This window comes from Arthrobacter pascens (genome assembly GCF_030816475.1).
Classification (GTDB): domain Bacteria; phylum Actinomycetota; class Actinomycetes; order Actinomycetales; family Micrococcaceae; genus Arthrobacter; species Arthrobacter pascens_B.
The window spans coordinates 968,314-1,024,842 of sequence record NZ_JAUSXF010000001.1; the positions used below are offsets into that span (position 1 = coordinate 968,314).

Annotated in this window: 59 protein-coding genes (2 of these 59 cut by a window edge); 46 read left to right on the forward strand and 13 right to left on the reverse strand. The window is 62.2% G+C overall.

Going from position 1 to position 56,529, the window contains the following annotated elements; translation table 11 throughout:
- The 6 genes from rplK to rplL form a co-directional block, all read left to right on the forward strand.
- Positions 1–315 carry the 3' portion of a 50S ribosomal protein L11 gene (gene rplK, locus QFZ40_RS04520; RefSeq protein ID WP_190987336.1) on the forward strand. It extends 117 nt beyond the left edge of the window, so 315 of the gene's 432 nt are visible here — the last part of the coding sequence; its start codon lies off the left edge, out of view; the stop codon is at positions 313–315.
- 199 nt (positions 316–514) lie between these two features.
- Positions 515–1,222, forward strand: a complete 708-nt coding sequence (rplA, locus tag QFZ40_RS04525) for a 50S ribosomal protein L1 (protein WP_306903109.1) — start codon at positions 515–517, stop codon at positions 1,220–1,222.
- Between the two features lie 135 nt (positions 1,223–1,357).
- Positions 1,358–2,515 (forward strand): GNAT family N-acetyltransferase, encoded by a 1,158-nt coding sequence (locus tag QFZ40_RS04530; RefSeq protein ID WP_306903110.1) that lies wholly within the window; start codon positions 1,358–1,360, stop codon positions 2,513–2,515.
- 8 nt (positions 2,516–2,523) lie between these two features.
- Complete coding sequence (locus QFZ40_RS04535) at positions 2,524–3,642, forward strand: GNAT family N-acetyltransferase (RefSeq protein WP_306903111.1); 1,119 nt, start codon at positions 2,524–2,526, stop codon at positions 3,640–3,642.
- A 304-nt stretch (positions 3,643–3,946) separates the two neighbouring features.
- On the forward strand, positions 3,947–4,567 hold the full coding sequence (rplJ, locus tag QFZ40_RS04540; RefSeq protein ID WP_306903113.1) for a 50S ribosomal protein L10: 621 nt from the start codon (positions 3,947–3,949) through the stop codon (positions 4,565–4,567).
- 77 nt (positions 4,568–4,644) lie between these two features.
- Positions 4,645–5,022: a 50S ribosomal protein L7/L12 gene (rplL, locus tag QFZ40_RS04545; protein WP_306903115.1), complete on the forward strand. Its 378-nt coding sequence runs from the start codon at positions 4,645–4,647 to the stop codon at positions 5,020–5,022.
- Positions 5,023–5,077: 55 nt separating this feature from the next.
- Here the strand turns inward: rplL and QFZ40_RS04550 are convergent, their stop codons facing one another.
- Complete coding sequence (locus tag QFZ40_RS04550; protein ID WP_306903117.1) at positions 5,078–5,575, reverse strand: aminoacyl-tRNA deacylase; 498 nt, start codon at positions 5,573–5,575, stop codon at positions 5,078–5,080.
- Entirely contained in the window at positions 5,575–6,774 is a 1,200-nt protein-coding gene (locus QFZ40_RS04555) for an acetyl-CoA C-acetyltransferase (RefSeq protein ID WP_306903118.1), read from the reverse strand. Before QFZ40_RS04555 ends, QFZ40_RS04550 begins: the two co-directional genes overlap by 1 nt.
- 436 nt (positions 6,775–7,210) lie before the next feature.
- On the opposite strand from QFZ40_RS04555, the gene rpoB reads away from it, so the two are divergent.
- The 8 genes from rpoB to QFZ40_RS04595 all read left to right on the forward strand — a co-directional run bounded on the left by rpoB (position 7,211) and on the right by QFZ40_RS04595 (position 24,199).
- Complete coding sequence (gene rpoB, locus QFZ40_RS04560) at positions 7,211–10,720, forward strand: DNA-directed RNA polymerase subunit beta (RefSeq protein ID WP_306903119.1); 3,510 nt, start codon at positions 7,211–7,213, stop codon at positions 10,718–10,720.
- Positions 10,721–10,832: 112 nt separating this feature from the next.
- Positions 10,833–14,732 (forward strand): DNA-directed RNA polymerase subunit beta', encoded by a 3,900-nt coding sequence (locus tag QFZ40_RS04565; protein WP_306903120.1) that lies wholly within the window; start codon positions 10,833–10,835, stop codon positions 14,730–14,732.
- 489 nt (positions 14,733–15,221) lie between these two features.
- Complete coding sequence (rpsL, locus tag QFZ40_RS04570) at positions 15,222–15,596, forward strand: 30S ribosomal protein S12 (protein WP_011692814.1); 375 nt, start codon at positions 15,222–15,224, stop codon at positions 15,594–15,596.
- Position 15,597: 1 nt separating this feature from the next.
- A complete protein-coding gene (gene rpsG / locus QFZ40_RS04575; protein ID WP_011692813.1) occupies positions 15,598–16,068 on the forward strand; it encodes a 30S ribosomal protein S7 in 471 nt (156 codons plus the stop codon).
- Positions 16,069–16,137: 69 nt separating this feature from the next.
- Positions 16,138–18,252: an elongation factor G gene (gene fusA / locus QFZ40_RS04580; RefSeq protein WP_306903121.1), complete on the forward strand. Its 2,115-nt coding sequence runs from the start codon at positions 16,138–16,140 to the stop codon at positions 18,250–18,252.
- A 265-nt stretch (positions 18,253–18,517) separates the two neighbouring features.
- A complete protein-coding gene (gene tuf / locus QFZ40_RS04585) occupies positions 18,518–19,708 on the forward strand; it encodes an elongation factor Tu (RefSeq protein WP_267275877.1) in 1,191 nt (396 codons plus the stop codon).
- 166 nt (positions 19,709–19,874) lie between these two features.
- Positions 19,875–24,044, forward strand: a complete 4,170-nt coding sequence (locus QFZ40_RS04590; RefSeq protein WP_306903122.1) for a hypothetical protein — start codon at positions 19,875–19,877, stop codon at positions 24,042–24,044.
- 29 nt (positions 24,045–24,073) lie between these two features.
- Positions 24,074–24,199: a hypothetical protein gene (locus tag QFZ40_RS04595; RefSeq protein WP_306903123.1), complete on the forward strand. Its 126-nt coding sequence runs from the start codon at positions 24,074–24,076 to the stop codon at positions 24,197–24,199.
- A 21-nt stretch (positions 24,200–24,220) separates the two neighbouring features.
- Here QFZ40_RS04595 and QFZ40_RS04600 read toward each other — a convergent pair whose 3' ends face one another.
- Entirely contained in the window at positions 24,221–25,666 is a 1,446-nt protein-coding gene (locus QFZ40_RS04600; protein ID WP_306903124.1) for a GH1 family beta-glucosidase, read from the reverse strand.
- Positions 25,667–26,085: 419 nt separating this feature from the next.
- Between QFZ40_RS04600 and rpsJ the strand changes: the two genes are divergently transcribed.
- The 23 genes from rpsJ (at position 26,086) to map (ending at position 39,096) form a co-directional block, all read left to right on the forward strand.
- On the forward strand, positions 26,086–26,394 hold the full coding sequence (rpsJ, locus tag QFZ40_RS04605; RefSeq protein ID WP_003803825.1) for a 30S ribosomal protein S10: 309 nt from the start codon (positions 26,086–26,088) through the stop codon (positions 26,392–26,394).
- Between the two features lie 17 nt (positions 26,395–26,411).
- Entirely contained in the window at positions 26,412–27,062 is a 651-nt protein-coding gene (gene rplC, locus QFZ40_RS04610) for a 50S ribosomal protein L3 (protein WP_258802904.1), read from the forward strand.
- Between the two features lie 4 nt (positions 27,063–27,066).
- Positions 27,067–27,690: a 50S ribosomal protein L4 gene (gene rplD / locus QFZ40_RS04615; RefSeq protein ID WP_190987323.1), complete on the forward strand. Its 624-nt coding sequence runs from the start codon at positions 27,067–27,069 to the stop codon at positions 27,688–27,690.
- Complete coding sequence (gene rplW, locus QFZ40_RS04620) at positions 27,687–27,992, forward strand: 50S ribosomal protein L23 (RefSeq protein ID WP_066293292.1); 306 nt, start codon at positions 27,687–27,689, stop codon at positions 27,990–27,992. The genes rplD and rplW overlap by 4 nt, the downstream gene beginning before the upstream one ends.
- A 29-nt stretch (positions 27,993–28,021) precedes the next feature.
- Positions 28,022–28,861, forward strand: a complete 840-nt coding sequence (gene rplB / locus QFZ40_RS04625; protein WP_306903125.1) for a 50S ribosomal protein L2 — start codon at positions 28,022–28,024, stop codon at positions 28,859–28,861.
- Between the two features lie 12 nt (positions 28,862–28,873).
- Positions 28,874–29,155, forward strand: a complete 282-nt coding sequence (gene rpsS / locus QFZ40_RS04630; protein WP_003803803.1) for a 30S ribosomal protein S19 — start codon at positions 28,874–28,876, stop codon at positions 29,153–29,155.
- Positions 29,156–29,193: 38 nt separating this feature from the next.
- Positions 29,194–29,559, forward strand: a complete 366-nt coding sequence (rplV, locus tag QFZ40_RS04635) for a 50S ribosomal protein L22 (RefSeq protein ID WP_003803798.1) — start codon at positions 29,194–29,196, stop codon at positions 29,557–29,559.
- Positions 29,560–30,390, forward strand: a complete 831-nt coding sequence (gene rpsC, locus QFZ40_RS04640; protein WP_214960723.1) for a 30S ribosomal protein S3 — start codon at positions 29,560–29,562, stop codon at positions 30,388–30,390.
- Complete coding sequence (gene rplP, locus QFZ40_RS04645) at positions 30,391–30,807, forward strand: 50S ribosomal protein L16 (RefSeq protein ID WP_013601829.1); 417 nt, start codon at positions 30,391–30,393, stop codon at positions 30,805–30,807.
- 2 nt (positions 30,808–30,809) lie between these two features.
- The gene (gene rpmC / locus QFZ40_RS04650; protein ID WP_306903126.1) at positions 30,810–31,139 is read left to right on the forward strand and encodes a 50S ribosomal protein L29; all 330 of its coding nucleotides are present in this window, start codon (positions 30,810–30,812) and stop codon (positions 31,137–31,139) included.
- Complete coding sequence (gene rpsQ, locus QFZ40_RS04655; RefSeq protein ID WP_306903127.1) at positions 31,136–31,447, forward strand: 30S ribosomal protein S17; 312 nt, start codon at positions 31,136–31,138, stop codon at positions 31,445–31,447. Before rpmC ends, rpsQ begins: the two co-directional genes overlap by 4 nt.
- 516 nt (positions 31,448–31,963) lie before the next feature.
- Entirely contained in the window at positions 31,964–32,332 is a 369-nt protein-coding gene (gene rplN / locus QFZ40_RS04660; RefSeq protein WP_024366126.1) for a 50S ribosomal protein L14, read from the forward strand.
- A 3-nt stretch (positions 32,333–32,335) separates the two neighbouring features.
- On the forward strand, positions 32,336–32,695 hold the full coding sequence (rplX, locus tag QFZ40_RS04665) for a 50S ribosomal protein L24 (protein ID WP_066436866.1): 360 nt from the start codon (positions 32,336–32,338) through the stop codon (positions 32,693–32,695).
- On the forward strand, positions 32,695–33,276 hold the full coding sequence (gene rplE / locus QFZ40_RS04670; RefSeq protein ID WP_306903128.1) for a 50S ribosomal protein L5: 582 nt from the start codon (positions 32,695–32,697) through the stop codon (positions 33,274–33,276). Before rplX ends, rplE begins: the two co-directional genes overlap by 1 nt.
- A gap of 79 nt (positions 33,277–33,355) precedes the next feature.
- Positions 33,356–33,754, forward strand: a complete 399-nt coding sequence (rpsH, locus tag QFZ40_RS04675; RefSeq protein ID WP_018773673.1) for a 30S ribosomal protein S8 — start codon at positions 33,356–33,358, stop codon at positions 33,752–33,754.
- Between the two features lie 18 nt (positions 33,755–33,772).
- Positions 33,773–34,309 carry a 50S ribosomal protein L6 gene (gene rplF / locus QFZ40_RS04680; RefSeq protein WP_306903129.1) on the forward strand — a complete coding sequence of 179 codons (537 nt, stop codon included), beginning with the start codon at positions 33,773–33,775 and terminating at the stop codon, positions 34,307–34,309.
- Between the two features lie 2 nt (positions 34,310–34,311).
- On the forward strand, positions 34,312–34,695 hold the full coding sequence (rplR, locus tag QFZ40_RS04685; protein WP_066293270.1) for a 50S ribosomal protein L18: 384 nt from the start codon (positions 34,312–34,314) through the stop codon (positions 34,693–34,695).
- Positions 34,692–35,420, forward strand: coding sequence for a 30S ribosomal protein S5 (gene rpsE / locus QFZ40_RS04690; RefSeq protein ID WP_306903130.1), 729 nt, complete (start codon positions 34,692–34,694; stop codon positions 35,418–35,420). Before rplR ends, rpsE begins: the two co-directional genes overlap by 4 nt.
- 2 nt (positions 35,421–35,422) lie before the next feature.
- Positions 35,423–35,629, forward strand: a complete 207-nt coding sequence (rpmD, locus tag QFZ40_RS04695; protein WP_267275868.1) for a 50S ribosomal protein L30 — start codon at positions 35,423–35,425, stop codon at positions 35,627–35,629.
- Positions 35,630–36,124, forward strand: coding sequence for a 50S ribosomal protein L15 (gene rplO / locus QFZ40_RS04700; RefSeq protein ID WP_051628706.1), 495 nt, complete (start codon positions 35,630–35,632; stop codon positions 36,122–36,124).
- 185 nt (positions 36,125–36,309) lie between these two features.
- On the forward strand, positions 36,310–37,620 hold the full coding sequence (gene secY / locus QFZ40_RS04705) for a preprotein translocase subunit SecY (protein WP_306903131.1): 1,311 nt from the start codon (positions 36,310–36,312) through the stop codon (positions 37,618–37,620).
- A 5-nt stretch (positions 37,621–37,625) separates the two neighbouring features.
- Positions 37,626–38,195 carry an adenylate kinase gene (locus QFZ40_RS04710; protein ID WP_306906817.1) on the forward strand — a complete coding sequence of 190 codons (570 nt, stop codon included), beginning with the start codon at positions 37,626–37,628 and terminating at the stop codon, positions 38,193–38,195.
- Positions 38,196–38,268: 73 nt separating this feature from the next.
- Positions 38,269–39,096, forward strand: coding sequence for a type I methionyl aminopeptidase (map, locus tag QFZ40_RS04715; RefSeq protein WP_306906818.1), 828 nt, complete (start codon positions 38,269–38,271; stop codon positions 39,094–39,096).
- A gap of 72 nt (positions 39,097–39,168) precedes the next feature.
- Here the strand turns inward: map and QFZ40_RS04720 are convergent, their stop codons facing one another.
- The 3 genes from QFZ40_RS04720 to QFZ40_RS04730 form a co-directional block, all read right to left on the reverse strand.
- Positions 39,169–40,509: an ABC transporter substrate-binding protein gene (locus QFZ40_RS04720; protein ID WP_306903132.1), complete on the reverse strand. Its 1,341-nt coding sequence runs from the start codon at positions 40,507–40,509 to the stop codon at positions 39,169–39,171.
- Between the two features lie 83 nt (positions 40,510–40,592).
- Positions 40,593–41,504, reverse strand: coding sequence for a carbohydrate ABC transporter permease (locus tag QFZ40_RS04725; protein WP_373427390.1), 912 nt, complete (start codon positions 41,502–41,504; stop codon positions 40,593–40,595).
- Positions 41,501–42,463, reverse strand: coding sequence for a carbohydrate ABC transporter permease (locus QFZ40_RS04730; protein WP_306903133.1), 963 nt, complete (start codon positions 42,461–42,463; stop codon positions 41,501–41,503). The genes QFZ40_RS04725 and QFZ40_RS04730 overlap by 4 nt, the downstream gene beginning before the upstream one ends.
- Positions 42,464–42,683: 220 nt before the next feature.
- Between QFZ40_RS04730 and QFZ40_RS04735 the strand changes: the two genes are divergently transcribed.
- The 8 genes from QFZ40_RS04735 (at position 42,684) to QFZ40_RS04770 (ending at position 47,964) form a co-directional block, all read left to right on the forward strand.
- A complete protein-coding gene (locus QFZ40_RS04735) occupies positions 42,684–43,640 on the forward strand; it encodes a P1 family peptidase (protein ID WP_306903134.1) in 957 nt (318 codons plus the stop codon).
- Between the two features lie 169 nt (positions 43,641–43,809).
- Positions 43,810–44,031 (forward strand): translation initiation factor IF-1, encoded by a 222-nt coding sequence (gene infA, locus QFZ40_RS04740; RefSeq protein ID WP_009358723.1) that lies wholly within the window; start codon positions 43,810–43,812, stop codon positions 44,029–44,031.
- A 68-nt stretch (positions 44,032–44,099) separates the two neighbouring features.
- Positions 44,100–44,213, forward strand: a complete 114-nt coding sequence (rpmJ, locus tag QFZ40_RS04745) for a 50S ribosomal protein L36 (RefSeq protein ID WP_009358722.1) — start codon at positions 44,100–44,102, stop codon at positions 44,211–44,213.
- A 184-nt stretch (positions 44,214–44,397) separates the two neighbouring features.
- Positions 44,398–44,772 (forward strand): 30S ribosomal protein S13, encoded by a 375-nt coding sequence (rpsM, locus tag QFZ40_RS04750; RefSeq protein WP_267275859.1) that lies wholly within the window; start codon positions 44,398–44,400, stop codon positions 44,770–44,772.
- 52 nt (positions 44,773–44,824) lie between these two features.
- Complete coding sequence (rpsK, locus tag QFZ40_RS04755; RefSeq protein ID WP_018769149.1) at positions 44,825–45,226, forward strand: 30S ribosomal protein S11; 402 nt, start codon at positions 44,825–44,827, stop codon at positions 45,224–45,226.
- A 130-nt stretch (positions 45,227–45,356) separates the two neighbouring features.
- On the forward strand, positions 45,357–46,367 hold the full coding sequence (locus QFZ40_RS04760) for a DNA-directed RNA polymerase subunit alpha (RefSeq protein ID WP_131131310.1): 1,011 nt from the start codon (positions 45,357–45,359) through the stop codon (positions 46,365–46,367).
- Between the two features lie 72 nt (positions 46,368–46,439).
- Positions 46,440–47,042: a 50S ribosomal protein L17 gene (gene rplQ / locus QFZ40_RS04765; RefSeq protein ID WP_306903135.1), complete on the forward strand. Its 603-nt coding sequence runs from the start codon at positions 46,440–46,442 to the stop codon at positions 47,040–47,042.
- A gap of 31 nt (positions 47,043–47,073) precedes the next feature.
- Entirely contained in the window at positions 47,074–47,964 is an 891-nt protein-coding gene (locus QFZ40_RS04770; RefSeq protein ID WP_306903136.1) for a tRNA pseudouridine synthase A, read from the forward strand.
- A 39-nt stretch (positions 47,965–48,003) separates the two neighbouring features.
- Here the strand turns inward: QFZ40_RS04770 and QFZ40_RS04775 are convergent, their stop codons facing one another.
- Complete coding sequence (locus QFZ40_RS04775) at positions 48,004–49,671, reverse strand: sensor histidine kinase (RefSeq protein ID WP_306903137.1); 1,668 nt, start codon at positions 49,669–49,671, stop codon at positions 48,004–48,006.
- Between the two features lie 254 nt (positions 49,672–49,925).
- On the opposite strand from QFZ40_RS04775, the gene QFZ40_RS04780 reads away from it, so the two are divergent.
- The gene (locus tag QFZ40_RS04780) at positions 49,926–50,714 is read left to right on the forward strand and encodes a response regulator transcription factor (RefSeq protein WP_306903138.1); all 789 of its coding nucleotides are present in this window, start codon (positions 49,926–49,928) and stop codon (positions 50,712–50,714) included.
- 24 nt (positions 50,715–50,738) lie between these two features.
- Here the strand turns inward: QFZ40_RS04780 and QFZ40_RS04785 are convergent, their stop codons facing one another.
- The 6 genes from QFZ40_RS04785 to cpaB all read right to left on the reverse strand — a co-directional run.
- Positions 50,739–51,197: an Hpt domain-containing protein gene (locus QFZ40_RS04785; protein WP_306903139.1), complete on the reverse strand. Its 459-nt coding sequence runs from the start codon at positions 51,195–51,197 to the stop codon at positions 50,739–50,741.
- A 91-nt stretch (positions 51,198–51,288) separates the two neighbouring features.
- Entirely contained in the window at positions 51,289–52,173 is an 885-nt protein-coding gene (locus tag QFZ40_RS04790) for a type II secretion system F family protein (protein WP_306903140.1), read from the reverse strand.
- Between the two features lie 8 nt (positions 52,174–52,181).
- Entirely contained in the window at positions 52,182–53,114 is a 933-nt protein-coding gene (locus tag QFZ40_RS04795) for a type II secretion system F family protein (protein ID WP_306903142.1), read from the reverse strand.
- Complete coding sequence (locus QFZ40_RS04800; protein WP_306903143.1) at positions 53,111–54,652, reverse strand: CpaF family protein; 1,542 nt, start codon at positions 54,650–54,652, stop codon at positions 53,111–53,113. Before QFZ40_RS04800 ends, QFZ40_RS04795 begins: the two co-directional genes overlap by 4 nt.
- The gene (locus QFZ40_RS04805) at positions 54,653–55,846 is read right to left on the reverse strand and encodes an AAA family ATPase (RefSeq protein ID WP_306903144.1); all 1,194 of its coding nucleotides are present in this window, start codon (positions 55,844–55,846) and stop codon (positions 54,653–54,655) included.
- On the reverse strand, positions 55,843–56,529 hold the 3' portion of the coding sequence (cpaB, locus tag QFZ40_RS04810; RefSeq protein ID WP_306903145.1) for a Flp pilus assembly protein CpaB. It continues 81 nt past the right edge of the window; only the last 687 of its 768 coding nucleotides appear in the window; the start codon falls outside the window, past its right edge; its stop codon occupies positions 55,843–55,845. The genes QFZ40_RS04805 and cpaB overlap by 4 nt, the downstream gene beginning before the upstream one ends.

Genomic DNA, 56,529 nt, shown 5'->3' on the forward strand with positions numbered 1-56,529 from the left:
TTCTGCAAGGCGTACAACGCTGCCACAGAAGCCCAGCGCGGAAACGTCATCCCCGTGGAAATCACGGTTTACGAGGACCGTTCATTCACGTTCATCACCAAGACCCCGCCGGCTGCAGAGCTCATCAAGAAGGCTGCAGGCGTTGCCAAGGGTTCACCCACGCCGCACACCGTCAAGGTTGCCAAGCTGACCCAGGCACAGGTCAACGAGATTGCTTCCACCAAGATGGAAGACCTCAACGCCACCAGCCTCGAAGGCGCAGCGAAGATCATCGCCGGCACCGCCCGCTCCATGGGTATCACCGTCGAGGGTTAATCCCTTCCGCTGCCAGACGTCGGATTCTGAAAATGGATAACGACGGCGGGCGGCAACGCCGGGCAACCGGCACCATTGCCGGACAAACGGCACAAACCGAAATGTTGGGAACCGGGCACGGATAACGAGCCCGCTCACCGACTGTGGCAGGGCCCAGCGCGGTCCGCAGACCACAACTGCACAAGGAGAAATAAGCAGCATGGCAAAGCGCAGCAAAGCATATGAGGCAGCAGCCGCCAAGATCGACGCGGAGAAGTTCTACGCACCGTTCGAGGCAGTAACGCTCGCCAAGGACACCAACCCGTCCAAGTTCGACGCCACCGTTGAGGTCGCATTCCGTCTGGGCGTCGACCCCCGCAAGGCCGACCAGATGGTCCGTGGCACCGTCAACCTGCCGCACGGCACCGGTAAAGTTTCCCGCGTGCTGGTTTTCGCAACGGGCGACAAGGCTGAGGCAGCAATCGCTGCCGGCGCCGACTTCGTTGGTTCCGATGACCTGATTGAAAAGATCCAGGGCGGCTGGACCGACTTTGACGCAGCCGTTGCGACCCCTGACCTCATGGGCAAGGTTGGCCGCCTCGGTAAAGTCCTGGGTCCGCGTAACCTGATGCCGAACCCGAAGACCGGCACCGTCACGGCAGACGTCGCCAAGGCTGTCAACGACATCAAGGGCGGCAAGATCGACTTCCGCGTCGACAAGCACTCGAACCTGCACTTCATCATCGGCAAGGTCTCGTTCGACGCCATCAAGCTGGCTGAGAACTATGCAGCAGCACTGGAAGAGGTGCTTCGCCTGAAGCCGTCCGCTTCCAAGGGCCGCTACATCCAGAAGGCCACCGTGGCTACCACGTTTGGTCCTGGCATCTCGGTTGACCCCAACGTCACCAAGGTTCTGACCGAGGTCTAATCCTTTCAGTTCCAGCTGCCGGATCCTTCCGGCTCACAAGGACCGTCCGGCATTCCGCCGGGCGGTCCTTTGCCGTTCCACACGATCGACGAAGTCCTCAGCATCGCTAGGCCGGGAAGGAATTAGGCTGGGGGAATGGAGACGGGGGACTTGAGCGAACTGGTGATTACCGCCGTCGCCGTCCCCCCGCTACCCCACGATGGAAGATCCCACGACGGAACGTCCGACGGCGGGTGGGGAGCCAATGCCGCGGGCACAGGGAGTTTCAGCGACTTCCGTCAAAGCCACGCCTTGCGCGAGGCGCATGAGCTGGAGAAATGGGGCAACCTGGACCGCTGCACGACAGAGCCGGAGAGCGTCGAATATTGGCGGGGCAGCGAGTACGAGGAGCGCGCGCTCTTCCTGGCACGGCTGGGCCAGGAAACGGTGGGCACGTGCTCCGTGACCCTGCCGCTGCGGGAGAACACTGGCACGGCAGGCATCGATGTCCTGGTAGCGCCCGGGTACCGCAGGCGGGGCTGGGGGCGCCGCTTGCTTGAGCATGCTGAGGCGGTTGCGCGCGACCGAGGCCGGACCTCCCTCGATGCCTACTTCGAGCTCCCGGCTGAGCTTGTGGAGCGCGCCGGGCCCCTGCTGCCGGCGAAATCCGGGGCAGGCGGACTTCCCGAAGAGGATCCGTCCGTTGCCTTTGCCGCCGGAGCAGGTTATGAACTCGAGCAGGTCGAGAGATCAAGCCGGCTGGCCCTGCCCGTACCCTCCGGGCACCTGTCCGCTTTGGAGGCCGAGGCCGCGCCGCAGGCGAGAGACTACCTTCCCGTTGGCTGGGCCGACAGCTGCCCCGCGGAGTTCGTGGACGGGTACGCCGTGTTGAAGCGCCGGATGAGCACCGACGTTCCGGTGGCCGGGATGGACTGGGAAGCCGAGGACTGGGACGTAGGCAGGGTCCGCCACGAGGAGGAGACGCTGATGCGCAGCGGCGTACAGACTGTCGTGGCTGCGGCGATGCAGCGGAGCACCGGGGAGCTCGTGGCCTACACGGTCCTGAACTGGCGCCCGGGTGTGCCGGAAGCCATCATCCAGCAGGACACCCTGGTATCGGCGCAGCACCGGGGACGCCGTCTGGGGACCCTGGTCAAGGTGGCGAATCTCCGTGCAGCACAGCGGCGCTGGCCCGGCGCGCGGTCGGTGCTTACATGGAACGCGAGTGAAAACCAGCATATGCTGGCGATAAATATTTCGCTTGGATTCAGGCCTGATGGCTATGAAGGTGAGTGGCAGAAACGGCTGGGATGATGCCCCTTATGGCAAGAAACGTACAGATCGAGCAGCTTTGGATCCCGGACTCCCTTGAGGCGCCGGACGCCAAAGACTTCCTCGCCGCCGTCGAAGTGGGACGCAAGGTCCGGATGCAGACCTGGGGTAGCGATGACCTGGCCTACGCGCCGCTGGAGAAACTCCTCGAGCTGGCGGACCCGTATGAACGCCAGATCATCCTCGTGGCCAAAGTTGACGGTGAGATCGTGGGAACCGTTGACATCGCCCTTCCGCTCACGGACAACCTGGACCTCGCGGAATTCACCCTGGACATCCTGCCCGAGTTCCAGCGGCAGGGTGTGGGCCGGAAGTTGCTCATTGCCGCCGAACACATGGCCCGCGGCGAGGGCCGCACCATGATCCTGGTGGACACCAACCATCCGGGGGCTTCACTGCATGAGTTCGAGAAGGCCCAGCTGGTGCCCGGCTCGGGCCAGGGATTTGTGCCGCTCGCCAGCCGGGAAGTGGAATTTGCCCGTAAGACCGGGTATACCTTGCAGCACATTGAACAGTTCAGCTCGTGCGTCCTGCCGCTGGATTCCAAACTTGTGGCCGATCTCCAGGCCGAGGCAGATGAAGCCAACAACGGCCGTTACCGCCTGCACCATTGGACGGACCGCTGCCCGGACCTGTGGCTGGAAGCGGTGGCGACGCTGGAGAACCAGGCGGGCGCCGACGTCGACCCCTCTCTTGAAACTCCCGTCGAGCAGGACATGGTGTTCGACGGCGGCATCCTCCGGGAAGCGGAAGAGGTCACCATTGCGCAGGGCCGGCGGACGGTGGTTACGGCGGTTGAGCACCTGGCCAGCGGCGCGCTGGTGGGCCTGACCACGATCAGTGTCCTGGCGCACCGCGCCGATGTTGTCTTCCAGGATGACACGCTGGTGCTGCAGGAGCACCGCGGAAACAAGCTGGGCCTGCTCATCAAGGTGGCCAACATGGAACGCCTCACTGAGCAGTTTCCGGATGCACGGGTCATCTACACCTGGAACGCCCCGGAGAACAGGTACCTCCTGACAGTCAACCAGCAACTGGGCTTCACCACCGCGGGAGTAACAGGCATCTGGCAGAAGGAACTTCCCCACCTGGGATCGAGCAGCAGCTGAGCCACGAATTGGCGGATTTGGTAGAGGACCGGGGCGTCCCGTAAGCTTGAACTACCAAAGACCGTCGGTTGTTGGAAATCCACTCTCCTGAACACAGCTCAACTCTGCAGTTGTGCGCGGGAGGGCAAGTGGCTTTCTGGACGAAGGACCCTGAACGTAGGGCGGCCGGCGCAGGTGAACGAAGCAAAGCTCCGCGGAAATAACCGCGTTGAGCCAAGCCCCGTGCATCTGCGCGGGGCGTTTTTAGTTTTAGCTCACCTGAGCGGGGACCCGGAATACCGGCACTATCCCCGGAAGGAGGGTTATGGCAACGCCTACCAAGGTTTCAGCAGTAGCTGAGATCACTAACGATTTCAAGGAATCGAACGCCGCTGTCCTGACCGAATACCGCGGGCTCACCGTTGCACAGCTCAAGCAGCTGCGTGTTTCTCTCGGCCAGGACACCAAGTTCTCGGTCGTCAAGAACACCCTGACCGCCATTGCAGCCAAGGAAGCCGGTGTCGAAGCATTCGACGGCGACCTTTCCGGCCCCACTGCAATCGCGTTCATCAAGGGTGACGCAGTTGCAGCTGCCAAGAGCCTGACGGATTTTGCCAAGGCCCACAAGCAGCTGGTCATCAAGACCGGTTACTTCGAAGGCAAGGCATTGAACGCCAGCGAAGTTGCCGCACTGGCAGCGCTCGAGTCCCGCGAGCTGCAGCTCGCACGCGTTGCAGGTGTCCTCAAGGCTCCTGCTGCCGCCGCTGCACGCATCATTGACGCCCTGCGCCTCAAGCTTGAAGAAGAGGGCGGCGCTCCGGCAGAAGCTGAAGCTCCCGCCGCTGACGAAGCCCCCGCCGCCGAAGCAGAAGCTCCCGCAGCGGATGCAGCAGCAGAGGCAGCAGCTCCGGCTGAAGCCGACGCGGCTGCTGCCGAAGAGAACTGATTCTCTTTACCCACCAGACTCCGGTGTGACAGCGCGGCCCTGCGCCGCCGAACACCACTATAGGAAGGACGCCAACCATGGCGAAGCTCACCAACGAAGAGCTCATTGAAGCTTTCAAGGAACTGACCATCATCGAGCTCTCCGAGTTCGTCAAGCTCTTCGAAGAGACCTTCGAAGTTACCGCAGCCGCTGTTGCTGTTGCCGGCCCCGCCGGTGGCGCTGCTGCAGAAGAAGCTGAAGAGAAGACCGAATTCGACGTCGTTCTCGAAGCTGCTGGCGACAAGAAGATCGCAGTGATCAAGGAAGTTCGCGCCATCACTTCCCTGGGCCTGAAGGAAGCCAAGGACCTGGTTGACAGCGCTCCCAAGGCTGTTCTCGAAGGTGTTACCAAGGAAGCTGCCGAGAAGGCAATTGCACAGCTCGAAGAAGCCGGCGCCCGCGTTACCCTCAAGTAACTCACGCTGCTTCTCAAGAAACCCCGTCCACTCCGGTGGGCGGGGTTTCCTGCGTCTAGGCGGGCTCGCTGATGTCAGCCACCACAGCACCCAGGGCGGCGGTCAGGGCATCGGCGTCGACAAAGGCGCTGTAGCCGTGTTCCCCGGCACCCATCGAAATCCGGCGGCCGGTAATCGAGGCGTCCGCATACACCGGCCAGGCGTTCGTACTGCCCAGCGGGGTGATGGTTCCCCGTTCATAGCCCGTCGCGTCCAGTGCGACGTCGGCCGGCGGCAGTGACAGTTTGTTCACGCCCAGCAGGGACCTGAGCTTGGGCCAGGAGATCTGCCGGTCGCCCGGGATGAGGGCGAACAGGAAGCTGCCGTCCTTATGCTTGACCACCAGCGACTTGACGATGTCCGCCGGACGGATGCCCAGGATTCCGGCGGCCTCCTCCAGGCTCCTGGCGGCGAGGCGCTCCACGACCTGGACCTCCAGGCCGCGTGCCCCGGCGTCGGCGAGGAAACGCTCCCTGCCGACGCCGACCGTACCGTCCGCGGGCATCCCCGCCATCAGTCCCGGTACAGCAGGAGGGCTTCGCCCTGTCCGCCGCCTCCGCAAAGTGAAACAGCCGCCCTGCCGCTGCCGCGCCGTTTGAGTTCATGCGCGGCATGAAGGGCAAGCCTGGCGCCGGACGCGCCAATCGGATGGCCGAGTGCGATCGCTCCGCCGTGCAGGTTGCACTTTTCCAGCGGATAGTCGAGGTCCCTCAGGGACTGCACGGCAACTGAGCCGAAGGCTTCATTGATTTCGATGAAGTCCAGGTCTGCCATGCTCCAGCCGGCGCGTGAGAGGGCTTCTTTAATGGCATTCGATGGCTGCGAATGGAGGGAGTTGTCCGGGCCGGCCACCTGGCCGGGTTTCCCCACTACCGCCAGGTATTCAAGCCCGTTTTCCTCAGCGAAGGCGCGCGTGGTGAGCACCAGGGCGGCGGCGCCGTCGGACAGCGGGGAGGAGTTTCCGGCAGTGATGGTTCCGTCGCTGACGAACGCGGCACGCAGGCCGGCGAGCGTTTCCACTGACGTGTTGGGACGGACTCCTTCATCGGTGGAGACCACCACGGGGTCGCCTTTTCGCTGAACGACACTGATAGGGGCAATCTCGTCGTCGAAAACGCCGTTCTTGACGGCGAGGGCCGCGCGCTGGTGCGACTGCGCCGCCACGTTGTCCTGGGAAGTACGGTCAATGCCCAGGGTGAGGTTCTTGGTCTCAGTGGAGAGGCCCATCGACTGACCGTCGAACGCGTCGGTCAGGCCATCATGCGCGGCCACGTCCAGGGCCTGGATGGCGCCGTAGGTCCAGCCCTGCCGTGAGCCGGGCAGCAGGTGGGGTGCGCGGGTCATTGATTCCTGGCCTCCCGCCACCACCACGGTCGCGTCGCCGCTGCGGATCATGCGCGCGGCGTCGATGACGGCGGTCAGGCCGGAGAGGCACACTTTGTTGATGGTGACCGTGGGGACATTCCAGCCGATACCGGCGCCGATCGCGCTCTGCCGGGCCGGGTTCTGACCGGCGCCCGCCTGGAGCACCTGGCCCATGATGACCGCGTCGACGCGGCCGGCGTCCACCCCGCTTGCTTCCAGGGCGGCCTTGATGGCGTGAGCACCGAGTTCGACGGCGGTGAAGCTCGCCAGTTGCCCGTTAAGGCGGCCCTGCGGGGTGCGTGCTGCTCCAAGGATGACAACGTCAGTGTTGCCTGCGGAATTGCCCATTGTTATCTCTTCCGATCTGAAACGATGTAGGCCAAGGCTATCGTGAGGCTCATCACCTATCCATCCAAACGCTTGAGGGGCACCGCTAATTCCGACGCTGAGGCTGTGCCGGCACGAGCGCAGCTGACAGGGGAGCGTCACCTCAAAGCAGCAGCGGAAAAATCGGTGCTTGCAATCAGGCCGGATGTGGGGTAGACACGTAGGTTATTTTGCCGTATCGTAGATATTTGCGTCTTCCCTGTTTACCTTCAGCCTTCATATAGCGGTGGGCTTTGCCTAGCAGCTGACCATTAGCGTGCCGTCAACAACGTCACACATGTTCAGTGCGGGCCCCGGGTCATATAGCGGAACCGGATGGTAGCACTGCAGAGTCATTCTGCAGGGTGCACAGCGGGGGAGATCTGAAAACGCCTGAAGGTCTGTGGAAGGATCCCTCTTGGTCGCCTCGAGCACCTCTAATAACGAAACCGCTAACACCGCCGACAGCACTGATGGTGCCACTCGCCGGCTCTCATTCGCAAAGATTCACGAACCTCTTGACGTTCCGAATCTTCTTGCCCTGCAGACGGACAGCTTCGACTGGCTGGTCGGAAACGAACGCTGGCAGGCACGCGTAGCGAAGGCCGTCGAAGAAAACGATCTCAGCGTCGCCACCACGTCCGGTCTCTCGGACATCTTTGAAGAGATCTCCCCGATCGAGGACTTCCAGGGCACCATGTCCCTGAGCTTCTCCGATCCGGAGTTCGCTGACCCCAAGTACACCATGGCCGAGTGCAAGGACCGGGACGCAACGTACTCGGCTCCGCTGTACGTCAAGGCCGAGTTCATGAACAACAACACGGGCGAAATCAAGCAGCAGACCGTGTTCATGGGCGACTTCCCGCTGATGACCGAGAAGGGTACCTTCGTCGTCAACGGCACCGAGCGTGTTGTCGTTTCCCAGCTGGTCCGTTCACCGGGTGCGTACTTCGAGCGCACTGCGGACAAGACCAGTGACAAGGACATCTTCACCGCCAAGATCATCCCGTCCCGCGGTGCATGGTTCGAGCTTGAGATCGACAAGCGCGACCAGGTCGGCGTACGCCTTGACCGGAAGCGCAAGCAGTCCGTCACGGTGCTGCTGAAGGCCCTCGGCTGGACCGAAGGCCAGATCCTCGAAGAGTTCGGCCAGTACGACTCCATGCGCGCAACGCTGGAGAAGGACGCCACCGAAACCCGCGAAGACGCGTTGCTTGACATCTACCGGAAGCTGCGACCGGGCGAGCCGCCCACCGTCGAGGCTGCCCAGTCCCTGCTGGACAACCTGTACTTCAACTCCAAGCGCTACGATCTGGCCAAGGTCGGCCGTTACAAGATCAACCGCAAGCTTGGCATCGACCGCTCCCTTGGCGACAAGGAAGCTTCAGTCCTGCACGTTGAAGACATTGTGGCCATGATCAAGTTCCTGGTTGCACTGCACGCGGGCGAGAAGACCCTAACGGGCAAGCGTGACGGCCAGGACCACGAGCTGCGCGTCGAGATCGATGACATCGACCACTTCGGCAACCGCCGCATCCGCGCCGTCGGCGAGCTCATCGAGAACCAGGTCCGCACCGGCCTGTCCCGTATGGAGCGCGTTGTCCGCGAGCGTATGACCACCCAGGACGTTGAAGCGATCACGCCTCAGACCCTGATCAACATCCGCCCCGTGGTTGCAGCCATCAAGGAGTTCTTCGGAACGTCCCAGCTGTCGCAGTTCATGGACCAGAACAATCCGCTCTCGGGTCTGACCCACAAGCGCCGTCTGTCCGCGCTTGGCCCGGGTGGTCTGTCCCGTGACCGTGCAGGCATGGAAGTCCGAGACGTTCACCCGTCCCACTACGGACGTATGTGTCCGATTGAAACCCCTGAAGGCCCGAACATCGGTCTGATCGGTTCGCTGGCATCGTACGGCCGCATCAACCCGTTCGGTTTCATCGAGACGCCTTACCGTCTCGTGTCCGAAGGCGTTGTATCGGATGAGGTCCAGTACCTCACTGCCGACGACGAAGCAGAGGTCCTGATCGCACAGGCCAACGCTCCGCTGGACGAGAACAAGAAGTTCGCCGAAGAGACCGTCCTGGTTCGTGCCCGCGGTGGTGGAGGCGAGCCGGTTCTGGTTCCCGCCGCCGACGTCGAGTTCATGGACGTTTCCCCGCGCCAGATGGTGTCCGTGGCTACCGCCCTGATCCCGTTCCTCGAGCATGACGACGCTAACCGCGCACTCATGGGTGCCAACATGCAGCGCCAGGCCGTGCCGCTGGTCCGCTCCGAGGCTCCTTTCGTGGGAACCGGCATGGAGCGCGCCGCTGCAGTCGACGCCGGTGACGTTGTCATCGCCAAGAAGCCAGGTGTGGTCACCGAGGTCTCCGCCGAGCTCGTCATCATGCTCAACGACGACGGCACGGAAACCAACTACCGCATCAACAAGTTCGCCCGCTCCAACCAGGGCAACTGCTACAACCACCGTGTCCTGGTGAACGAAGGCCAGCGCCTGGAAGTCGGCGGCATCATCGCCGACGGCCCGGCAACGGACCAGGGCGAGCTCGCCCTGGGTAAGAACCTCCTCGTGGCATTCATGTCCTGGGAAGGCCACAACTTCGAGGACGCCATCATCCTCTCGCAGCGCATCGTTGCCGAGGATGTCCTTTCCTCCATCCACATCGAGGAGCACGAGATTGATGCCCGCGACACCAAGCTTGGTGCCGAGGAAATCACCCGTGACATCCCCAACGTGTCCGAGGAAGTCCTTGCCGGCCTGGACGAGCGCGGCATCATCCACATCGGTGCCGAGGTTGAAGCCGGCGACATCCTGGTCGGAAAGGTCACCCCGAAGGGTGAAACCGAACTGACCCCGGAGGAGCGCCTGCTGCGCGCCATCTTCGGTGAGAAGTCCCGCGAAGTGCGCGATACCTCGCTGAAGGTTCCGCACGGCGAGTCCGGCACCGTTATCGGTGTCCGGGTCTTCGACCGCGACAACGACGACGAACTGCCCCCGGGCGTGAACCAGCTGGTCCGCGTCTACGTGGCCGCCAAGCGCAAGATCACCGACGGCGACAAGCTCGCCGGCCGCCACGGCAACAAGGGTGTTATCTCCAAGATCCTGCCGATCGAGGACATGCCCTTCCTTGCCGACGGCACCCCCGTTGATATTGTCCTGAACCCGCTGGGTGTTCCGGGCCGTATGAACGTCGGCCAGGTGCTGGAAACGCACCTCGGCTGGGTTGCCAAGACCGGTTGGAAGATCGAAGGCGAGCCCGAGTGGGTCAAGCAGCTGCCGAACCTGCCGCGCGAGAGTGGCCAGACCACTGTTGCAACGCCGGTGTTCGACGGCGCCCGTGAAGAAGAAATCACTGGGCTGCTGGACTCCACCAACGTGACCCGCGACGGTGACCGCCTGATTAACTCCTCAGGCAAGACCCGCCTGTTCGACGGCCGCTCCGGCGAGCCGTTCCCGGATCCGATCTCGGTCGGCTACATGTACATCCTGAAGCTCCACCACCTGGTGGACGACAAGATCCACGCCCGCTCCACCGGCCCGTACTCCATGATCACGCAGCAGCCGCTGGGTGGTAAGGCACAGTTCGGTGGCCAGCGCTTCGGTGAGATGGAAGTGTGGGCGCTCGAAGCTTACGGCGCCGCTTACACGCTCCAGGAACTCCTCACGATCAAGTCGGATGATATCCACGGTCGTGTGAAGGTCTACGAAGCAATCGTCAAGGGCGAGAACATCCCCGAGCCGGGCGTTCCTGAGTCCTTCAAGGTCTTGATCAAGGAAATGCAGTCGCTGTGCCTGAACGTGGAAGTGCTTTCCACGGACGGAACCACAATTGAAATGCGTGACTCTGATGACGCAGTCTTCACGGCTGCGGAAGAACTGGGCATCGATCTGTCTCGTGCAGAGCCCAGTTCCGTAGAAGAGGTTTAGCAGAGCGTTCGGGAAAGGCAGACGGCGCCGCCGCACTGCCTTTCCTGAACCTCTCCCTCTTCCCGTAACCCAAGACTTCAGAATTTAGAGAACAAGAGAGAACAGGGACCATATGTCCAGCGAATCCTCCTTCGGCCTCATGCAGATCGGCCTCGCCACCGCGGAAGACATCCGTGGCTGGTCGTACGGCGAGGTTAAGAAGCCGGAAACCATCAACTACCGCACGCTCAAGCCCGAGAAGGACGGCCTCTTCTGCGAGAAGATCTTCGGCCCTTCCCGTGACTGGGAATGCTACTGCGGCAAGTACAAGCGTGTGCGCTTCAAGGGCATCATCTGCGAGCGGTGTGGCGTTGAGGTCACCCGTGCAAAGGTCCGCCGTGAGCGCATGGGCCACATCGAGCTGGCCGCCCCGGTCACTCACATCTGGTACTTCAAGGGTGTTCCTTCCCGTCTGGGCTACCTCCTTGACCTGGCACCGAAGGACCTCGAAAAGGTCATCTACTTCGCTGCCTACATGATCACCAGCGTCGACGCCGACAGCCGCCACGAGGAACTGCCCAACCTGCAGGTTGAGCACGACATCGAGAAGAAGCAGCTGATCGACAACCGCGACTCCGACATCGCCACGATCGCACGCGACCTCGAAAACGAGATCGCGCGCCTCGAGGGTGAAGGTGCCAAAGCTGCCGACAAGAAGAAGGCCCGCGACTCCGCCGACCGCCAGATGGCCAACGTGCGCAAGCGCGCCGACGCCGAGATCGAGCGCCTCGAGCAGGTCTGGGACCGTTTCAAGAACCTCAAGGTCGCTGACCTCGAAGGCGACGAAGGACTCTACCGCGAGCTGCGTGACCGCTACGGCATGTACTTCGAAGGCTCCATGGGTGCCGAGGCCATCAAGAAGCGTCTTGAGAGCTTCGACATGCAGGCCGAGTCGGACCTGCTGCGCGACATCATCGCCAACGGCAAGGGCCAGCGGAAGACCCGTGCCCTGAAGCGCCTGAAGGTGGTCAACGCGTTCCTGACCACCAACAACAGCCCGCTCGGCATGGTGCTGGACGCTGTCCCGGTGATCCCGCCGGAACTGCGCCCGATGGTCCAGCTGGACGGTGGCCGCTTCGCGACCTCCGACCTCAACGACCTCTACCGCCGCGTGATCAACCGCAACAACCGCCTCAAGCGCCTGCTTGACCTCGGTGCTCCGGAGATCATCGTCAACAACGAGAAGCGCATGCTTCAGGAAGCTGTTGACAGCCTCTTCGACAACGGCCGCCGCGGCCGTCCGGTCACCGGGCCTGGCAACCGTCCGCTGAAGTCCCTGAGCGACATGCTCAAGGGCAAGCAGGGCCGTTTCCGCCAGAACCTCCTTGGCAAGCGTGTTGACTACTCCGGCCGTTCGGTCATCGTCGTCGGCCCGCAGCTGAAGCTGCACCAGTGCGGCCTGCCCAAGCAGATGGCGCTGGAGCTCTTCAAGCCGTTCGTGATGAAGCGCCTGGTTGACCTCAACCACGCGCAGAACATCAAGTCGGCCAAGCGTATGGTCGAGCGTTACCGTCCGCAGGTCTGGGACGTGCTCGAGGAAATCATCACCGAACACCCGGTGCTGCTGAACCGTGCACCTACCCTGCACCGCCTCGGCATCCAGGCGTTCGAACCGCAGCTTGTTGAAGGTAAGGCAATCCAGCTTCACCCGCTGGTTTGTGGCGCATTCAACGCCGACTTCGACGGCGACCAGATGGCAGTGCACCTGCCGCTGAGCCCCGAAGCCCAGGCTGAGGCACGCATCCTGATGCTCTCCTCGAACAACATCCTGAAGCCGTCCGATGGCCGCCCGGTGACCCTGCCTTCGCAGGATATGATCATCGGCCTCTACCACCTGACCACCAAGCGTGTTGGTTCAGCTGGCGAAGGCCGCGTGTTCGGTTCAGTTGCGGAAGCCATCATGGCCTACGACCTGCACGAACTGCACCTGAACTCCAAGGTCAAGATCCGGCTTGAGGGCTTTGTCCCTTACCCGGGTTGGGAAGCTCCGGAGGACTGGGAGCAGGGTCAGCCTGCCCTCGTTGAAACCTCCCTGGGCCAGGTCCTCTTCAATGAGACCCTGCCTGAGGACTACCCCTGGGTTGAGGACGTTGCCGACAAGGGCGAACTGTCCCGGATCGTCAACGACCTCGCCGAGCGTTACCCGAAGGTTGTTACAGCGGCAACGCTGGACAACCTGAAGGATGCCGGTTTCTACTGGGCCACCCGCTCGGGTGTGACCGTTGCCATCTCGGACATCGAGGTACCCAAGGACAAGCCGGCCATCCTCGCCGGTTACGAGACCATGGCTGCCAAGATCCAGGGCCAGTACGACAAGGGCCTGATCGACGACGACGAGCGTCGCCAGGAACTGATCGAGATCTGGAACAAGGCAACCAACGAGATCGCCCAGGCAATGCGCGACAGCCTGTCTCCGATGAACACCATCAACCGCATGGTGTCCTCCGGTGCACGTGGTAACTGGATGCAGGTTCGTCAGATCGCGGGTATCCGTGGCCTGGTGGCCAACCCTAAGGGTGAAATCATCCCCCGTCCCATCAAGTCCTCCTACCGTGAGGGCCTGTCGGTGCTGGAATACTTCATCGCAACGCACGGTGCCCGTAAGGGTCTGGCTGACACCGCACTGCGTACCGCCAACTCGGGTTACCTGACCCGTCGTCTGGTGGACGTGTCGCAGGACGTCATCGTCCGCGAAGAGGACTGCGGCACCGAGCGCGGATTGGTGACGGCCATCGCCGTCGCCGACGCCAACGGTGAGCTTGTCCTGGACGAGAACGTCGAGAACAGCGCCTACGCCCGTACGCTCGCCGTTGATGTTCTGGACTCCAAGGGCAATGTCCTTGCAGCCGGCGGCACCGACTGCGGCGACGTCGTGATCGCTGAACTGTTCGCAGCCGGCGTCACCGAGGTCAAGGTCCGCTCCGTACTCACCTGTGAGTCCAGCGTCGGCACCTGCGCCCTGTGCTACGGCCGTTCACTGGCAACAGGTAAGACGGTGGACATCGGTGAGGCAGTGGGCATCATCGCCGCACAGTCCATCGGTGAGCCGGGTACCCAGCTGACCATGCGTACGTTCCACACGGGTGGTGCTGTGTCCGCCAGCGGTGGCGACGACATCACCCAGGGTCTGCCCCGTATCCAGGAGCTCTTCGAAGCCCGTACTCCGAAGGGTGTCGCACCGATTGCAGAAGCAGCCGGCCGCATCACCATCGAAGAGTCCGAGCGCCAGATGCGCCTGGTTATCACCCCGGATGACGGATCTGAAGAGATCGCCTACCCGGTACTGCGCCGTTCACGCCTCCTCATTGAGGATGGCGAGCACGTCACGGTTGGCCAGAAGCTCATCAACGGTCCGGTGGATCCCAAGCAGGTTCTGCGCATCATGGGCCCCCGTGCCGCGCAGAAGTTCCTGGTGGACGAGGTCCAGGGCGTGTACCGCAGCCAGGGCATCGGTATCCACGACAAGCACGTCGAGGTTATCGTCCGCCAGATGCTGCGCCGCGTCACGGTCATCGAGTCCGGCGAATCGGACCTGCTGCCCGGCGAGCTCGCCGAGCGCAGCCGCTTCGAGGATGCCAACCGCCGCGTCGTGTCCGAGGGCAAGACTCCGGCTTCCGGACGTCCTGAGCTCATGGGCATCACCAAGGCGTCCCTGGCCACCGAGTCCTGGCTGTCGGCAGCTTCCTTCCAGGAGACCACCCGCGTCCTGACGCAGGCGGCCATGGAAGGCAAGAGCGATCCGCTGCTCGGCCTCAAGGAGAACGTCATCATCGGTAAGCTGATCCCGGCCGGCACGGGCCTCCCGCGCTACACCGAGGTCACCGTGGAGCCCACTGAAGAAGCGAAGGCCAATCTGTTCACCGGCCCAAGCGCATTCAGTGACTTCTCGTACGACACACTGGGCGGCGACGGAGCTCCTGAGTTCCACGCCATCCCGCTGGATGACTACGACCTGGGCAACGACTTCCGCTAGCGGGCCGGGCGGTTCCCTACGTGTCGCGTTCCGCGCCACGTAGGGAACCCTGCCGCCCAGCCCTTACAAGCAACGCGGGGTCACTTACGGCCCAATCCGCACCTCGGATTGGGCCAGTAGTGACCCCGCGTTGCTGTTTAAGCACGGGTCATTGGGGGAGCAGGACGCCGATTAAGGCCTCGCGGCAGTCCATGTTAGACTTGAACCCAATTGTTATTGTGGCAGTGGATGAGTGCGCCCGTTCCAGCTGAAAGGCTGAACCAGAGCGACGTTTCCGGTTTGCAGGGTTCTTGTGCAACGTATGCCACATTTTTGCATGCCTAGGGAACTTTGAAGACGCGAGTCAGGTCAACCCCCGGCGTATGCGATCCGACTATTAAGGCTTCGCCTCAGCTGCTCTGGAGATTTTCTTCAAAGCCCGGGCGGCGGGGCAACGCAACAGGAGAGTGGCCGGAAGCGGCCACTCCGGATAAAACGGAGAACACGAGAGTGCCTACGATTAACCAGCTGGTCCGCAAGGGCCGCACGCCTAAGGTCAAGAAGACCAAGGCTCCCGCACTTAACGGCAGCCCCATGCGCCGCGGCGTCTGCACCCGCGTTTACACCACCACCCCGAAGAAGCCGAACTCGGCTCTCCGCAAGGTGGCGCGTGTGCGCCTCAACGGTGGCGTCGAAGTCACCGCTTACATCCCCGGTGTAGGCCACAACCTGCAGGAGCACTCCATTGTGCTCGTTCGCGGTGGTCGTGTTAAGGACCTTCCGGGTGTCCGTTACAAGATCGTCCGTGGCGCCCTCGATACCCAGGGTGTGAAGAACCGTAAGCAGGCCCGCAGCCGCTACGGCGCAAAGATGGAGAAGAAGTAATATGCCTCGCAAGGGTCCGGCCCCCAAGCGGCCGCTCGTACTAGATCCCGTTTACGGCTCCCCGCTGGTCACGCAGCTGATCAACAAGGTGCTGGTTGACGGCAAGAAGTCCACCGCAGAGCGCATCGTCTACGGTGCCCTCGAAGGCGCCCGCGCCAAGTCCGGCGGCGACCCCGTTGCGGCCCTCAAGAAGGCCATGGAGAACGTCAAGCCTTCCCTCGAGGTCCGCTCCCGCCGCGTCGGTGGCGCAACCTACCAGGTTCCGGTTGAGGTCAAGCCGGGCCGCTCCACCGCACTCGCACTGCGCTGGCTGGTCGGCTACTCCAAGGCCCGCCGTGAAAAGACGATGACCGAGCGCCTCCAGAACGAGATCCTGGATGCCTCCAACGGTCTCGGAGCCGCCGTGAAGCGCCGCGAAGACACCCACAAGATGGCCGAGTCCAACAAGGCCTTCGCACACTACCGCTGGTAATACTTCCCGGACGCCGCCGGCTCGAATGAGCCGGCGGCGAACGTGCAGTCCATCCGAAAGGGAGACACCGTGGCACAGGACGTGCTTACCGACCTTAGTAAGGTCCGCAATATCGGCATCATGGCCCACATCGATGCCGGCAAAACCACCACCACCGAGCGCATTCTGTTCTACACAGGTGTGAACCACAAGATTGGCGAAACGCACGACGGCGCTTCGACCACCGACTGGATGGAACAGGAAAAGGAACGCGGCATCACCATCACGTCTGCCGCCGTGACCTGCTTCTGGGAAAACAACCAGATCAACATCATCGACACCCCCGGCCACGTTGACTTCACCGTTGAGGTTGAGCGCTCCCTGCGCGTCCTCGACGGCGCTGTCGCTGTTTTCGATGGCAAGGAAGGCGTGGAGCCGCAGTCCGAGACTGTCTGGCGCCAGGCTGACAAGTACAACGTCCCGCGCATCTGCTTCGTCAACAAAATGGACAAGCTTGGCGCTGACTTCTACTTCACCGTCGACACCATCATCGGCCGCCTCGGTGCCAAGCCGCTCGTCATGCAGCTGCCGATCGGCGCCGAGAACGACTTCGTCGGCGTCGTCGACCTCCTGTACATGCGTGCACTGGTCTGGCCCGGCGACTCCAAGGGTGACGTCACCATGGGTGCCAAGTACGAGATCCAGGAGATCCCGGCTGACCTCAAGGAAAAGGCCGAGGAGTACCGCGCAGCGCTCGTCGAGACTGTTGCCGAGGCCTCCGAAGAACTCATGGAGAAGTACCTCGAAGGCGAAGAGATCTCCGTCGACGAGCTCAAGGCCGGCATCCGCAAGATGACGATCAACTCCGAGCTGTACCCGGTGTTCTGTGGCTCCGCCTTCAAGAACCGTGGCGTCCAGCCGATGCTTGACGCCGTCGTCGACTACCTGCCGAACCCGCTCGACGTCCCGCCGATGATCGGTCACGATCCCCGGGACGAAGAGAAGGAGCTTACCCGCAAGCCTTCCTCGGAAGAGCCGTTCTCGGCCCTCGCGTTCAAGATTGCGACCCACCCGTTCTTCGGTCAGCTCACCTTCATCCGCGTGTACTCCGGTCACGTTGAAGCTGGCTCCCAGGTGGTCAACTCCACCAAGGGCAAGAAGGAGCGCATCGGCAAGCTCTTCCAGATGCACGCCAACAAGGAAATGCCCGTTGACGGCGCTACCGCCGGCCACATCTACGCAGCCATCGGCCTGAAGGACACCACCACGGGTGACACCCTGTGTGACTCCGCTAACCAGATCGTGCTTGAGTCCATGAGCTTCCCCGAGCCCGTGATCTCGGTTGCCATCGAGCCGAACACCAAGGGTGACCAGGAGAAGCTCTCCACGGCCATCCAGAAGCTCTCCGCTGAGGACCCCACCTTCCAGGTGTCCCTCAACGAAGACACCGGCCAGACCATCATCGCCGGCATGGGCGAGCTCCACCTGGACATCCTGGTGGACCGCATGCGCCGCGAATTCAAGGTCGAGGCTAATGTCGGCAAGCCGCAGGTTGCTTACCGCGAAACCATCAAGCGTGCTGTGGACCGTCATGACTACACGCACAAGAAGCAGACCGGTGGTTCGGGTCAGTTCGCAAAGATCCAGATCGCCATTGCGCCGTTGGACACGTCCGACGGCGAGATGTACGAGTTCGAGAACAAGGTCACTGGTGGCCGTATCCCGCGCGAATACATTCCGTCTGTTGATGCAGGTATCCAGGATGCACTGAACGACGGCGTCCTGGCCGGTTACCCGGTTGTCGGTATCAAGGCCACGCTGATTGACGGCGCGTACCACGATGTTGACTCCTCGGAAATGGCGTTCAAGATCGCCGGCCGTATGGCTTTCAAGGAAGCCGCACGCAAGGCGAATCCCATCCTGCTCGAGCCGCTGATGGATGTCGAGGTCCGCACCCCTGAGGAATACATGGGTGAAGTTATCGGTGACCTCAACTCCCGTCGTGGCCAGATGCAGTCCATGGAAGATGCCCAGGGCGTCAAGGTTATCCGCGCACACGTCCCGCTGTCCGGCATGTTCGGCTACATTGGCGACCTGCGTTCAAAGACCCAGGGCCGCGCTGTGTACTCCATGACGTTCCACAGCTACGCCGAGGTCCCGAAGGCATTTGCCGACGAGATCATCCAGAAGAACCGCGGCGAATAGTCCTTCGGACTTTCACGGCGAACAAACTCGGGTGCGCTTCCGGCCGACGGAAGCATGCCTGGTGCAGGTGGCCGGGTCCCGGTCCAGATGCAGTCCGGTCAGTCCGGGCCCCGGCCATCCGCACGAACAGGCTCGAGGGACTAGTATTAGTTCCCGAATCTGCAATTTCACCAATCCAAAGCCCCCCAAGTAGACTTGCCTGAGTTTCAGCCGCGACAAGCGCGGCCGGAAGGTAAGTCATTTGAAAACGTTCTAGGAGGAACCTGTGGCAAAGGCAAAGTTCGAGCGGACTAAGCCGCACGTCAACATCGGCACCATTGGTCACGTTGACCACGGTAAGACGACGCTGACGGCCGCCATTTCCAAGGTGCTGTACGACAAGTACCCGACTCTCAACGAGCAGCGCGACTTCGCGTCTATTGACTCTGCTCCCGAAGAGCGTCAGCGCGGCATTACCATCAACATCTCCCACGTTGAGTACCAGACCGAAAAGCGCCACTACGCACACGTAGACGCTCCCGGTCACGCTGACTACATCAAGAACATGATCACCGGTGCTGCCCAGATGGACGGTGCAATCCTCGTGGTTGCCGCCACTGACGGCCCGATGGCTCAGACCCGCGAGCACGTCCTGCTCGCCCGCCAGGTTGGCGTTCCCTACCTGCTGGTTGCTCTGAACAAGTCGGACATGGTTGACGACGAAGAGCTCCTGGACCTCGTTGAAATGGAAGTTCGTGAGCTGCTCAGCGCACAGGGCTTCGATGGCGACGACGCTCCGGTAGTTCGCGTTTCCGGCCTGAAGGCACTCGAAGGCGACCCGGTTTGGGTCAAGTCCGTCGAGGACCTGATGGAAGCCGTTGACAACTCGGTTCCGGACCCCGTACGTGACCGTGACAAGCCGTTCCTGATGCCGATCGAAGACGTCTTCACGATCACCGGCCGTGGCACCGTTGTAACGGGCCGCGCCGAGCGTGGAACCCTCGCCATCAACTCCGAGGTCGAGATCGTCGGCATCCGCCCGGTCCAGAAGACCACGGTTACCGGTATCGAGATGTTCCACAAGCAGCTCGACGAAGCATGGGCAGGCGAGAACTGTGGCCTCCTGCTGCGCGGTCTCAAGCGCGATGACGTAGAGCGTGGCCAGGTTGTCGTCAAGCCGGGTTCCATCACCCCGCACACCGACTTCGAGGCCAACGTCTACATCCTCTCCAAGGACGAAGGCGGACGTCACAACCCGTTCTACTCCAACTACCGCCCGCAGTTCTACTTCCGCACCACGGACGTAACCGGCGTTATCACCCTGCCGGAAGGCACGGAAATGGTTATGCCTGGCGACAACACTGAGATGACCGTTGCGCTCATCCAGCCCATCGCCATGGAAGAGGGCCTCGGCTTCGCTATCCGCGAAGGCGGCCGCACCGTTGGTTCAGGACGCGTCACCAAGATCATCAAGTAGTCACTTGCTGATCTGCGTCTAAAGCTCCAAACGATTTGGCCGTTTGACGGCCGGACGTGAGGTTTCAACAGCCCCGCTGCTAGTGCAGCGGGGCTGTTCTTTGCTAGAATTAATCCATTCACTGGATTAATTCTGGATGTTCCCGCTGTGCGAAAGAGGCTGCATCATGACGGACCAATCGTACGAGGCAGGCTACCGCGCCGGTCACCTGCAGGGCTGGCTTGATGCCATGGCTCGATTCGGAACAGAGCGGCCCGTTGTTCCAGGCAACGCGGAAGCCGCAAATGGCGGACACACAGGCGGTTCAGCGCATGTACCTTCGGCCTTTCCGGCTCCGGACGCCGCCTCGCCCTTCCGCACACCGGCCAGTCCCCGGGTGCCGGTCCCGCAGATGACTCAGGGCACGACGACGTCGCCCTCCCCGATGCCGCCGTCGCCCGGCCTTTCGAGGCAAGCTGCCGTCGTCAACCAGTATCCAGTGGAGACGCCGGCGGAGCGCCAGGCGCGAAAGGAGAAGCGGGACCGCGAGAACATCAACATCACGCTGTACGTTGCGAGCCTGCTCCTGGTGGCGGCGGGGGCGCTGTTCATCGGTACCAACCTTCCGCCGGTGTTCCGTTTCGCCGCGGTCTGCGCCGTTACGGCCATGTTCTACGGGGCAGGGTTTGTCCTCCATGCCAGAGTCCCCAGGCTCCGGCCGGCGGCTGTTGCGTTTGCAGGCACGGGATTGGCCCTGGTTCCAGTAACCGGCCTTGCCCTCTACAACTTCGCGCTCCATGACGGCCCTGCAGCATGGCTCATCACGTCGCTGGTCGGGACTGCAGCCTATATGGCCGCGGCCGCCCGCCTCGAGAGCCGGGTGCTGGTTTACCTTTCCTTCACCTTCCTTGCCTCCACAGCATGCTCCGGAGTGTCCGTCCTCGGCGGTCCTCTGGTCTGGTACTTCGCGGCGCTGATCGGCGTCGCCGTGCTGCTGACCGCATTGGCGATGAGCCGTCCGGGCTGGTTGCCGCCGGTCTACATCCGGCCGCTGATGATCTTCCACCCGTGGGTCGCACCCGCGGTCGCGATTGCCGTGACGTGCATTCCGCTGCTTCTCGACAAATCCGAGTACGCATTGATCATGGGCATGTGCGGAGCATATTTTGCCCTGACGACAGCCCTGCCGGGCCCGCTTCGGTTGCTCAACTTCTACGCCGCGAGGATCTCCCTGACTGTGGCTGCCGCCGTCGAGATCTGGCATCTGACGGGACGTGGTGTCGATGCCGTCCTGGCGGGGGCAGTCCTTCTCGCCGCACAGGCCGTGGCCACGGCACTCTCGAATGGAACGCTCAGGCGCTGGTTTCCGGAGGTCGGTCGGCAGCCTGAGGCAGGCGGCACACATGCGGACGCTGGCACCCGCTGGCGGGCGGATGCTTTGGCGACATTTGCCGCCCAACTGGTGGTGACCGCCGCTTTTGCTGCCGAGAGAGCCTGGACAGAGGATCATGGCGAGGTCCTGGCTGCATCTGCCGGCGCAGTGCCCGTGTGGGTGCCAGTTCTGCTGGCGGTGGTTGCCGGCCTGGTCCTGGCAGCGAAACTCGCGGGGGAGGCTGAATGGGCGCCGGTGGCCGCACTGACTTTGGCCGCGGCGTTGGGCGATTCCATGGGTGCCTGGCCGTTGGCCGGGATGTTGCTGCTTGGCTCCGCTTTCTGGACAGTCCGCGGGCTCCTTGCTGAGGGTAGGCTCCGGCAGCGGATGTTCCTGGCAGCACGGGTTGCGTCTACAGTGGCTGTTCCGGTGACGGTCGCGGCCGTCGTTGGCGACGGCGCCGGGCAGACGGCCGCTGCGCTTTTCGGGCTGCTTGTGGCCCTGGTGTCCCAGCAGCTGCTGACGGCGGTGTTGCAGCGCTCGGGCGTCAGGATGATCGCTGCGCAGGCCAGCCTGGGAGGCTTTGCCGCAGCCTCAGTGGCCTCTCTCATCAGCTTGCCATTCCTGGATTCCACTCCCGGCCATGGTTTGACAGGACTTGCGGTCCTTATCCAGCTGGTGGCCGCGCTTGCCGTCGGCTGGCTGCAGGCGCCTCGCCCTGGCTCAGGCCGGGACTGGCACGCCACGGTGTGGGAAGGGCTACCGCTGGGGGTCGCGGCGGTGGCTGTGCCGGTCGCTTTCGGGGCGGTTTCACAAAGTTCCGGGAACATGGCGCTGCTGTTGGTTGCGGGCTACCTGTTTGCCAAGTCCGCGAGCTTGAAGCTGAGCCCGCACCGGTGGGCTTACTGGTGGCTCGGCCGGGGAACAGTCACCCTGTTGGCAGTCACAGCTTTTGACCAGTTACAGCAGGACGCCGGACCTACAGTTTTCGCCGGCGAGGTCCTTCTCGGGGCCACTGTGCTGGTCACGGTGTTGGCGTTACAGCTTGTTTTCCCCTTGGCTGCCGCCGCCCGAGTGCGGGCTCCGAAGGGGATCCTGGCGGACGCGGGGATTGTGCTGCTGCTGCAGCTGGCGTCCTGCGCAGTCCTGGCGCCGCTGGAGGCCGCCGAGTGGCAGGGGACGTATACAGCTGTGGCTGTGGCGGTAGGCGCGGCGGCCTCGGGATATGTGCTTCGCGCTGAGGCAGGATCAGTGTGGATCGCACCGGTGGCCTTCGGCGCCCTCCTGGCCTTTAGCGGCGGGGACCTTGCCGAGGTGGAACTGCTGATCGGGGTCTTCGCCGTCTTTTGTGCGGTGATGGTCGTAGCGCAGCCGCACGCGGCGGGCAAGGGCTGGTACTTTGTTGCGGCCCGCATGCTGACGGCAAGCCTTGCCGTGGTGCTCAGCTATGACATCACGGCCTCTCCGACAGCTGTGTCCCTAACCTTCGCGTTCGTCCTCGCTGCCCAGCACGCGGTCCGCTGGGCATTGCGCTCACGGCTCGCCGACGTCCCCTTCCAGCAGGCTGCCGTCTGGATCACGCTGGCGGGCCAGGCGCTGCTGCCCCTGGCGTACATGCTGCACACCGTTCCTGCCGGAATCCTGGGGCAGGACGACGACGGCGGCCGCTGGGTTGTTCTCCTGGAATTGCTCCTGCTGCTTGTCTCGGCACTGGCGGCCAGGAGGCTCTTTGGTGCCCGCGGCGCCTTGTACTTCGCCGTTTACGCGGCGCTGGTGGGCGTGGTTTCGCTGGGCCCGCTCGTCAGGTTCGGTGGAACGCTCCTCGCAGCTCCGGTTCTTAACCACACGGGGACCGCGACGGTGCTGCTGGTGGTGGCACTCCTGGCTGCTGTTTCCGGGGCCTTGCGGCGCGGCCGGAATGTTCCTGTAGGAGACATTGAGCATTGGCTGTGGCTGGGCACCGCTGGCTCCTTCACCCTCGCCGGGCTGCTCGTTTCGCCGTTGGCGGCGGACTGGATCCAGGGCGCAGCCGTACTGGTCCTGGCTGGCGTGTGTTTCACGGCGTCGCACGTGGAAGGGCAGACGCTCTTCTATCCGCCGGCGGCGGCCGCCGGACTGGCAGGCTCCATGGTGCTGGCGGCGGACTTCTTGCCGGACATCCCCGGATCGTGGGGCGAATTCCTGCCGTGGCTGACCGGCGCCGGGCTTGCCGCCTGCGCCCTATACTCCGCACGACTTTACCGGAGCCGGAGGTTGGAGGGGGATCCGGTGCGCCGATGGTCGCTGGCGGGAGCCGCCTTCCTGGGCTTTTGCCTTGCCGCCCTGTCCGGAATCCAGCACGATGCGACGGCCTGGGCTGCGACGGCGCTGCTGGCCGCCGCCGTCGGCATCGCCTACCTTGAGGCTCCGCGGAGGGTCAGGCGGGTGGCCGCGGAAATCGGTGCGCTGGCATTGACAGCTGCTATCCAGCGCGCCGCCATTTTTGAGCTGGACCGGCAGTTCGCCTACAACTACAGGCTGTTTGCCAGCCTGCCCGATCCTTTCTGGGTGGCCCAGTGGTACGTGCTCCTGGCGGCCGGACTTGGTGCCTCGCGCTATGCAGCGGGTCATCGTCTGGCTGGAAAGTCAATGGTGGCGGCCGGGGGAGTGCTCCTCTCGCTGAGCGGCCTCGGCGTGGTCTTTGGCGGCACGGGCGCGCAGCAGCTTTGGGTACTGGTCCTCCTGGCCCTCCTCCTGTTGGCGGGCCTGGGTCTCTCAGACCGGCTGTTTGTCTGGTGGGGAGCCGCGGGGGTGGCGGCCTGCATCCTGTGGGCGATGCGCCAGTACACCTTCGCGCTGCTGGCACTCATCGCCGTCGGACTTATTGTGGTGGCGGTGTGGCGCCTGAATCGTGGCACGGGCACGGAGAGTGCGCTTGAGCAGACCGGACCAGAGCACCCGGTGCAGGGTGGGCCGGCGGAGCAGGACCCGATCCACCGGCACTGATAATGTTGCTAACACGAGAGGAGTCCACCATGGAATGGCTAATTTTCCTGATCGTCGTGGTTGCGGTAGTTGCCGGAGTGTTCTGGGCCAAGAAGTATTTCCGCAACGAGATTGACCGTGCCAAGCGCATCAACCGGGCAAACAAGAACCAGTAGGCAGCACACCGGCGGCAGGGCTCAGCTGCCCGCCGCTGCGGATTTCTTACGGGCCCGGCCCAGGGCCTGGTACCAGTAGTAGGACTCTTTGGGCGTCCGCTCCAGGCTGTCAAAGTCGACGTGCACCAGTCCGAAGCGCTGTGAATAGCCTGCAGCCCATTCAAAATTGTCCAGCAGCGTCCAGACGTAGTACCCGCGCAAGTCAACGTCGTGCGCGATGCCGCCCGGGGCTGTCGCTTCCAATGCATGCCGCAAATGGCCGGCGATGAAATTGATCCTGTTGTCGTCCTGGATAGGGCCTGTGACGTGGTCCGGTTCCGGGAAACTGGCGCCGCTTTCCGTGATGTACACCGGAGGCAGGGCATCCAGGTACCGGTCCTTCAGTTCCCGCAGCAGGATGCCCAGGTGCTCCGGTGCCACCGGCCAGCCGAATCCGGTAGTGCTGTACTCCGGAAAGGGTTCCTGGTGGAACGGGACCCGGACCATGGCTTCCGCAGGTCCGGTCGGGCTCTCCGCCGGGCCCCTGCCGGCGGCCACTTTTGTCGGGTAGTAGTAATTGAGCCCGTAGAAGTCCAGAGGCTGATGGATAGTGCGCAGGTCGGCGTCGGAAATCCTGCCCAGGGCGCGGAACCATGGCCTGGCGATCAGCGGCGGGCGCGGGTAATGGCCCAGGAGCACGGGGTCGGCGTAGATCCTGTTGAGCATCAGGTCGAACACCGTGGCGATGAGCCTGTCCATCAGCTTGCCGGTGGCCGGCCGGACCGGGGAGTGCAGGTTGGTGACGCCTATCCCGCCGGTCACTCCCTCGCTCCGCAGCGCCTGGACAGCCAGCCCGTGGGCAAGCAGCTGATGGTGGACGGCGGGCAAGGAATTGAACAGCAAATCCCTGCCTGGTGCATGGACACCGAGCGCGTAGCCGTTCAACACCACGGAGGCGGGTTCGTTGAGGGTGACCCATTGGGCTACCCGGTCGCCGAACCGGCGGCCGGCGGCGGCGGAGTATTCGGCAAAGCGTTCAGCGGTGGCTCGGTTCATCCAGCCGCCGTCGTGCTCCAATGGAAGCGGTGTGTCCCAGTGGTAGAGGGTGGCCATCGGGGAGATGCCGGCCTCGAGGAGGTGGTCGATCAGGCGGTCGTAGAAGTCAAGGCCCTGTTCGTTCAAGCGGCCGTGGCCGTCGGGCTGGATCCGGGGCCAGGAGATGGAAAACCGGTACGAGTCCACGCCCAGGTCACGCATGAGCGCCACGTCTTCCGGGAACCGGTTGTAATGGTCGCAGGCCACCGCGGGTGAGTGTCCGTCCACGATGACACCGGGTTTTTCAGCGAAGGCATCCCAGCCGGACGGTCCCCGGCCGCCTGACGCCAGGGCGCCTTCAATCTGGAACGCGGCTGAGGCGACGCCAAGGGTGAAGGAGGGCGGCAGGCGGTCGGCGAGCTCGCTTACTGAAACAGCATTCTCCACCGTCATTTCCCTATCATCTAATCGGAAGTTGCCGAAGGCAATGACCCTCCGAAAGGGCCACTGACTTGCACGGCCCCCTGGCAGAGTTGTTGATTCGCTTCTGCGGATAATTTCCGGCATACTAGATGAGTTGTTCAAGCGCTTCTTCGCGTCCCGATCCGGATAATGCCGGATGCCAGGGTCCAAGTTGAAGACCAAACATAACCCACCCCAATGGAACTGCGGATTTGTATGCGTGCCAAGCGCGACACGCCCGACCGCGGGGGTCGGTTACGCCGGCAAGGTGAGGAACCCGGATTCATCCGGATTCAGTTTGTGCGGCGGATGGTGGTTACGACCTCAATTGCTTCGGCAGCCATACAACGAGTAAGTGAACAGGGCAGCCCCAACCAGGGGAAGCACAGACTGAAAGAGAGTCAGGCGACATGGCGGGACAAAAAATCCGCATCCGGCTGAAGTCATACGACCACGAGGTCATTGACGTTTCAGCCCGGAAGATCGTTGAGACGGTCACGCGCGCAGGCGCAACGGTAGTGGGCCCCGTGCCGCTGCCGACGGAGAAGAACGTGTACTGCGTCATCCGCTCTCCGCACAAGTACAAGGACAGCCGCGAGCACTTTGAAATGCGCACGCACAAGCGTCTTATCGACATCATCGATCCCACGCCCAAGGCTGTCGACTCGCTCATGCGTCTCGACCTGCCGGCAGACGTGAACATCGAAATCAAGCTGTAGGGAGGTGCTGAGAGACTATGACCGCAACCCGTAACGTAAAGGGCCTGCTGGGCACGAAGCTCGGCATGACCCAGGTCTGGGACGAGAACAACAAGCTCATCCCCGTCACTGTGGTCCAGGCAGATTCGAACGTCATCACCCAGCTGCGCAACGCAGAAGCTGATGGCTATGTCGCCGTTCAGATCGGCTACGGCCAGATCGATCCCCGCAAGGTCACCAAGCCGCTGGCTGGGCACTTTGAAAAGGCAGGCGTCACGCCTCGCCGCCACGTCGTCGAACTCCGTACCGCAGATGCTGCTGAGTACGAGCTGGGCCAGGAGCTGTCTGTTGAGCTCTTTGAAGCCGGCCAGAAGATCGACGTCATCGGCACCACCAAGGGTAAGGGCTTCGCCGGTGTGATGAAGCGTCACGGCTTCCACGGCGTTGGAGCTTCCCACGGTGCCCACAAGAACCACCGTAAGCCCGGTTCAATCGGTGGCGCATCCACCCCGAGCCGCGTCTTCAAGGGCATGAAAATGGCCGGCCGCATGGGCGCCGTTCGTCACACCACGCTGAACCTCACCGTTCACGCGGTTGACGTCGAGAAGTCGCTGCTCCTGATCAAGGGTGCCGTTCCCGGCGCCCGCGGCCAGGTCGTACTCGTACGCACTGCCGTGAAGGGAGCCTAGTTAAATGACTAGCACTGTCAAGGTTGACCTGCCTGCAGAGATCTTCGACGTTCAGACCAACGTGCCGCTGCTGCACCAGGTCGTCGTTGCCCAGCTCGCTGCTGCTCGCCAGGGTACCCACAAGACCAAGACCCGCGCCGAAGTTTCCGGTGCAGGTCGCAAGCCGTTCAAGCAGAAGGGCACCGGCCGCGCCCGTCAGGGTTCCATCCGTGCTCCTCACATGACCGGTGGTGGCGTTGTCCACGGTCCCACACCGCGTGACTACAGCCAGCGCACACCCAAGAAGATGATTGCTGCTGCACTGCGCGGCGCACTGTCTGACCGGGCCCGCAACGGACGCATCCACGTTGTCGCCGAACTGGTGGAGGGCACCAAGCCGTCCGTCAAGACCGCACTGGCAACACTGCGCGGAGTTTCCGAGCGCAAGAACCTGCTGGTTGTCATCGAGCGCGCCAACGACGTTGCTGCACTGTCCGTGCGCAACCTCGCCGGTGTTCACGTTCTGTACGCAGACCAGCTGAACACCTACGACGTTCTCGTCTCTGACGACGTTGTCTTCACCAAGGCTGCCTACGAAGCATTCGTTGCTGACAAGGCAGTGGCAAAGAACGAGGAGGATGCCAAGTGAGTGCAGCCACCATCAAAGACCCGCGCGACGTCGTGCTTGCACCCGTCGTCTCGGAAAAGAGCTACGGCCTGATCGATGAGGGCAAGTACACCTTCCTGGTGGACCCCCGCTCGAACAAGACCGAGATCAAGCTGGCCGTGGAGAAGATTTTCTCCGTCAAGGTCGACTCGATCAACACCATCAACCGTGCCGGTAAGCGCAAGCGCACCAAATTCGGATGGGGTACCCGCAAGAACACCAAGCGTGCGATTGTCACCCTCAAAGAAGGCACTATCGACATCTTCGGCGGTCCGCTCGCGTAGCGGAGACCACTTTAACGAGGAAATAAATTATGGGAATCCGTAAATACAAGCCGACTACCCCGGGCCGTCGTGGCTCGAGCGTAGCGGACTTCACCGAAATCACGCGGTCGACTCCGGAAAAGTCGTTGGTACGTCCGCTGCCCAAAAAGGGCGGCCGTAACAACACCGGTAAGATCACGACCCGTCACAAGGGTGGTGGCCACAAGCGCCAGTACCGTCTGATCGACTTCCGTCGCCACGACAAGGACGGCGTCAACGCCCGCGTTGCCGAAATCGAGTACGACCCGAACCGTACGGCTCGCATCGCACTCCTGCACTACGTTGATGGCACCAAGCGTTACATCATCGCCCCGAACAAGCTGGCCCAGGGTGACTTCGTAGAGGCAGGTGCCAACGCTGACATCAAGCCTGGCAACAACCTGCCCCTGCGCAACATCCCGGTAGGTACCGTCATCCACGCAGTTGAACTGCGTCCGGGCGGCGGCGCCAAGATGGGCCGCTCCGCCGGCGCATCGATCCAGCTCGTAGCCAAGGAAGGCCGCTTCGCCCAGCTGCGACTGCCTTCCGGTGAAATCCGCAACGTTGACGTGCGCTGCCGCGCTACCGTCGGCGAGGTCGGCAACGCCGAGCAGTCGAACATCAACTGGGGTAAGGCCGGCCGCATGCGGTGGAAGGGCGTCCGCCCGACCGTCCGTGGTGTCGCGATGAACCCGGTTGACCACCCGCACGGTGGTGGCGAGGGTAAGACGTCCGGTGGACGTCACCCCGTCAACCCGAACGGTAAGCGGGAAGGCCGCACCCGGCGTCCCAACAAAGAGAGCGACAAGCTTATTGTTCGTCGCCGTCGTACTGGCAAGAACAAGCGATAGGAGCCTGGACACATGCCACGCAGCCTGAAAAAAGGTCCTTTCGTTGACCAGCACCTCTTTGTGAAGGTAGCCAGGGAAAACGAAAAGGGCACCAAGAACGTCATCAAGACCTGGTCCCGCCGCTCGATGATCATCCCCGACATGCTCGGGCACACGATCGCCGTGCACGACGGACGCAAGCACATCCCGGTGTTTGTCACCGAGTCGATGGTCGGGCACAAGCTCGGCGAATTCGCTCCCACGCGGACATTCCGCGGCCATGTCAAGGACGACCGTAAGGGCAAGCGCCGCTAGGCGCCTGCACTTACGTCAAAGACGAGAGAAGGAAAGCAATGGAAGCCAAGGCAATTGCGCGTCACATCCGCGTAACGCCTATGAAGGCCCGGCGCGTCGTCAACCTTGTTCGTGGTAAGCAAGCGAATGAGGCTCTGGCAATTCTGAAGTTTGCCCCCCAGGCAGCTTCGGAGCCGGTATTCAAGGTAGTACAGTCGGCAATCTCCAACGCCCGGGTCCTCGCGGACCGCGACGGCGTGGCGTTTGACGAAGGTGACCTCATCATCAGCGAAGCGTTTGTTGATGAAGGCCCGACCATGAAGCGGTTCCAGCCGCGTGCCCAGGGTCGTGCATTTCAGATCAAGAAGCGCACCAGCCACATCACCGTGGTAGTCGCTACCCCGGAGAAAGAGGAGGCTCGCTAAGTGGGACAGAAAGTAAACCCGCACGGGTTCCGACTCGGCATTACCACCGATCACGTATCGCACTGGTTCGCTGACAGCACCAAGGCCGGCCAGCGGTACAAGGACTTCGTTCGCGAAGACATCCGCATCCGCCAGCTCATGTCTGTTGGCATGGAGCGCGCCGGCATCGCCAAGGTCGAGATCGAGCGCACCCGTGACCGTGTCCGCGTGGATATCCACACGGCACGTCCCGGCATCGTCATCGGCCGTCGCGGCGCAGAAGCAGACCGCATCCGCGGCGAGCTCGAGAAGCTGACGGGCAAGCAGGTCCAGCTGAACATCCTCGAGGTCAAGAACCCCGAGATGGAAGCACAGCTTGTTGCCCAGGGCGTTGCTGAGCAGCTGACTTCCCGCGTGGCTTTCCGCCGTGCGATGAAGAAGGCCATGCAGTCCGCTCAGCGTGCAGGTGCCAAGGGCATCCGTATCGCCTGCTCCGGTCGACTGGGCGGCGCTGAAATGTCCCGCTCGGAGTTCTACCGCGAAGGCCGTGTGCCCCTGCACACCCTCCGCGCGAACATCGACTACGGCTTCTACGAGGCCAAGACCACCTTCGGCCGTATCGGCGTGAAGGTCTGGATCTACAAGGGTGACGTCACCGCCAAGGAACTGGCCCAGCAGGCAGCTGCTGCTCCGTCCCGTGGCCGCGGCGCCAGCGACCGCCCGGGCCGCCCGGGTGGCGCTGACCGTGGTGACCGCCGCCGTCGTACCGACCGTCCGGCCGCCGAAGCAGCTCCTGCTGCCGAAGCTCCGGCAGTTGAGGCTGCTGCTGCAGTAGAAGGAGGACAGGCTTAAATGCTTATCCCACGTCGAGTCAAGCACCGTAAGCAGCACCACCCGGGTCGTTCCGGCGCTGCTACGGGCGGCACCAAGGTCTCCTTCGGTGAGTACGGCATCCAGGCCCTGAGCCCGGCATACGTCACCAACCGTCAGATCGAGTCTGCACGTATCGCGATGACCCGCCACATCAAGCGTGGCGGCAAGGTCTGGATCAACATCTACCCGGACCGTCCCCTCACGAAGAAGCCTGCCGAAACCCGCATGGGTTCCGGTAAGGGTTCGCCGGAATGGTGGGTCGCTAACGTCAAGCCGGGCCGGGTTCTCTTTGAGATCTCCGGCGTCGAAGAATCGGTAGCCCGCGAGGCCCTGCGCCTGGCAATCCACAAGCTCCCGTTGAAGGCACGCATTCTGCGTCGCGAAGGTGGTGAATAGAAATGGCAGTAGGATCCAAGGAACTTGCATCCGCACAGCTGGACGGTTTCGACAACGAGCGTCTCGTTGAAGAACTCCGCAAGGCTAAGGAAGAGCTGTTCAACCTGCGTTTCCAGTCCGCCACCGGTCAGCTGGAGAACCACGGTCGTCTGCGCGCGGTAAAGAAGGACATCGCCCGCATCTACACCGTTCTCCGTGAGCGCGAGCTGGGCATTCGTGCCGAGGTTGCCGCACCGGTTGTGGAAGCCAAGGAAGAAAAGAAGTCCAAGAAGTCAGCAACCAAGAAGGCCGAGACGGCTGAAACGGTTGAGACCGAGGAGGACGCCAAGTGAGTGAAAAGGACGAGAACGTGACGGAAACTGTTTCTGCTGAGGCAGCTACGGCTGAGCAGCGCGGTTACCGTAAGACGCGTCGCGGCTACGTGGTCTCTGACAAGATGGAAAAGACCATCGTTGTTCAGGTTGAAGACCGCGTGAAGCACGCTCTGTACGGCAAGGTCATCCGCCGCACCTCGAAGGTCAAGGCACACGACGAGCAGAACACCGCCGGCATCGGCGACCTCGTGCTCATCGCCGAGACCCGCCCGCTGTCCGCCACCAAGAACTGGCGGCTTGTGGAGATCCTCGAGAAGGCCAAGTAACACCTGCAGTATCCGCTGGTAACAGCCGCTGCACCGAAACCCCCGCTCCCGTATGGGACCGGGGGTTTCTGCGTTGATGGCCGGCCGGGTGCCAGGCTCCATGTCACGACGGGCACGCTTTTGGCGAACGTACGACGGCGGCGGGCCGGCTTTGCGGGGGAGCGGCACCCCTGGCGGGCCAAAAGACTGCCCTGCGTGACGCCGTCGTGCATTGCAGCAGCATGCCCCCTCTGTGATATGGGGGGATAGCCATGACTGTGCTAGGATATTGAGTTTGTATGGCGCCGTTCGTGCGCCGTCATCTACCTCGTAAACAATCGTGCCACGGCATAGTGCCCCCACGCGCTCCAGCTCCGTCTGGATCGGCCTGGGAAGCAAATGTTTTTGGCACGGGCGTTTAGGCCTGGTCTGGCAAAATCCAGGCAGGTCAAGAGACACCCCGATCAACCGTTCCGCAAGGCTCATTCCGTAGGAAGATTTTCGGTCTGAGAACCAGCGCGACGCAAGGAGTAAATAGTGATTCAGCAGGAGTCGCGACTCAAGGTCGCCGACAACACGGGTGCTAAGGAAATCCTTACCATTCGCGTTCTCGGTGGATCTGGCCGTCGCTACGCAGGCATTGGCGACGTCATCGTCGCTACCGTCAAGGACGCAATCCCGGGCGGCAACGTAAAGAAGGGCGATGTTGTCAAGGCAGTCATCGTCCGTACCAAGAAGGAACGCCGCCGTGCGGATGGTTCCTACATCAAGTTTGACGAGAACGCAGCTGTGATCCTGAAGGCTGACGGTGACCCCCGCGGTACCCGTATCTTCGGACCGGTTGGTCGTGAACTTCGTGACAAGAAGTTCATGAAGATCGTTTCTCTGGCTCCGGAGGTGCTCTAGTCCATGGCTAAGATCAAAAAGGGTGACCTCGTTCAGGTCATCACTGGCGCCAAGGCTGAGCGCGGCGGCGACCGTGGCAAGCAGGGCAAGGTTCTGCGCGTATTCCCTGAGACCAACCGCGTGCTGGTCGAAGGCATTAACCGCGTAACCAAGCACACCAAGGTCGGTCAGTCGCAGCGCGGCACGAAGACCGGTGGCATCGAGGTTGTCGAAGCTTCGATCCACATCTCCAACGTGGCTCTGGTTGACCCGTCCACCAAGAAGCCCACCCGCGTCGGTTTCCGCACCGAGACCGTTGAGCGCGATGGCGTGAAGCGTGAAGTGCGTGTTCGCGTGGCCAAGAGCTCCGGGAAGGACATCTAATGACTGAGACTCTCGAGACTCCGGCAACGAAGATCGTTCCTCGTCTGAAGACCAAGTACGCCGATTCCATCAAGAGCACGCTCATTGAGGAATTCAAGTACGAAAACGTCAACCAGGTTCCCCGCCTGGTGAAGGTCGTTGTGAACATGGGTGTTGGAGATGCCGCCAAGGACTCCAAGCTGATCGACGGCGCTGTCCGTGATCTGACCCTGATCACCGGCCAGAAGCCGCAGGTAACCAAGGCCCGCAAGTCGATCGCACAGTTCAAGCTGCGCGAAGGCATGCCCATCGGCGCGCACGCAACTCTGCGTGGAGACCGCATGTGGGAATTCCTGGATCGTCTGGTCACGCTGGCTCTGCCCCGTATCCGCGACTTCCGCGGCCTCAGCGGCAAGCAGTTCGACGGCAACGGCAACTACACCTTCGGTCTGACCGAGCAGGTTATGTTCCACGAAATCGACCAGGATTCCATCGACCGCGTACGCGGCATGGACATCACGGTTGTTACCACTGGCAAGACCGATGACGAAGGCCGCGCGCTGCTGAAGGCGCTTGGTTTCCCGTTCAAGGCCGAAGACTAATCTAACTACGTAACAGGTCCTTCGCTGAGGCACTTATGCGGCGGCGAGGAAACCGTTATGAGGAAGGGCAAGAGCCCACATGACTATGACAGATCCTGTCGCAGATATGCTTACGCGTCTGCGCAATGCAAACTCGGCATACCACGATTCCGTGACCATGCCGTACAGCAAGCTCAAGGCACGCGTTGCCGACATCCTGAAGGCCGAAGGTTACATCGCCTCCTGGAAAGAAGAAGACGCTGAGGTTGGCAAGAAGCTGACCCTCGAGCTCAAATTCGGTCCGAACCGCGAGCGTTCCATCGCTGGCGTTCGTCGTATTTCCAAGCCGGGACTGCGCGTTTACGCAAAGTCCACCAACCTGCCGCACGTGCTCGGTGGCCTGGGTGTCGCAATCCTGTCCACCTCTTCCGGCCTCCTGACTGACAAGCAGGCCGGCAAGAAGGGCGTGGGCGGCGAAGTCCTCGCTTACGTCTGGTAACGGGAAAGGAAGAGAATAATGTCACGTATTGGACGTCTCCCCATCACCGTTCCTGCCGGCGTTGAGGTCAAGGTTGACGGCTCTGTCGTCAGCGTCAAGGGTTCCAAAGGCGAGCTGAACCACACTGTGGCCAGCCCGATCGAGGTTTCCCTGGACGCAGACACCCTGACTGTCGCCCGCCCGAACGACGAGCGCGCCTCCCGTTCACTCCACGGCCTGACCCGCACCCTGATCTCCAACATGATCGAGGGCGTTACCAAGGGCTACGAGAAGAAGCTTGAAATCGTTGGTACTGGTTACCGCGTTCAGGCCAAGGGATCTGACCTTGAGTTCGCTCTCGGCTACAGCCACCCGGTCAATGTCTCCGCACCGGACGGCATCACCTTTGCAGTTGAGACCCCGACCAAGCTCTCTGTTTCAGGTATCAACAAGCAGCAGGTCGGCGAGGTTGCTGCCAACATTCGCAAGCTTCGGAAGCCGGACCCCTATAAGGGCAAGGGCATCCGTTACGCAGGCGAAGTCATCCGCCGCAAGGTCGGAAAGGCTGGTAAGTAACCATGGCCATCTCAATCAATAAGAAGCGTACGAACAAGAGCAAGTCTGCTTCGCGCAGCCGCCGCCAGCTTCGTATCCGCAAGCGCATCTCCGGAACGGCTGTACGTCCTCGTCTGGTCGTCAACCGCTCCGCACGCCACGTATTCGTCCAGGTTGTCGATGACACCAAGGGCCTGACCGTAGCGAGCGCGTCCACACTGGAAGCCGACCTTCGTGCATTCGATGGTGACAAGACTGCCAAGGCCAAGCGCGTTGGCGAGCTCGTTGCCGAGCGCGCGAAGGCTGCCGGCGTCGAAGCTGTTGTCTTCGACCGCGGTGGTAACAAGTACCACGGCCGCATTGCCGCCGTCGCTGACGGTGCACGTGAAGGTGGGCTGTCACTGTGACGGAAGCAAACAAGGAAAAGGACACTGTGTCTGCAGATCAGAAGGCGACTGAAGCCGTAGCTGCTTCGGCCACTGAGACCACTGCCCCCGCTGCTGCCGATGACCGCCGTGGTGGCGCTCGTCGTGGCGAGCGTGGCGACCGTGGCCAGGGCCGTGGCGACCGTGGTGGCCGTGGCGGCCGCGACGGCGGCCGTGAAGCCGAGAAGAGCCAGTTCGTAGAGCGCGTCGTTACCATCAACCGCGTTTCCAAGGTGGTCAAGGGTGGTCGTCGCTTCAGCTTCACCGCACTGGTCGTCGTTGGTGACGGCAACGGTATGGTCGGCGTTGGCTACGGCAAGGCTAAGGAAGTTCCTGCCGCTATCGCGAAGGGCGTTGAAGAGGCCAAGAAGTCCTTCTTCCGCGTACCCCGCATTGGCAACACCATCCCGCACCGCGTTCAGGGTGAGGCTGCTGCCGGCGTCGTTATGCTGCGTCCGGCTTCCGCCGGTACCGGTGTTATCGCCGGTGGTCCGGTCCGTGCAGTACTGGAGTGCGTGGGCATCCACGACATCCTCTCCAAGTCGCTCGGTTCCTCCAACGCCATCAACATCGTTCACGCGACTGTTGACGCCCTGAAGCGCCTCGAAGAGCCGGCAGCAGTGGCAGCACGCCGCGGCCTGCCGCTGGACGAGGTTGCGCCGCCGGCAATGGTGAAGGCTCTCCTGAACCAGAAAGTGGGTGTCTGAGGATGGCTAAGAACCTGATTCCCTCCGACGCCCAGTTGGAGATCACTCAGATCAAGTCCGTCATTGGCGGCAAGCAGAACCAGCGCGACACCCTTCGGTCCCTCGGCCTGAAGCGGATCGGACACACCGTTGTCCGCACCGCCGACGCCGTGACCGTGGGAATGCTCAACACGGTTCCGCACCTGGTAAAGGTAGAGGAGGCGAAGTAAATGGCAGAGAAGAACACCGCCGAAAAGGCACAGGGCGCCGCTGCTGAGAAGCAGAACGCCCTGAAGGTTCACCACCTGCGTCCCGCCCCGGGTGCCAAGACCGCCAAGACCCGTGTTGGTCGTGGTGAAGGTTCCAAGGGTAAGACCGCTGGTCGCGGTACCAAGGGTACGAAGGCCCGCTACCAGATCAAGGCTGGCTTTGCCGGCGGCCAGCTGCCGCTGCACATGCGCCTGCCGAAGCTGCGCGGCTTCAAGAACCCGTTCCGGGTTGAGTTCCAGGTTGTAAACCTGGACAAGCTCAACGAGCTGTTCCCGGAAGGTGGCGCAGTCACCGTGGAGAACCTGGTCGAAAAGGGTGCCGTTCGCAAGAACCAGCCCGTTAAGGTGCTTGGCACCGGCGACATCACCGTCAAGGTTGACGTCACCGCCCACGCATTCTCGGCCAGCGCCGCTGAAAAGATTGCCGCAGCAGGCGGAAGCACCACCGCTCTCTAGAGTCGGTGGGGCACATGCCCGTTGTTGGACTCCCGGGATTCGGGGCCGCGAGGCCTCGGGTCCCGGGAGTTTTTCGTTTTCCAGGCTTTCCGGATTATCCGTGAACAGCCTCCACCCGTTAGACTCGGTTGTTGGGTTTATTCACCCTGCTCCCATGACTTCATTTAAACCACTCAGGAGGACGCTTGCTTAGCGCATTTGGCCGGGCCTTTCGCACGCCTGATCTGCGACGCAAGTTGTTGTTCACGCTGGGAATCATCACAATCTTCCGCTTGGGTGCCTTCATCCCCTCGCCTGGTGTGAACTACCAGAATGTCCAGCAATGCTTGTCGCAAGGTCAGACCGCAGGCGGGCTCTACCAGCTCGTCAACCTGTTCAGCGGCGGTGCATTGCTCCAGGTGTCCATCTTTGCCCTGGGAATCATGCCGTACATCACGGCGAGCATCATTGTGCAGCTGCTCCGGGTGGTCATTCCCCGGTTCCAGGAGCTGTACGAGGAAGGTGCGTCCGGCCAGTCCAAGCTGACCCAGTACACCCGGTACCTCACCATTGCCCTGGGCCTGCTCAACGCCACGACCCTGGTGTCGCTGGCCCGTTCAGGGCAGCTGCTACCCGGCTGTAACCTCGCAATCATTCCGGATAACACCATCATCACCACCATCCTGATCATCATCACGCTGACGGCTGGAACCGGCCTGATCATGTGGATGGGCGAGCTCGTCACCGAAAAAGGTGTGGGCAACGGCATGTCGCTGCTGATCTTCACCTCGATTGCCGCCGGCTTCCCGACCTCCCTCGGCGCTATCTGGAAGACCCAGGGTCCGGGGACGTTCTCCCTGGTGCTCATCATCGGGCTGCTGACTGTCGCGCTTGTGGTGTTCGTGGAGCAGTCCCAGCGGCGCGTCCCGGTGCAGTACGCCAAGCGGATGATCGGCCGCCGCACCGTCGGCGGGACCAGCACGTACATTCCCATCAAGGTGAACATGGCCGGCGTTGTCCCGGTGATCTTCGCGTCCTCGATGCTGTACCTGCCCGGCCTGATTTCGCAGTTCAACCAGCCCAAGGCTGGCGAACCGGTGCAGCCCTGGGTTGAGTGGATCAACAACAACCTGACCAAGGGCGATCACCCCATTTACATGGCGTTGTACTTCGTCATGATCGTTTTCTTTACCTACTTCTACGTCGCGATCACCTTCAACCCTGAAGAGGTCTCGGACAACATGAAGAAGTACGGCGGTTTCATCCCCGGTATCCGCGCCGGCAAGCCGACGGCGGATTACCTGCAGTACGTGCTCTCCCGGATCACCCTGCCCGGCGCCATGTATCTTGGCCTTGTGGCGCTGATCCCGCTGGTGGCCTTGGTGCTGATCCAGGCGAACCAGAACTTCCCGTTCGGTGGCACCTCGATCCTGATCATGGTGGGCGTGGGCCTTGAGACCGTCAAGCAAATTGATGCGCAGCTACAGCAACGTCACTACGAAGGGCTTTTGCGATGACGAGAATGTTGATTATTGGACCACCCGGCTCCGGCAAGGGGACACAGGCGGAACGCATTTCGGAGCGCCTCGGCGTTGTGGCGATCTCCACCGGTGATATCTTCCGCGCCAATGTGAAGGGCGAGACGCCGCTTGGCATCGAGGCCAAGAAGTACATGGACAACGGAGACTTCGTCCCGGACAGCGTCACCAACAAGATGGTCCGGGACCGCCTCAGCGAAGAAGACGTGCAGAGCGGCTTCCTCCTGGACGGCTACCCCCGCACGACCGCACAGGTGGACTACCTGGATGAGATCCTCGCCCAGGGCGAAGAGAAGCTCGACGTCGTCCTGCAGCTGACTGCCGACGACGAGGAACTCGTGACGCGCCTGCTTGGGCGTGCAAAGGAAACCGGTAGGAGCGACGACAACGAAGCCGTCATCCGCCACCGGTTGGACCTTTACCACGAGCAGACCGAGGCTGTTGTGGCCAAATATGCAGAGCGTGGCATCCTGACCCAAGTTGACGGCATCGGCGCCATCGACGAAGTCACGGACCGCGTGATGCAGGCTATCAAGGCGGCGCAGGCAGCCTGATCCAGGCAAGGAATTATTCGAGGCTCCTCCCGGTTTCCGGGAGGAGCCTCAGCCATTGAAAGGACACACCCCCATGGCCTTCGGCCAGCCCCGTATCGAATACAAGACAAACGCCCAGATGCGCACCATGCACGAGGCAGGCCTTGTCCTGAGCCGTGCACTGGACGCCGCCGTCGCCGCCGCCGTTCCCGGAGTCACCACCAAACACCTCGACGAAGTGTTTGCGGCGGTGCTCAATGAGGCCGGGGCGAAGTCGAACTTCCTGGGCTACCACGGCTTCCCGGCCACCATCTGCACGTCCGTGAACGAGGAGGTGGTGCACGGCATCCCCGGCAGCCGAATCCTCAACAACGGTGACATCATCTCCATTGACGGCGGAGCGATTGTGGACGGCTGGCACTCCGATTCGGCGCGCACCGTCATCGTGGGGGAGCCGGACCCTGAGGACCAGCGGCTCTCGGATGTCACGCAGGCGGCCATGTGGCATGGCATCGCTGCGCTGGCGAAGGGAAGCCATGTGGGCGACATCGGCGCGGCCATCGACGATTATGTGTCCTCCGTGCCCGGCAAGCCGTTGGGCATCCTGGAGGACTACGTCGGCCACGGCATCGGCTCGGAGATGCATATGGCACCGGACGTGCTCAACTACCGCACCAGCCACCGCGGGCCCAAGCTCCGTGCCGGACTGTGCCTGGCCATTGAGCCCATGCTTGTCCGCGGGAGCATTGAAACGGCCGTCCTGGAGGACGACTGGACCGTGGTGACGACGGACGGCCAGCGCTCCTGCCAGTGGGAGCATTCGGTGGCGGTCCATGAAAAGGGCATCTGGGTCCTGTCCGCCCCCGACGGCGGCGCGGAACACCTGGTGCCCCTCGGCGTCGTACCCGTCCCTATACCGTAGGCGCACAGACGGAGCGCCGTCTGTCGTTCTGAACCTCGAAGCGACAGACGGCGCCAACCAGCCCGGGGGAGGCTACGCCTTGAGCCTCGGCTTGACGTCCTTGGTGTAGATGCCCTGGAGGGTTGCCTTGAGCTCGGTCATTGTTGCCTTGACATCGCCCTGCTGGGTGAGGATCTTCGCGGCGGCCTTGGCCATTTCCTGGTCCGCGCCGGGCAGGAACACGCGGGCATTGTCCTGGACGCGGGTGACTGCCAGCTGGTCCATGGCTGTCTTGATTTGCGGTGTCGCGGCCAGGACCGCGGTCATGTCCGCCGACACGCGGGTGGGCATGTAGCCTGTTGCCGCCGAAAAAGCGGCCGTGTTTTCAGGCTCGGTCATGAACTGCAGGAACATCGCTGCGGCAAGCTGCTGTTCCTTGCTGACACCGCTCGGAATGCCCAGGCCGGCGCCGCCGGTGGGGCATACGCCGGTCTCCGCCCTGGATCCGCCCGGCAGGAAGCCGACTCCGACGTTGAACTTGGCGGAGGTGAGGATGCCGATCAGCGAGCCGGTGGAGGAAAGGGTTGCCGAGGCCAGTCCTGCGGCAAAGTCGCCTGCGGATTCCTTGGAGGAGACCCCGGCCCAGCCGTCCTTGTAGACCGAGTCCTGGGCGGCCTGCAGCGCCGCCACGGATGCATCTGAATCACAGGTGATGTCCCAGTCCTTGGACCAGCCGCCGCCCTCGCCCCAGAGGTTGTTCTGCAGGGTCCAGCCGGCGTAACCGGCCAGGGCGGGGTGCATGAACGCGTACTGGGCACCGGAGGCCGCCTTGAGCTTCGGGGCCCACCCGGCAAATTCCTGCCACGTCTTGGGTGCACGGTCAGGCAGTCCTGCAGCCGCGAAGTGGTCCTTGTTGTAGTAGAAGAGCGGCGTGGAACGGCCATAGGGGAGGGCCCACTGCTTGCCGGCGTACTTGTAGTCGTCCACCAGCGAAGTGCGGAAGTCATCCAGCTTGACGCCCAGCTGCCTGACGAGCGAATCGAGAGGAATGATGCTCTCGTTCAGGTAATAGCGGAACCACCAGACATCCGAGAGCACCACCAGGGCGGGAAAGCCGGACTTGGCCGCCTGGGCGGTCTGGAACTTCTGTGCGATGTCCTCGTAGTTGGCGCCTGCCGTCACCAGGTTGACCGTGATGTCCGGGTACTTGGCGTGGAACTTGTCGATGATGCTCTTTTCGACATCCTGGGACTTGCCCGGGTGGTTGGACCAAAAGTCGATGGAGGCCGCAGGGGTGACACCGCTGAAGTCGATGTCAGCCGCTGGTGTGGCCACCGATCCGGCAGTGGTTGTCGGTCCGCCACAGGCGGACAGGGCGGCGGCACCAGCCCCGGCAAGCGCGAGGAAGAGCCGTCGGTCAAGTGTCAAGGTCATGGTGGTGCCTTTCGGTTGGTCCCTCAGTCGGGCCGGATGCATGGTGGATGGCGGAAGATTCGACGGCGGTGCTCGTGTATTGACTAACCGGTGACGCTGCCCTGGGTCAGGCCGGCGACGATGTAGCGCTGGAGCATGGCGAAGATGACAAGGATGGGGATGATAACGAGGACGGCGCCGGCCATCATGATTCCCCAGCCGGCACCGTTCCCCTCGGAGTTTTGCAGGAGGGTCAGTCCGACGGGAAGCGTCATGCTTTCCGGTTTATCGGTGATGATGAGCGGCCAGATGTAGTCGTTCCATTCGCTCACTACGGTCACCAGGGCAACCGTCGCGATCGACGGAACGGACACGGGCACTACGATCTGCCAGATCCTCCGCCAATGGCCGGCACCGTCGATCTCAGCGGATTCGAGGATGGAACCCGGCAACGCGAGGAAATGCTGACGCAGCAGGAACGTGCCAAAGGCGGTTCCCAGCCCGGGCAGGATAATGCCCCACAGGGTGTTCTTCCCGCCCATCCCGGCGATCAGGACGTAATTGGGAAGGATGGACACCTGCGCCGGAACCATCAGCGCCACGAGGATCAGCACAAAGATGACGTTCTTGAAGGGAAAGCGCACAAACGCCAAGGCATAAGCGGTGAGGACGGCCAGGATCACCTTGATGGCTGATCCCACAATGGTCACGATGGTGCTGTTCAGGAAGAACTGCCCGAACGGCACTGTGGTCATCGCAATCCGGTAGTTCTCCAGGTCCAGGCCGGCCGGAAGGATCTTCATATCCAGCGTGACGATTTCGCCGGGCTGCTTGAAAGAACTCACCATCATCCACAGCAACGGCAGGAACACGACGAGGACTGCAACTGCCAGCGGTACGTAGCCGGCCACTACGGTCCGGACCAGATTCGAACGGGAGAGGGGCCGCTCACGGGGAGGGACGGCGTCGGACGTTGAAACTTCCGGCTGCACATCTGCAGGGACGAGTGTGCTCACGAGTAGTGGACCTTCCTCTCGACGAATCGCAGCTGTATAACTGTGATGACCAGCAGGATGGCGAAGAGCACCACGGAGATGGCGGCGGAGTAGCCGGCACGGTTGTAGGCGCCAAAGGCCTGCAGGTAGGCCTCGTAGATCAGGGTGCTGGTGCCGCTGCCGAGGGGTGTCATGATCCGGATGAGGTCAAAGGCCTGCAGGGAGCTGAGCATGGTGGTGATCAGCAGGAAAAAAGTGGTGGGGGAGAGCAGCGGCAAAGTGATACTGACGAAGCGGCGGTAGCTGCTGGCACCGTCCAGTGACGCGGCCTCCATGACGTCCTGGGGGAGGGACTGCAAACCGGCAAGGAACACCACAGCGCAGTAACCCAGGTTCTTCCAGACGTACACCACAAGCACCATCACCAGGGAAAGCCGGGGATCGTTAATCCACTGCGGGCTCTGCTGGCCCAGGCCGCGGAGGATCCAGGCGAGGACGCCGTAGCCCGGATCGAATATGAACAACCAGACCAGGCCTACGCCCACCCCGGACAGCACATACGGCGCAAATACGGCCGAGCGGGCGAACGTGGTGCCGCGGACTTTGGAGTTCAGTGCCAGCGCCACCAGAAGTCCCAACACCATGGAACCGCCTACCGTAACGGCGGTGAACACAGCCGTGGTCCCGAGCACCTTCCCGGCGTCGGCGCTGGTGAAGAACGTGACGTAGTTTTCCATCCCCACGACGGTGGCCGAGGCGGATCCGAGCGTCCAGTTCAGCGTGGAGTAATAGATGTTGTTCAGGAGCGGCAGGTAAGTGAAAACGGCGATGAGCAACAGGTTGGGCAGGGCAAGGGCCAGGAAGGTAAAGAAGTCCCTGCGTGCCCTTCCTGGCCAGCGCTTCCGGCTGGCGGCTGCGTGTGTGCCGGAAGCGGGGGCAGCCCGGGTTGTTGCCTGCCTGTCGGTGAGTTGTGGAGTCATGGATCTCTAACGGGAAAGGCCTGGTGGCAGGCGCAGGGGCGGGGATCTGCCTTCACTCCACCACACCTACGCCCCTGGCAGACGCCCGGAGGCAGGTTCCCGGGCATTGTTGGCCAAGCCTTCGTTGACGGTTAACTGCCTGTTGAGCGGAGGATTGCAAAACGTTCGTTTTGGAATCCGGTTCCGCTGCTTCTGGGCGGGCAGGAGCACAATGGAGCCTATGGGAGCCATTACTGACGTGCCGGGGATCCGTGTGGGCCACCAGCAGAAGACCGACGGCGGCTGGCTGACCGGCGTCACAGTTGTTCTGCCACCGCCCGGAACCGTCGGTTCCGTGGACGTCCGCGGGGGCGGTCCGGCAACCCATGAGACGGACGCCTTGGATCCCACCACCCTGGTCTCCACCGTGGATGCCGTAGTGCTCACGGGGGGCAGCGCCTATGGCCTGGTCAGTGCGCACGGCGCCCAGCGCTGGTGCGAGGAGAATGGCAGGGGCTTCGGCATTAGCGGCGGAGTAGTGCCCATCGTGCCCGCCGCCGCCATCTTCGACCTCGGCCGCGGCGGCGATTTCGCGGCCCGCCCGGACGCCGCGATGGGTTACGCGGCAACCGCGTCCGCGGCTGCCGAGATGGAAGGGCACGACGTCGGACGCGGCAACGTGGGAGCCGGTACGGGAGCGCTGATCGGACGGCGCCAGTTCAAAGGCGGAGTCGGCACAGCGTCCGTCACCCTCGACAACGGGGTCGTCATTGGGGCTTTGGCGGTAGTGAACGCCTTGGGCCTGCCGTTCCTGTTGACCGACGCAAATGCTGAGCCTGGCACCGAGCGGACCGGGGCGGAACCACAGCAGCTGAACACCACGCTCGTCGTCGTTGCCACCAACGCCGTCCTGGACAAGACCGAGTGCAACCGGACGGCCTCGGCCGCCCAGGCAGGGATAGCAAGGGCGCTCAATCCGAGCCACACCCTGGCCGATGGTGACACGGTGTTTTGCCTGGCCACAGGCGGGATCACCCTGGATCGCAGCACCGAAGCTGCCCGGCAGATCAGTCTCATTACCCTGCAAAGTGCGGCAGCCGACGTCGTCCGTTCCGCCATCCTTGACGGGGTCTTCAGCGCGGAAGCGGTGACAACCCCGGCAGGCGAATATGGTGCGTTCGGGAGCTCATTGCGCTAACATGGCTGGATTTAACATTCACGCCGAAGTGGCGTAGTGTTGTTTGTTGGTTGTCTGCCCTGCCACGCCCATTTGCGGCCGGCTGTTTGACGATCAATCAATCACAAAACGTTCGTAGCCATGCCCGGTGCAATCCGGGGGGATGCGGCAACAACAGTTAGCGGAGGGTATGGCCAAGAAGGACGGGGTCATTGAGATCGAGGGCGTTGTGACTGAGGCGCTGCCTAACGCGATGTTTCGCGTTGAGCTCACCAACAAGCACATCGTTCTGGCACACATCTCAGGCAAGATGCGCCAGCACTACATCAGGATCCTTCCTGAGGACCGGGTAGTGGTGGAACTGAGCCCTTATGACCTCACTCGGGGTCGTATCGTCTACCGCTACAAGTAAATTCTGGGCAGCCCCGGCATGAGCTGAGGCTGCTCCAGTTGACCAACTGCCACACGCAAAGGAATGCCATGAAGGTCAAGCCGAGCGTCAAGCAGATCTGCGAAAAGTGCAAAGTGATCCGCCGTAATGGCCGGGTCATGGTGATCTGCGAGAACCCGCGCCACAAGCAGCGCCAGGGCTAAATTTCCCGCTTCGGGAAATCCTGGGTTGCTAACCCACGCAAGTAAATAAAGGCAGCACAAGCTGATCTGGAACATTGAGCTCGAAAGAGTCCGGACAGCTAACCCCCGGTCGGAGGCTGGGGCCGCACAGAACGTGCGGGTGTACTGCCTACGACCTCCGGTTTATTCAAGGAGTACTGCCACTATGGCTCGTCTCGCTGGCGTAGACATTCCCCGCGAAAAGCGGCTGGAAATTGCGCTTACTTACATCTACGGCGTGGGCAAGACCCGTGCACACGAAACCCTGGCTGCCACGGGCATCAGCGCTGACGTTCGCGTCAAGGATCTGACTGATTCCCAGCTGGTTGAGCTGCGTGACTACATTGAAGGCAACTACAAGGTTGAGGGTGACCTTCGCCGCGAAGTAGCAGCAGATATCCGCCGCAAGGTTGAAATCGGCAGCTACGAAGGCCTGCGCCACCGCAAGGGCCTGCCCGTACGCGGACAGCGTACGAAGACCAACGCACGTACCCGCAAGGGCCCGAAGCGTACCGTCGCCGGCAAGAAGAAGGCACGTTAATCCCAGCGGGATTAACGATTGCCTACCCCGATAACTTTCTGTAGGAGAAAAAATGCCCCCGAAGACTCGTGGCGCGGTTCGCAAGCCGCGTAAGAAGGACAAGAAGAATATCGCGCTTGGCCAGGCGCACATCAAGAGCACTTTTAACAACACCATCGTGTCCATCACGGACCCGAACGGTGCTGTTATCTCTTGGGCTTCCTCAGGTGAGGTTGGCTTCAAGGGCTCACGCAAGTCCACCCCGTTCGCAGCCCAGATGGCTGCCGAAGCTGCTGCCAAGCGTGCGCAGGAGCACGGCATGCGCAAGGTTGACGTTTTCGTCAAGGGACCGGGATCCGGACGCGAAACCGCAATCCGCTCGCTGCAGGCCGCTGGCCTGGAGGTTGGCTCCATCCAGGACGTCACCCCCGCAGCGCACAACGGCTGCCGTCCGCCGAAGCGCCGCCGCGTCTAAGCCTTTCCCGCCGCTGGAGCTTGCCCGGACCGTTGACGGTCCGGGCAAGCCCGGCGCGTTAAGTCTTCAGACCGAATTTCCACCACCTGTGTTGCGTCATATAGCGGATGCTCGCCGAAAGGAAACCTAAGTGCTCATTGCACAGCGCCCCACCCTCTCCGAAGAGGTAGTCTCCGAAAACCGTTCACGTTTCATCATTGAACCGCTGGAACCGGGCTTCGGCTACACCCTCGGAAACTCCCTCCGCCGTACCCTGCTCTCCTCCATCCCCGGTGCCGCTGTAACCAGCATCCGGATCGATGGCGTGCTGCACGAGTTCACCACGGTTCCGGGTGTCAAGGAAGATGTCACTGAGATCATCCTGAACATCAAGAGCCTGTCGGTCTCCTCCGAGCACGACGAGCCGGTTGTTGCCTACCTGCGCAAGCAGGGCCCGGGAGTCGTCACCGCCGCGGACATCGCACCGCCGGCCGGCGTCGAATTCCACAACCCGGATCTGCACATTGCCACGCTGAACTCGAAGGGCAAGTTCGAACTCGAACTGACCATCGAACGCGGCCGCGGCTACGTTTCGGCAGCTCAGAACAAGTCCGGCGATTCCGAGATCGGCCGCATCCCGGTCGACTCGATCTACTCACCGGTGCTGAAGGTTACTTTCCGCGTGGAAGCAACCCGTGTTGAGCAGCGCACCGACTTCGACAAGCTCATTGTCGACGTCGAGACCAAGCAGGCCATCGCCCCGCGCGACGCCGTTGCTTCGGCAGGTACCACCCTGGTGGAACTGTTCGGTCTGGCCCGCGAGCTGAACACCGCAGCTGAAGGTATCGAGATTGGCCCGTCGCCGACGGATGCTGCCCTGGCAGCAGACATGGCCCTGCCGATCGAGGATCTGGACCTCACCGTCCGTTCCTACAACTGCCTCAAGCGTGAGGGCATCCACACCGTGGGTGAACTCGTAGCCCGCTCCGAGGCCGACCTGATGGACATCCGTAACTTCGGTGCGAAGTCCATTGACGAGGTCAAGGCAAAGCTGGTTGAACTGGGCCTGTCCCTCAAGGACTCGCCTCCCGGTTTTGACCTCGCAGCACGCGCCGCAGCAATTGAAGAGGACGACGCCGCCTTCGGCGACGACGAACTCTAAGACAGATCTTGGCCGCCGGGCCGGACACCAAGGTGTGACCGGCCCGCGGCTTCCATATGAGGAGAAACAATTATGCCTACCCCCACTAAGGGTCCGCGCCTCGGAGGCGGCCCGGCTCACGAGCGTCTCATGCTCGCGAACCTGGCAGCAGCACTGTTCGAGCACAAGCGGATCACCACCACGGTGACCAAGGCCAAGCGGCTCAAGCCGTACGCCGAGCGTCTGGTGACTTTCGCCAAGCGCGGCGACCTGGCTTCACGCCGTCGTGTACTTGGCCTGATCAGCAACAAGGGCGTTGTCCACGAGCTGTTCACCGACATTGCCCAGGCAGTGGAGAACCGCGACGGCGGCTACACCCGCATCACCAAGATCGGCAACCGTAAGGGCGACAACGCTCCCATGGCTGTCATCGAGCTGGTTCTTGAGCCCGTTTCCGCCAAGCAGGCCGTTGTAGCCGAGGCTACCTCTGCTGCGAAGCGCGACGCCGACAAGAAGGAAGCCGCTGCTGCTCCGGTTGCTGCTGAAGCTCCCGAGGCCGAGGTCGTCGAGACCGAAGCTGCTGAGGCTGACGCTGCAACCGAAGAAGCCGCTACCGAAGAGGCTCCTGCCGCTGAGGAAGCTCCCGCTGCAGAAGCCGCTGAAGAGCCCGCTGCTGAGGAAAAGGACGCGAAGTAATTCGCTGATTCCTTCGCATAGACTTGAGTCTATGAACGACCAAAAACCCGCGGCCCCCGTTTTGGGGGGCGGCGGGTTTTTGCGTATCCGGCTTGATTTGTCGTACGACGGCGGCCCCTTCAGCGGGTGGGCCCTGCAGCCGGGCCTGCGCACCGTCCAGGGGGTCCTGGAAGAAGCATTGGCGCTGCTGGTCCGCCGCCCCGTCCGGGTTACCGTGGCGGGCCGTACAGACGCCGGAGTGCACGCCCGCGGCCAGGTGGTCCACCTGGACCTGACCCAGGCCGAGTGGCTGGGACTCAACAGGGGAGTGGAACTGGATCCCGCCGTCGCACTGCTGCGGCGCCTGCGGGGTGCCCTCAGCAGGGGCCTGGGCGATCTGACCGGGGCCATTGAGGTTCACCTTGTCAGCGTGGCGCCGCCGGGCTTCGATGCCAGGTTCTCAGCTCTGTGGCGGCGCTACAGCTACCGGATCGCCGACGGTCCCGCCCTGTGGGATCCGCTGGAGCGGTACTTCACGCTCTGGCACAAGAATCCCCTGGACGTGGATCTTTTGAACGCGGGGGCCTCCCAGCTGTTGGGCCTGCAGAATTTCCTGTCCTTCTGCAAGCCCAGGGAGGGGGCCACCACCATCCGGGAGCTGCAGCGCTTTGAGTTTGCCCGCGGGGAGGATGGAGTCATCGTGGCCACCGTCCAGGCCGATGCGTTCTGCCACAACATGGTCCGGGCGCTGGTCGGGTCGGCCCTTTTCGTGGGCGAGGGCGTGGAAGAGCCGGGCTGGCTGCACGAGCGGCTGCTCGCGAAGAAACGGGATGCCAAGTCGGTACTGGCCGCACCGCATCCGTTGGTCCTGGAGGAAGTTGCCTACCCCTCCGACGGCGAGATGCTCGCTAGGGCAGAACTGACGCGGGCGGTTAGGGAGTAGTCCCGACCCGCACCTGAGCCCCCAAAGGCTCCTACACGTTCAAAACGACGGGGGAGGTCCCTCTGCCGGCAGCCGCAGGGTGAACGTGGTGCCTTCCCCCGTGCGGCTTTCACAAGAAATATGCCCGCCGTGGCGTTCAATGATGGTTTTGGTGATGGACAGCCCCAACCCTGCGCCAGTGATGGCCGCATCACGCGCCGCTTCACTGCGGAAGAACCGCCTGAAGACCCTGGCCGAATCTTCGGGGCTCATTCCCATCCCCGTGTCCTTTACGTTCAACTGGACCCAATGCCCCGTTCCCTGGGCACTGATGCTCACCACGCCACCGCCCGGGGAGTACTTGATGGCATTCGAGACCAGGTTATCCAGCGCCTGGCCAATTCTGAGGGGGTCGGCGTATGCCCACAGCGGCGATGGAACATCCGCAACGAACGAGATGTTCGACTGGTCCGCCTGGGCACGGGCGGATCCGATGCTGGTCGCCACGAGGCTCGCAAGGTCTGTGCGCTTCGGATAAACCTTGAGTTCCGACGAAGCCGACAAGGTCAGGTCCGATACCAGGGCCAGGAGCCTCTCCGAATTACGCTGTACCACCTCAAGGCGCTGCGCTGAGAGTGGGGACAGGGCGGCAATGTCTTCCAGCACCAGGTCCACATTGCCCAGGATGGAGTTCAAGGGGGTTTTGAACTCGTGCGAGACGTTGGAGATGAGCTCCTCGTTGGCGGCCAGCGCCTCCACCCAACCTGTCACGTCACTGTAAACCACAACAGCCCCGTTTAGGCGGCCGTCCTCGCTGAGCAACGGGCGGGCGGCTGTGGAGAACGCCCGCTGGGACGGTTCCTCGCCCGCCCAGACTAAGTAGTCGGCAAACGACTCACCGGCGATGGCCCTGCTGACCGGCCTTTTCTCCGGCGGCAGAAGCGTTTGCCTGTCCTGCCCGAAAATAAGCTGGTGCCCCTGGCCGGGCGTTGAGTCCTCGGCTTCTGTGACCCGGCGGAAGATGCGCTGCCGGTTGTTCGCCACAAGGTAGTGGCCGGAACTGTCGACAGCGGCAATGGCCACGTCGGTCGCCTCCAAGACCGTTTCCAGCAGCTTTTCCCGTTCCCGGCTGGACGCCAACAGTCTGCTCAACTCTTTGTCCTTTTCCTGCAACTGCCGTTGTTGATTCCTCATGTTCACGCTGGCGAATCGTATTGCAAGGGAGATTGCCAGCATCATGAGCGGGAATAGGAGCGTGCTGGTAATTTCGGAAGCCGTGAGGTTAGGAAACCTTCCCCACAGCGTCGGCACCAGGATGACCAATGGCCCGACAATGCTCAAAATGATGCTGGTCCTGGCGAGCATTCCTGATGCCGAGAGCCAGATGATCGGAAAGATCGCAAGTATCGTGAGACCGGATAGAAGCGGGGCTGCACCATTGCGCAAAAGTGCGATGGCCAAAAGATCCATCACTGGAATGATCAGATATGCGCTTTTGGCCAACCGTTCCCACGGTGTCACGAAACAGGCCACAAACAGCATGCCGTGGAGGGCAAGACCGAGGAGATAGAGGGGACTTTGCAAAAGAGTGGGCCATGCAAAAGGCGTCGCGATGGCCACACCCAGGACGATCAAGGTCAGCGGAAGCTGGCACAAAGCGACCTGGCCGCGGGGTCCCAAGGCGCGGAAATAGCGGCCTATTCCGCGCTGAACCAACCGCTCAGTCACGGGCGCGTCTCAGCTTCTCCGGCGAACCAAATTCCGTCCGCAGCGAATAACCGAGCGAATTCGTGAAGCGCACAGTGCTCCGCCCTCTCATGGTCTCGAATGTTCATCCGCTGTCATGATAATTGACTTTTCCAGATCAAAGGAGAAAAGACGTGTCATCCGTCATCCTTGCTTGTAGCGTAGAGATAGTTGGAGTGGAGATGGCATTGGCGCTGGGCTGATGGGGGGCATTTTCACCTGGCATGGGGATGCAAATGGATGATCTCGGAGTTGCAGTAGTAATTGAAGATGACGCGGATATCCGCAACCTCCTCGAGGGTGTGCTGAGTCAGGCGGGTTTTGAAGTCCACACCGCAGTGGGCGGCCGGGAAGGCGTTGAGGTTGTACGGGATAAGCAGGCAAACGTCGTCACACTCGATATAGGCCTCCCGGACATTGACGGGTTTGAGGTGCTCCGCCGTATCCGCTATTTCAGTGACGCCTACGTCGTAATGCTGACCGGGCGAACGGAAGAGCCGGATTTGCTGTCGGCGCTGAACGCGGGTGCCGACGATTATATTGCGAAGCCGTTCAGGCCGCGGGAGCTCCGTGCAAGACTGGCAGCCATGTTGCGGAGGCCCCGGCATGAAGTCACTGGACAGCTGCAGGTCCCGGCGGCGTGGGCTGCCCCGGCGGGTGCCCCCGGATCCTCAGCGGATGTTAACGTGCTGCGGCACAACGGCCTCCTGCTTGATTCCAGGACCCGATCTGTAGTGGTTCGCGGCGAACCGCTAGGGCTTACCCGCAGCGAATTTGACCTCCTGCACGAACTGCTGCGGGGCGGTGGGGCGGTTTCCACGAGGGCGGACCTCGTTCGTGCGGTCCGTGGAGACTTCTACGAGGAAGACACTTACATCAGCGAAGCCGATGAGCGGGCGGTTGAAGTACACATCGGTAACCTGCGGCGAAAGCTTCAGGAGGACCCCCTGTCTCCACGCTGGCTGCAGACGGTTCGGGGAGTCGGATATAGGCTGGCGCCTCAAAGACCGGATCAGCAGGGCTAGTTGCCCCTGGAGCGTCGGTCAGCCCTAGCCGTTCCTCAGGATATAGCTGGTCTGGAGTTCAAGGACCGTCCGGTCGCCGTTATCGGCGACGCGTTCCATGAGTGCCTGGCCTCGGCCAAAATCACCTTGGCGAATCACGTTCTCAAGGGTCTCGGCCAGCCATGCCAGGCGGAGACCTCCAATCATGGCGGACGTGATCTTCAGGCTAATGATCGCGTCAAGCGCAGCATCAATGTCCTGGCTCTGCACGGCGGCCGCGAGCCTGGTGCACCGCAGGTCCCACATGGCGGCGTAGTCCCGGGCAAAACGGATGGCCAGCTCTGATCCGTTCAGCTCCTCTTCCAGGTCCTGCAGAATACTGGCGTCAACCAGCGGGAGAAGTTCTTCGGCCTCAGAGGACATTCCGGCGTGGGCCCGCGACCCTGCCGCCGAGGTGACGGCGGGGACACCTCCATCAGTGGAGTCGGACTCTGGAATGTTCATTCTTAAAGGCTACTTCCTGATTATTTCCAAAAGCTGGATTTAGGCAGATCCTGTGGAAACCTTGAGGGATTCTATGCGATTTTGATCCTTGTCACTGACCGGTGAACACAGAAATAGCGTGGATTACTGCTGGCCCCAGAATTGCGATGAAGAGAACGGGAAATATGAAAAACAGCAAGGGAAAGAGGATCATGACGGGGAGTTTCATGGCCTTTTCCTCTGCACGTTGGCGACGCTTCACACGCATCACCCTTGCTTGCACCCTGAGGACCCGGCTGATAGCGATGCCGTAAGTATCCGCCTGGACAATGGCCTGGACGAAGCTTCGCAGCTCCTGCAGGTTGGTCCGTTCGGCCAGGGCCAGGTAGGATTCTCGCCGGCTCCGCCCGACCTGCATGTCCTGCAGAGTCCGGACCAGTTCCTCGGCCAGGGGCCCTTTGCCGTTCGCTCCGGCGCGAGCCATGGCCCCTTCGAAGCCTAGTCCCGCCTCGACGGAGATGAGCATCTGGTCCAAGGTGTTGGCCAGCTCCAGCTGCATGACTTTCTGTCGTTCCTGGCCTTTGCTGTATAGCAGCAGGTCGGGAATGAAGTACCCGAGGAACAGCACGAACATCCCCGTCAGCTTTATGAGCGGGGCAGAACTGGCGGTACTGATCCACAGACCCAGTACGGCCCCGGTCAGCCCCAGCACTGGTTTTGCTGCCAGGACCCGGCCCAACGGCCACGAGATGGGCCTGCCTGCGAGCGAAAGCAGACGGTCGAGTTTTCGAATGTAGGCGGCTGGAGTCAGGCGGAACCCGATGGTGGCGAGAAGTCCATCTCCGGACTTCTCCGGGGTTTCCGCGTCCAGTCTCCCTCTGGTGAGGATCTCAACTGTCGCAGCTCGGGCTCGCCGATCCACTGAAAGGACGGACCAGGTGAGGTAGCCGATGGGAAGTGAAACCAGAACGAGCGAGGAAAGGAACAATGGATTCATGTTTTAGCTCAGAACTTGAGGTTGATGATCTTGCGCATCCACAAACTGCCGATCGTCATGAGGACAACGGAGAACCCGATCATTGCCCAACCCAAGGGATGCGTAAACATGGCATCCATGTAACCGGGATTTACGGTCATGAGCATCATCACGATTCCAATGGGCATCGCGATGAGGATATATGCGGAGAATTTACCCTCCGCCGCGAGGCCTTTAATGTGCCCCTTGATTTCAGACCTCTCCCGAATGGTTTCATTCACCTGGTCGAGGACCTCCGCAAGGTTGCCGCCAACTTCCCGATTAATCTGGATTGCCTGTGCTACCCAGACGAAGTCTTCATTTCGCATCCGCTGGGCCGTATCCGTTAGCGACGCGAGGAGATCGCGGCCCAAACTGGTCTCGGTGATGACCCGGCGCATTTCTTCGGATGTTGGGCTTTGCGATTCCGCAGCAGCGGCGTCGACTGCACGGAGGATGCTGTGGCCAGCCCGAAGGCCTCCGGCCAGCAGTTGAAGGGTGTCACCGAGCTGCTGATCGAATTTGTTGCGTCGTTTACCCGCCAGAAAATTGAGCATGAGGTGCCCAACGAACGGTGCCAGTATGAAGAGGAGGATGGCGAGGCCCGGTCCCAGCACAATTAGACCCGCTAATGCTGCCACCACGGCCCCGGCCGCTACCAAAACGAGGAACTCTGCCTGGGTCATGCGAATTCCGGCATTCTCCAGCGCTTCCCGGCCGAATAACCGCAGACCGCCGCTCGCCAAAACCTTGTCGAATAGCCTGACCGTGGAGGCGGCGATGCGGGTCAGTTGTGACGGCGGATCAGATTCGTACGGACGTCGTCTGTCGAGGGGGACTTGCGGAGCCGGTCGGAGAATGAAGGCAAATCCTAGCAGGACAGCAGCAGCAAGGAAGAGCAACGCTCCGGCAGTGAGCATCATGTCCGGCTCGCAGGGGGGACGGCAGAAGTAGCCGAAGTGGCGAAGACGGCTGGCGACACATGGATTCCAAGGTCCTCAAAACGGTCGATAAAGCGCGGACGAATGCCTGTTGCTACGGGACTGCCAAGGAAGCGACCGTGCTGATCAACGCCGGCCGAGTAGTCGAACACAAACGCGTCCTGAAGTGTGACGATATCGCCTTCCATGCCTTGGACTTCCGTGACGTGGGTTATTCGGCGGGTACCGTCGCGCAGCCGTGAAATTTGGACGATCAGGTTGACTGCGGACGCAATTTGCTCCCTGATGGCGCGGAGTGGCAAGTCCATCCCTGCCATCAGCACCAGGGTTTCAAGCCGCGCGACGGCGTCGCGCGGCGAGTTGGAGTGGACGGTGGAGAGGGACCCGTCGTGGCCGGTGTTCATGGCCTGGAGCATGTCCAGTGACTCGCCGCCACGGACTTCGCCCACCACGATCCGATCCGGGCGCATACGCAATGAGTTCCTCAGGAGCTCCCTGATGGTCACTTCGCCCTTGCCCTCGGTGTTAGGAGGGCGGCTCTCCAGCCGGACCACATGCTCCTGCTGGATCTGAAGCTCGACGGCGTCCTCGATGGTGACGATCCGTTCATTGGCGGGTAGGAAAGATGAGAGAACATTTAGCAGGGTGGTCTTTCCCGTACCCGTACCGCCCGAGACGATGATGTTGAGTTTGGCCTTGACGCAGGCGTTGAGCAGCTCAGCCATTTCCGGTGTGAGTGTTCCGAAGTCGATGAGGTTCCGGACCGTCAGGGGCACTTTGCTGAACTTACGGATGGTTAGCGAGGATCCGCCGACTGCCAGCGGCGGGATCACCGCGTTGACTCGCGAACCGTCCTCCAGTCGGGCGTCCACCAGGGGTGAAGATTCGTCGATGCGCCGCCCGACCTTGGAAACGATGCGTTCAATGACTTTCCGGAGGTGCTCTTCTGAGCTGAAGCGGGATTCCGTGAGCGTCAGTTGACCTTTACGTTCGACGTAGATCTGGTCCATGCGGTTCACCATGATCTCGGTAACGTCCGGATCATCAAGAAGCCGCTGGAGTGGCCCGTAGCCCAGGACGTCGTCAGCGACGTCGCGAACGAGGCGTGTCCGCTCGTCGGCTGACAATGGAACCTGTTCTGTGTCAATAATCCGTGTCAATTCCTCGCGCGCCGTCGCCCGGAGATCATTTTCTGTGACCGCCGAATCGTTGAAGCGCGTTCCCAGGCGCTCAAACAGGGCAGTAGCGGCCCGTTCCTTGAGCGCAGCGAACACGTCGACGGGCTGTTGCGTTTTCGGCCTGGTCTCCTCGGACAGCTCTGATATTGCAACGGCAGACGGCGGGACGGTGCCGCTCGACGCGGGCCGCGGGCCATGGGCCTTGAGCCCGGCCATCCGGGATTCACTTCTCCGGACATCGGTCCGTCTCCCATCGATGGGAGAGGGGGGCGTCACTGCCGCGGGATGGTTTCCCGGCAGGGTTCCTGATTCAGCGGCTATGATGCGCTCTGAGAGTTTCATTTAGACAACCACCCTTCGGTGCAATTTCCTTTGAGCCTTGGCCCGCCAGGCGGGGTTGAACCTGTTCACAAGCTGATTCAATGCTTTAGTCGCCGGGTCTTTTACTGGCTCCTGTAGGAGTGGGATTCCGCGGTTGGTGGAGAACGCTACAGCGCGCGACCGCGGGATGCTTACATCAACGGGCGCCCCGATGGTGGATTCGATGTCTTGGACGGTCAACCCGGACTTGGCCTCGGACATGTTCAGCACCACGTGCCGGGTTTCGGGCAGAATGTCCAGGCGTCGCAGGATGTCCAGGCCGGAGCGCAGGCCGCGGACGCTGGGTATGTCCATGGCGCTGACCCAGACCACGTCCGAGCACTGCTCCATCGCTGCCAGGCCGATCTCGGGTAACCCTGGGGCGGTGTCCACCACCACGTACTGGAACTGCTCGGCGAGTTGCTCAATAAGGCGGCTAATCTGACCGGCTGTTATCTCGTCCGCATCGATCGGACTAAGTGGAGCGCAGAGTGCGTAGATGCCGCCGGGGTGGACGGTAAGGAACGCTTTTAGGACCAGGGAGTCTTCGGCCGCGGCGGGGGACACGGCATCCGTCACCGTGTGTTCCGGGCTGAGGTAGAGACCGGAGGCAACATCGCCAAATTGCAGGTCCAGGTCCACGATCACCACCCCCATGGGTGCGATCTTGCCCAGGCCAATGGCGATGTTCGTGGCGATGGTCGTCTTTCCCACCCCTCCTTTGGGAGAGAAGACACCAATGACCAGTCCCTTGTTGGATGGGGCTGCCAGTCCTGCTGACTGAACGTGGTATCTGGGGAAGGACTGGCTGACGCGCTGCAGCAGCACGCGGATCTGGGCGGGATCGGAGTCTGGGGCGAGCATGTCCCGGATGCCGGCGCGCATGGCGTGGAGGAGAACGTCGGGATCCGGATGGCCCGCCAGGATGACGCTGAGCTCTGGCGACTGGACGTTCAGCACCGTAGCCAGCCGCAGCGCCTCGTCCACGGGGACTTCGGGGCCCAAAATGAGGATTTCTGGCTGCTCCTGGTCCAGCGAAGCAAACAGTTCCTGCGGGCTGCCCGGCAGCACAGCTGTGAAGAAGGTCTGCACGCCACCCTGAAGGCCGCCGGCTACGGCCTGACGAAGGCGGCTGTCGAAGTCAACATCCGGAGTGATAAGGACGAAGCGGCTCATTTGTATACGTCCTGCTTCTGCATGATCTTGGGCCCGCTGTCCTGGGCATCGAGGGGCTCCTTACTCAGCCAAATGCGCGCAAATTCGGAGGCAAAAACAATTTTGTCAGCGTTGATGTCGTTGACGGCCACGGTGATCATCAGTGAGCCCGTGGGCAGATTGACGTCGCGGGGATTGGCCTCGGCCCCGGCGCTTGCCGAGGGCGCGGGCTGGGCGGCCGCGCCTTCGGGAGCGCGCTGCACGGCTGTGACCAGCACTTTGTGGATCGAAAGCTGAGTCGTCTCCCCGGGCTTGGATTCAACGCCTCCTGAGGGTAAGGAGATGAAGATGCCAATGTGGTCGCCTGGCTCCAGCCGGCCGCCGACGACACGCTGCGGCTCAAGCTGGAACGACACTTCCTGCAGTCCTGCCGGCACCTTTACCGAACCAGATGTCTTAAGGTCTTCTGGGGCGATGAGCCGCTCCGCCAGGAGTTGCTCGCCGGGGATGAGGTCTGCGCCAGCAACCTTTCCAGCAGCATCGTCAAGCGTTCTTAGCGCGGTCTTTCCGACTGCAGTTCCCGGCAACTGTTCCAGGGCTACCGCTTCTTTGACGGTTTCCAGGGACGAACCTGCCGGGACGGCCTTCATGACTACGAGTACTCCCACAGGATCGAGGTCCCTGACCGCTCGCTGGTCAGCTCC

Excerpts from the sequence above, each read along its gene's own strand:
- rplB (WP_306903125.1), top strand. The coding sequence starts at position 28,022 with ATGGGAATCCGTAAATACAAGCCGACTACCCCGGGCCGTCGTGGCTCG.
- QFZ40_RS04710 (WP_306906817.1), top strand. The coding sequence starts at position 37,626 with ATGTTGATTATTGGACCACCCGGCTCCGGCAAGGGGACACAGGCGGAA.
- QFZ40_RS04590 (WP_306903122.1), top strand. The coding sequence starts at position 19,875 with ATGACGGACCAATCGTACGAGGCAGGCTACCGCGCCGGTCACCTGCAG.
- rpsG (WP_011692813.1), top strand. The coding sequence starts at position 15,598 with ATGCCTCGCAAGGGTCCGGCCCCCAAGCGGCCGCTCGTACTAGATCCC.
- QFZ40_RS04780 (WP_306903138.1), top strand. The coding sequence starts at position 49,926 with ATGGATGATCTCGGAGTTGCAGTAGTAATTGAAGATGACGCGGATATC.
- rplO (WP_051628706.1), top strand. The coding sequence starts at position 35,630 with ATGGCAGAGAAGAACACCGCCGAAAAGGCACAGGGCGCCGCTGCTGAG.
- QFZ40_RS04530 (WP_306903110.1), top strand. The coding sequence starts at position 1,358 with ATGGAGACGGGGGACTTGAGCGAACTGGTGATTACCGCCGTCGCCGTC.
- rpsH (WP_018773673.1), top strand. The coding sequence starts at position 33,356 with ATGACTATGACAGATCCTGTCGCAGATATGCTTACGCGTCTGCGCAAT.
- rpmJ (WP_009358722.1), top strand. The coding sequence starts at position 44,100 with ATGAAGGTCAAGCCGAGCGTCAAGCAGATCTGCGAAAAGTGCAAAGTG.
- QFZ40_RS04770 (WP_306903136.1), top strand. The coding sequence starts at position 47,074 with ATGAACGACCAAAAACCCGCGGCCCCCGTTTTGGGGGGCGGCGGGTTT.
- rpsJ (WP_003803825.1), top strand. The coding sequence starts at position 26,086 with ATGGCGGGACAAAAAATCCGCATCCGGCTGAAGTCATACGACCACGAG.
- rpsK (WP_018769149.1), top strand. The coding sequence starts at position 44,825 with ATGCCCCCGAAGACTCGTGGCGCGGTTCGCAAGCCGCGTAAGAAGGAC.
- QFZ40_RS04730 (WP_306903133.1), bottom strand. The coding sequence starts at position 42,463 with ATGACTCCACAACTCACCGACAGGCAGGCAACAACCCGGGCTGCCCCC.
- rpmC (WP_306903126.1), top strand. The coding sequence starts at position 30,810 with ATGGCAGTAGGATCCAAGGAACTTGCATCCGCACAGCTGGACGGTTTC.
- QFZ40_RS04600 (WP_306903124.1), bottom strand. The coding sequence starts at position 25,666 with ATGACGGTGGAGAATGCTGTTTCAGTAAGCGAGCTCGCCGACCGCCTG.
- map (WP_306906818.1), top strand. The coding sequence starts at position 38,269 with ATGGCCTTCGGCCAGCCCCGTATCGAATACAAGACAAACGCCCAGATG.
- QFZ40_RS04595 (WP_306903123.1), top strand. The coding sequence starts at position 24,074 with ATGGAATGGCTAATTTTCCTGATCGTCGTGGTTGCGGTAGTTGCCGGA.
- rplQ (WP_306903135.1), top strand. The coding sequence starts at position 46,440 with ATGCCTACCCCCACTAAGGGTCCGCGCCTCGGAGGCGGCCCGGCTCAC.
- QFZ40_RS04795 (WP_306903142.1), bottom strand. The coding sequence starts at position 53,114 with ATGATGCTCACTGCCGGAGCGTTGCTCTTCCTTGCTGCTGCTGTCCTG.
- rplF (WP_306903129.1), top strand. The coding sequence starts at position 33,773 with ATGTCACGTATTGGACGTCTCCCCATCACCGTTCCTGCCGGCGTTGAG.
- QFZ40_RS04720 (WP_306903132.1), bottom strand. The coding sequence starts at position 40,509 with ATGACCTTGACACTTGACCGACGGCTCTTCCTCGCGCTTGCCGGGGCT.
- QFZ40_RS04535 (WP_306903111.1), top strand. The coding sequence starts at position 2,524 with ATGGCAAGAAACGTACAGATCGAGCAGCTTTGGATCCCGGACTCCCTT.
- rpsM (WP_267275859.1), top strand. The coding sequence starts at position 44,398 with ATGGCTCGTCTCGCTGGCGTAGACATTCCCCGCGAAAAGCGGCTGGAA.
- rplA (WP_306903109.1), top strand. The coding sequence starts at position 515 with ATGGCAAAGCGCAGCAAAGCATATGAGGCAGCAGCCGCCAAGATCGAC.
- rplJ (WP_306903113.1), top strand. The coding sequence starts at position 3,947 with ATGGCAACGCCTACCAAGGTTTCAGCAGTAGCTGAGATCACTAACGAT.
- QFZ40_RS04800 (WP_306903143.1), bottom strand. The coding sequence starts at position 54,652 with ATGAAACTCTCAGAGCGCATCATAGCCGCTGAATCAGGAACCCTGCCG.
- rplR (WP_066293270.1), top strand. The coding sequence starts at position 34,312 with ATGGCCATCTCAATCAATAAGAAGCGTACGAACAAGAGCAAGTCTGCT.
- QFZ40_RS04790 (WP_306903140.1), bottom strand. The coding sequence starts at position 52,173 with ATGAATCCATTGTTCCTTTCCTCGCTCGTTCTGGTTTCACTTCCCATC.
- QFZ40_RS04805 (WP_306903144.1), bottom strand. The coding sequence starts at position 55,846 with ATGAGCCGCTTCGTCCTTATCACTCCGGATGTTGACTTCGACAGCCGC.
- rplC (WP_258802904.1), top strand. The coding sequence starts at position 26,412 with ATGACCGCAACCCGTAACGTAAAGGGCCTGCTGGGCACGAAGCTCGGC.
- infA (WP_009358723.1), top strand. The coding sequence starts at position 43,810 with ATGGCCAAGAAGGACGGGGTCATTGAGATCGAGGGCGTTGTGACTGAG.
- QFZ40_RS04735 (WP_306903134.1), top strand. The coding sequence starts at position 42,684 with ATGGGAGCCATTACTGACGTGCCGGGGATCCGTGTGGGCCACCAGCAG.
- rplV (WP_003803798.1), top strand. The coding sequence starts at position 29,194 with ATGGAAGCCAAGGCAATTGCGCGTCACATCCGCGTAACGCCTATGAAG.
- QFZ40_RS04555 (WP_306903118.1), bottom strand. The coding sequence starts at position 6,774 with ATGGGCAATTCCGCAGGCAACACTGACGTTGTCATCCTTGGAGCAGCA.
- rplX (WP_066436866.1), top strand. The coding sequence starts at position 32,336 with ATGGCTAAGATCAAAAAGGGTGACCTCGTTCAGGTCATCACTGGCGCC.
- rpmD (WP_267275868.1), top strand. The coding sequence starts at position 35,423 with ATGGCTAAGAACCTGATTCCCTCCGACGCCCAGTTGGAGATCACTCAG.
- rplD (WP_190987323.1), top strand. The coding sequence starts at position 27,067 with ATGACTAGCACTGTCAAGGTTGACCTGCCTGCAGAGATCTTCGACGTT.
- rplE (WP_306903128.1), top strand. The coding sequence starts at position 32,695 with ATGACTGAGACTCTCGAGACTCCGGCAACGAAGATCGTTCCTCGTCTG.
- QFZ40_RS04565 (WP_306903120.1), top strand. The coding sequence starts at position 10,833 with ATGTCCAGCGAATCCTCCTTCGGCCTCATGCAGATCGGCCTCGCCACC.
- rpsS (WP_003803803.1), top strand. The coding sequence starts at position 28,874 with ATGCCACGCAGCCTGAAAAAAGGTCCTTTCGTTGACCAGCACCTCTTT.
- rplL (WP_306903115.1), top strand. The coding sequence starts at position 4,645 with ATGGCGAAGCTCACCAACGAAGAGCTCATTGAAGCTTTCAAGGAACTG.
- rplP (WP_013601829.1), top strand. The coding sequence starts at position 30,391 with ATGCTTATCCCACGTCGAGTCAAGCACCGTAAGCAGCACCACCCGGGT.
- QFZ40_RS04550 (WP_306903117.1), bottom strand. The coding sequence starts at position 5,575 with ATGGCGGGGATGCCCGCGGACGGTACGGTCGGCGTCGGCAGGGAGCGT.
- QFZ40_RS04785 (WP_306903139.1), bottom strand. The coding sequence starts at position 51,197 with ATGAACATTCCAGAGTCCGACTCCACTGATGGAGGTGTCCCCGCCGTC.